Below are 49280 nucleotides of genomic sequence, written 5' to 3'. Positions count from 1 at the left end.
GTGTCGCGTTTTTCTCCCCCCTTGCTCCGCGCTTGTCCCCCGCCCCGGGGGGGGGGGGGGGGCCCCCCCCCCCCCCCGCGCGCCTCCCTTATGTCCGATTTAGTGGAGTGGTTGCATATCTCTACTGTGGCGTACGCCACAAATACCGGCTTCTGTTTGCCGTTCGAAAGTGGCGGCGTCTAGCGTCAGGGCGGCTGCCCGTCAGATGTGAGTCGCATCCGCGGCCCCGGACAGTCATCGCCGAGTCCCCGTACGGCGCGAGCCAGGGGAGCCGGGGACCCACATGTCCCTGGGGTGAATCGGGCCCCTCTCCGGAGGGATCCGTAGGAGACCTTCCTGCTCCGAACCCGTCAGCTAACCCGGTAGGCGAGAAGGAAGGAAAGGATCAGCCGTACCCATGGCGTTCACTCGTCCCACCGGTAAGCACCGCCGTCCGAGCCGCGCCGTCCGCGCCGGGGCGAACGCGGCAGGCATAGCCACCCTCGCGGCCACCGGTGTCATGGCGGGATTCGCCGCTCCGGCGCTCGCCGCGACCGACGACGCCCCGCGCGTCGAGGACACCGGCCTGACGCAGGCCATCGTCATCGGTGACGACACCGCCGACCGCGTCGGCGAGCAGGCGGAGATCCAGCGCAACTCCGCGGACGAGACCGCCGCCCGCCTCCAGGCCGAGGCCGCCGCCAAGAAGCAGGCCGCCGAGGTCAAGCAGAAGGCCGACGAGGCCAAGCGCAAGGCGGACGCCGAGCGCGCCGAGAAGGAGCGCGTCGCCCGCGACGAGGAGCGCAAGCGCCTCAACGCCTTCGTCGCGCCCATCGACGGCTCCTATGTCTCCACCGCCTACAAGGCGTCCAGCGGCCTGTGGTCCTCCGGCAGCCACACCGGTGTCGACTTCCACGCCGAGTCGGGCACCTCGGTGCACGCCGTGGGCGCCGGCACCATCGTCGAGGCGGGCTGGGGCGGCGCGTACGGCAACAACGTCGTCATCAAGCACAACGACGGCACCTACACGCAGTACGGCCACCTGTCGTCCATCGACGTCAGCGTCGGCCAGACCGTCACCCCGGGCCAGCAGATCGGCCTCTCCGGCGCCACCGGCAACGTCACCGGCCCGCACCTGCACTTCGAGGCCCGCACCGCGCCCACCTACGGCTCCGACATCGACCCCGTCGAGTACCTGCGCTCGCACGGCGTCAACGTCTGACGCACCGCGCGCCCCGGCTTTCACCGCCGCATCGCGGATTTCCGTCACCAGGCCCCGGTCACCGACCGGGGCCTTCGTGCTGGCCAAAACATATCGATGACTTCACCGGCGCCGTCGGAAATTCCCGGCGCCTGCAATAGAGTCGCCCGACAGGCGTCAATCGGCCGCGTTTCGCGGGGGTCAATGCGGAGGTTCACCCATGCGGGGCCGTACGTGAACGGCTATGACAACCCGGTGCCGGACAGCCGCGGAATTCCCACGCAGGCCGTGTGCACCGCGATCCGCGACGACATCGTCTCCGGCTCCTTTCCGCCCGGCAGCAGGCTCATCGAGGAACTGCTCGCCCGCCGTTACGGCGTCTCCCGCGTGCCCGTGCGCGAAGCCCTGCGCACCCTCGCCTCCGAAGGCTTCGTGACCACGCGCCGCCACGCGGGCGCCTGCGTCGCCGAACCCACCGAGCACGAGGCCGCGGACCTGCTCGACGTCCGCGCCCTGCTGGAGCCCCTGGGCGCCGCGCGCGCCGCGCAGCGCCGCACCGAGGCCCACCTCAAGGTGCTCCGCGGGCTGGTCAGGCTCGGTCTGGAGCGCGCGCGGGCCGACCGGGCCGGTGAACTGCGGCCGCTGGACGACTGGTTCGACGAGACGCTCGCCCAGGCCACCGGCAGCCCCAGCCTCGCCGCGCTGCTCACCCAGCTGCGGCTCAAGATCGCCTGGGTGTACGTGGCGGAGCCGCCCCTGCGGCCGGTGCGCGCGTGGGAGGCGCACGGCGCCCTCGTCGACGCGATCGCCCGGGGTGACGCGGACCGCGCGCGGGCGCTCGCCGCGACGCGCGCCGACCGTGTGCCGGGTGAATACCGGCTGCGCAGGCCCGTCCGCCAGGTCCGGGCGCGGAATCCGAAGCAATCGGTGCGCGCCGCGGCCGCCCCGTCCTGACAACAGGCGGTTATCCGCTGGGTGTTGCCGCCCTGCCGCCGGCGGAATTCGCGCCGGGCGCGCGCGGCGCGAAACCCGGCCGCGCGGCCGAAGGGAAAGCGGGCGGCCGGGAAAACGGACAGCGGGGCCGCGGCGGCCTCAATCGGCCGCCGCGGCCCCGCCGCGCGCGATTCCCCTGAATCAGACGGTCTCCGGGAGCTCCTCGAGACCCTCGGCGACCAGCTTCGCCAGACGGTCGAGAGCCGCCTCGGCACCCTCGGCGTCCGAGGCCAGCACGATCTCCTCGCCACCCTGGGCGCCCAGGCCCAGCACGGCCAGCATCGACGCGGCGTTGACGGCGTTGCCGTCGGCCTTGGCGATCGTCATCGGGACGCCCGCGGCCGTCGCCGCACGGACGAAGATCGACGCGGGACGGGCGTGCAGGCCCTCGGCCCAGCCGACGTTGACGCGGCGCTCAGCCATGGTGTTGCCCTTCAAGTCGTCATTGGTTGTCTAGACCAGTGTCTCACGGGGTCCGCGGTGCTCCGGCTGCCCCCACCTTCCCCGGTCCCGCCCACCCGCGCGAGCCGGGCCCGTTGTCGGTGGGCGGCCTTACGCTGGCCCCATGCAGACGCCGTCCGAGCATGCCTACCCGACCCACTGGGAAGCCGATGTGGTGCTGCGCGACGGCGGCACCGCACAGATCCGCCCGATCACCCCGGACGACGCGCAGCGCCTGGTCAGCTTCTACGAGCAGGTCTCGGACGAGTCGAAGTACTACCGCTTCTTCGCCCCCTACCCCCGCCTCTCCGACCGTGACGTGCACCGCTTCACCCATCACGACTACGTCGACCGGGTGGGCCTCGCCGCCACCGTCGGCGGTGAGTTCATCGCCACCGTCCGCTACGACCGCATCGGCCCCCGGGGCCTGCCGACCTCGGGCCCGGCCGACGAGGCGGAGGTCGCCTTCCTCGTCCAGGACGCCCACCAGGGGCGGGGCGTGGCCTCCGCCCTGCTGGAGCACCTCGCCGCCGTCGCCCGCGAGCGCTCCATCCGCCGCTTCGCCGCCGAGGTGCTGCCCGCCAACACCAAGATGATCAAGGTGTTCACGGACGCGGGCTATACGCAGAAGCGCAGCTTCGAGGACGGCGTCGTCCGCCTGGAGCTCGACCTGGAGCCCACCGACCGCTCCCTCGCCGTCCAGCGTGCCCGCGAGCAGCGCGCCGAGGCCCGCTCCGTGCACCGCCTCATCGCCCCCGGCTCCGTCGCCGTCATCGGCACCGGCCGCGAGCCCGGCGGCATGGGCCGCGCCGTGCTGCGCAACCTGCTGGCGGGCGGCTTCACCGGGCGGGTGCACGCGGTCAACCGGGCCTTCCCCGAGGGGCCTTCACAGCTCCAGCCCGAGGGGGTGCCCGCCCACCGCTCGGTCCTCGGCATCGACGAGCCGATCGATCTCGCGGTGGTCGCCGTGCCGGCCGAGCAGGTGCCCTCCGTCGTCGCCGAGTGCGGCGAGCACGGCGTGCAGGGCCTCGTCGTCCTCGCCGCGGGCTACGCCGAGAGCGGCGCCGACGGCCGCGACCGGCAGCGCGAGCTGGTGCGGCAGGCCCGCTCGTACGGCATGCGCATCATCGGGCCCAACGCGTTCGGCCTGATAAACACCGCGCCCGGGGTCCGCCTCAACGCCTCGCTCTCGCCCGAGCTGCCCAGCGCCGGGCGGCTGGGCCTGTTCAGCCAGTCCGGGGCCATCGGCATCGCCCTGCTGTCCGGGCTGCACCGCCGCGCCGCCGGTCTCGTCGGCATCTCCACCTTCGTCTCCGCGGGCAATCGCGCCGACGTCTCGGGCAACGACTTCCTCCAGTACTGGCACGACGACCCCGACACCGACGTCGTCCTCATGTACCTGGAGTCCATCGGCAACCCCCGGAAGTTCACCCGGCTCGCCCGGCGCACCGCCGCCCGCAAGCCGGTCGTCGTCGTCAAGGGCGCCCGCCACGGCGGTGCCGCCCCCACCGGCCACGCCGTGCCCACGACCCGCATCCCCGACGCCACCGTCTCCGACCTGCTGCGGCAGGCCGGCGTCATCCGCGTCGACACGGTCACCGAACTGGCCGACGCCGGCCTCCTCCTGGCCTCCCAGCCGCTGCCCGCCGGCCCCCGCGTCGCCATCCTCGGCAACTCCGAGTCCCTCGCCCTGCTCACCTACGACGCCTGCCTCACCGACGGCCTGCGCCCGCAGCCCCCGTACGACCTCACCACCGCAGCCGAACCGGCCGACTTCCGGGCGGCCCTCCTGGACGCCCTGGCCGACGACGAGTGCGACGCCGTGGTCGTCACCGCCATCCCCTGGGTCGGCGACGCCTCCGCCGCGGACCTCGCCGCCGCGCTGCGGGAGGCGGTGGCCGCGTCCGCGTCCACGAAGCCCGTCACCGTCGTCCACCTGGAGATCCCCGGCCTGGCCGAGGCGCTCGCGGCGGAGGAGCGGCCGCCCGGGGCCGGGAGCGCGGCCGCCACCGACTCAGCCGCCGCCTCCGCCGACCGGCCGCCCGCCGTGCGGATACCCGCCTACCCCGCCGCCGAGCGGGCCGTGCGGGCCCTCGCCGAAGCGGCGCGCTACGCCCGGTGGCGGCGGCAGGCGGCCGCCGAGCCCGGCCGGGTGCCCGAATACGACGACATCGACGAGGCCGGGGCCGCCGCCGACATCGACGTGCTGCTGGCCGCCCACGGCGCGACCCCCGCGCCGCTCACCGGCCCGCGGGCCGTCACCCTCTCCGCCGCCGACACCCAGCGGCTGCTCGCCCGCTACGGCATCGCCGTGCTCCCCGCGCTGCCCGCCCCCGACCCGGAGAGCGCCGTCCGGGCCGCGCACCGGCTCGGCTTCCCCGTCGCCCTCAAGCCCACCGCCCCGCACCTGCGCCACCGCGCCGATCTCGGCGGCGTCCGGCTCGACCTGGGCGGTGAAGCGGAACTGCTCCGCGCCTACGGCGAATTGACCGAGCTGCTCGGCAAGCCCGAGGAGACCCGGTTCGTGGTCCAGTCGATGGCCCCGCGCGGCGTCGACACGGTGGTGCGGGCCGCCATCGACCCCGCGGCGGGCGCCGTGCTCTCCTTCGGCCTGGCCGGCGCGCCCTCCCTGCTGCTCGGCGACACCGCGCACCGGCTGGTCCCTGTCACCGACCGCGACGCCGCCGAGCAGATCCGCTCGATCAGGACCGCGCCGCTGCTCTTCGGCTGGCGGGGCACGACCCCGGTGGACACCAGGGCCCTGGAGGAGCTGCTGCTGCGCGTCTCCCGGCTGGTCGACGACCACCCCGAGGTCGTGGGCGCCGACCTGGAGCCGGTGATCGTCGCCCCGCACGGCGTCCACGTCCTGGGCGCGTCCATACGCCTGGCCCCGCCGCCCGCCCGTACGGATCTGGGGCCCCGCAGCCTGCCGGTCGTCTGACCGGACTCCCGCTGTGAGGTGCCCCACCGGGCCGCGTTCCGCCCCCTGATCCCCGGCCCGCGGCACAGCGCGCGCACCGGGGTCCCGGGGACGGGCAAGGGCGGGCGGGCCCCCTGCGCCCCGTAGGATGGGCGTATGGCGAAGACCGGTACGACGACCCAAGGGCTCCGCGCGGCGATCGAGCGCAGCGGCTACTACCCGGCCCTCGTGGCCGAGGCGGTGGAGGCCGCCGTGGGCGGGGAGCCGATCGTGTCGTACCTGGTGCACCAGGAGACGACGTTCGACTCCAACGAGGTCCGCCGCCACGTCACGGTCCTGGTCCTCACGGACAACCGCTTCATCGTCAGCCACACCGACGAGCAGGCCGCCGACGGCACCTCCCCCTCGCCGTACGCCACGACCTCCACGGAGTCCGTGAAGATCGGCCGGATCTCCTCCGTCGTGCTGAGCCGCGTCGTCGCCAACCCCGAGGCCTACACCCCGGGCACCCTGCCCCGCGAGGTCGTCCTCACCATCGGCTGGGGCGCGGTCTCCCGGATCGACCTGGAGCCCGCCGCCTGCGGCGACCCCAACTGCGACGCCGACCACGGCTACACCGGGTCGTCCACCGCGGACGACCTGAGCCTGCGCGTCAGCGAGGCGGGCGACGGACCGGACACCGTCCGGCAGACCCTCGCCTTCGCCCAGGCGCTCTCCGAGGCGACCGCGGCGACCGCCCGCTGATGGCCCAGGTGACCACCGCGGGCCGGTCCTGGCACGACCCGGTCCCGCTCGACCCCCGCTCCGCACCCCTCCCGCGCTACGGCACCGGCTCGCTCGCCGACCTGCTGCCGTCGATCGCGACGGGCCTGGGCGTCCCCGGGCTGAGCACCGGCCTGGAGCTCGCCCCCGCCGACCGGGTCTGCGTCTTCCTCATCGACGGCCTCGGCTGGGAGCTGCTGCGGGCCCACCCCGCGGAGGCGCCCTTCCTGCACTCCCTGCTGGGCACGTCCATGAACGGCACCGGGCAGCCGATGACCGCCGGGTTCCCCTCCACCACCGCGACGTCCCTCGCCTCGGTCGGCACCGGCCTGCCGCCGGGCGCGCACGGCCTGCCCGGCTACACCGTCGCCGACCCCGCCACCGGGCAGCTGATGAACCAGCTCCGCTGGCGCCCCTGGACCGACCCGCACGTCTGGCAGCCCTACCCCACGGTCTTCCAGCTCGCGGACGCGGCCGGGGTCCACACCTGCCAGGTCTCCGCCCCCGACTTCCAGCACACACCGCTGACGAAGATCGCGCTGAGCGGCGGCACCTTCCACGGCCGGCTCTCCGGCGAGGACCGGATGGACCTCGCCGCCGACCGGCTCGCCGCCGCCGACCGCGCGCTGGTCTACACCTACTACAGCGACGTGGACGGCAAGGGCCACCGCTTCGGCGTCGATTCGGACGAGTGGCGCGGCCAGTTGATGTACGTCGACCGGCTCGCCCAACGCCTCGCCGAGCAGCTGCCCCCGCGCTCGGCGCTGTACGTCACCGCCGACCACGGCATGATTGACATCCCCTTCGACCCGGAGTCGCGCATCGACTTCGACGAGGACTGGGAGCTGCGCGCCGGCGTCGCGCTCCTCGGCGGCGAGGCCCGCGCCCGCCACGTCTACGCCGTGCCCGGCGCGGCCGCCGACGTGCTGGCCGTCTGGCGCGAGGTGCTCGGCGAGCAGATGTGGGTCGCCGGGCGGGACGAGGCGATCGAGGCCGGCTGGTTCGGCCCGCCCGGTGAGGGCGTGGACGACCGGGTCCACGGACGGATCGGCGACGTGGTCGCCGCGGCCCGCGACGACATCGCCATCGTGGCCACCGAGACCGAGCCCAACGAGTCCGCGATGGTCGGACTGCACGGTTCCATGACGCCGGTGGAGCAGCTGGTCCCGCTCCTCGAAGTGCGTTCCTGACCCCGCCCGGCCCCCTTCAGCCCCTCCTACGTACGAAAGGCATTGGCTACCCCATGCCCGAGCTGGTGTTCTTCTCCGGAACCATGGACTGCGGAAAGAGCACCCTCGCTCTTCAGATCGAGCACAACCGCTCGGCACGCGGTCTGCAAGGGATGATCTACACCCGGAACGACCGCGCGGGCGAGGGCAAGCTGTCCTCCCGGCTCGGCCTGGTCACCGACTCCGTCGAGGCGGGCGACGGCTTCGACTTCTACGCCCACATCGTCGGGCACCTCTCGGCGGGCGGCCGGGCCGACTACGTCATAGCCGACGAGGCGCAGTTCCTCACCGCCGAGCAGATCGACCAGCTCGCCCGGATCGTCGACGACCTCGAACTCGACGTCTTCGCCTTCGGCATCACCACCGACTTCCGCACCCGCCTCTTCCCCGGCTCCCAGCGCCTGGTGGAACTCGCCGACCGGATAGAGGTGCTCCAGGTCGAGGCCCTGTGCTGGTGCGGTGCGCGGGCCACGCACAACGCCCGTACGGTCGGCGGACAGATGGTCGTCGAGGGCGCCCAGGTCGTCGTCGGGGACGTCAACCAGCCCGAGGCCGTGGTGGGTTACGAGGTGCTGTGCCGGCGTCATCACCGCCGCCGGCTGACGGCCGCGTCGGCGCGCGCCGCCGCGCTGTCGCCGGACGTGCTGCCCGTGGACCCGGCTAACGGGCCGTCCGCAGCAGGGTGAAGACGGCGCCCTCGGGATCCGCGACCGTGGCCACCCGCCCGGCCGCGCTCTCCCGCGGGGGCCGCAGCACCTGACCGCCCAGCTCGCTCACCCGGCGCGCGGCGACATCGGTGTCCGCCACCTCGAACGACGTCATCCAGTGCGGCCCCCGCGCGGGCGGCAGCGCCGCGCCGACCCCGTGGATCGCGGCCACCGGCCGCCCGTCCAGCCGCAGCGTGACGGAGTCGGAGCCGCCCGCCTCCGCGGGCTCGGCCTCGTAGCCGAAGAGCGCGCGGTAGAACATGACGACCGCGGACGTCCGGCGGGTCACCAGCTCGTGCCGGACCGGCGTGCCGGGCGCCCCCACCAACTCGGGGCCCACCAGCCGCTGTCCCTGCCAGACGCCGAACGAGGCCCCGGCCGGGTCCGAGGCGAGCAACAGCCGCCCGGCGTCCTCCGCCGTCAGCGGGCCCACGCCGACCGTGCCGCAGGACGAGCGGATCCCTTCCGCGGTCCCGTCCGCGTCGTCGCTCGCGAGATAGGTGGTCCAGGCGGTGGGCAGCCGCCGTCCGGGCGTCAGCCCGCCGATGCCCGCCACGTCCTGGCCGTCGATCGTGGCGCGTACGTACGGGCCGAGCCGGCGCGGCCCGGGGTTGTAGTAGGACCAGCCGAACAGGCCGCTGTAGAAGTCCTTGATGGATTCCAGGTCGTGCGCCAGCAGGCTCGTCCAGCACGGAGTGCCCGGTGTCTGCCTGGCCTCCCCCGTGCTCGGCCGCCGGGGGGAGCCCCAAACCTCGGTCATCGCCACTCTCTCCTCGGACCATCGTGGTGGCCGCGCGTCCCGCGCCGTTCCGCGGCGCGCGGGCGGTACGGGACGGGGCACGTCCAGATGTTTGCACCACCTGCCGTGGCGCGCCCCCCGGCCGCGCCGGGACCCACGTGTTCCCGCAGGAGAATGCCCGAATTCGCGTTTCGGTTCCGTTTCGGCGCCGTTGCCGTCCAGTATCGGGATCGCCGCTCAGTATCGAGCAGTTGTGCGCGGTCCCACCAGAGGGCCTCTCCGTGCGGGGCGGTTACGCCAGGATGGGGGCCATGAATCCCCTCATCACCGCAGCCGAACTCATGAACGCACCGGCCGGGGCGCGGCCACCGGTCCTGCTGGACGTCCGCTACCAGATGGGCGGCCCGCCCGGCCGTCCGCAGTACGAGGCGGGGCACATCCCCGGCGGCGCCTATGTGGACCTCGAAGCCGAGCTGGCCGGCCCCGCAGGGAAGCACGGCAGGCACCCGCTGCCGGACGTCGAGGCGTTCGGCGCGGCGATGCGGCGCGCCGGGGTGCGGTCCGACCGCGAGGTCGTCACCTACGACGGCGGCACAGGCTGGGCGGCCGCCCGTGCGTGGTGGATGCTGCGCTGGGCCGGTCATTACTCCGTACGGGTCCTCGACGGCGGCCTCGCCGCGTGGACGGCCGGGGGCGGGGCTCTGGAGACCGGCGCGCCGCCGGTCGAGGAAGGGGACTTCGTCCCGGCGCCGGGGGCGCTGTCGCTGCTCGACGCCGATGGTGCGGCCGCGCTGGCACGGCGCGGGGTGCTGCTGGACGCCCGGGCGGGGGAGCGGTACCGCGGTGAGACCGAGCCGATCGACGCGGTCGCCGGGCACATCCCCGGCGCGGTCTCCGCGCCGACGACGGAGAACGTGACCGAGGACGGCCGCTTCCGGCCCGCGGAGGAGCTGGCCGCGCGCTTCGCCGGCCTCGGGGCACGTGGCGAGGTGGGGGTCTACTGCGGCTCAGGCGTCTCCGCCGCGCACGAAGTGCTGGCGCTGGCGGTCGCGGGCATCCCCGCGGCCCTCTACGTGGGGTCGTGGAGCGAGTGGTCCTCCGACGGGAGCCGCCCCGTGGCGACGGGCCCCCAGCCGGGCTGATCCGCCGCCCCGTCGTCCGACCGGGGCGAACTGGCGGAAGTCCTGGGGGAGAAGCCTGGCGGAAGTCCTGGGGAAGAAGCGGCAGCGCCCGGCCTCGAAGGGCCTGGCGCTGCCGCCGTGCGGAGCGACCGCGAGGCGCGCACCACCGTGGCCCCGGCAGCAGCCGGGGTTGACGGGCGGTCACTCCTCGGGCCGCTCTGCCGTCACTCCTGTTTCTTGCGCCGGGTGCCGAAGACGATCTCGTCCCAGCTGGGCACCGCGGCCCGGCGGCCGGGCCGGACGCCGTCCGCCTCCGCCTGACGGTCCGTCGTCCCGGTGAGCCGGTCGCGGTGGCCGGCCACCGAACGCGGCATCAGCACATCGGCGTACGCGGCACCAGCGCCCGCACCCGCACCCGCGCTCGCGGCCGGAGGCTCGACGGCCTCCGCCTCCTCTTCGGTCTCCTCGCTCACCGGCGCCACCGGGGGCGGCTCCGGCACGACCATGTCGCCCCGGAAGCTGGGCACGGCCTCCAGCAGGCTCGTCAGGGAGTCCCGCTCCTTGGCGGTGTCCTCCGCGGCGGCGTCGGTGTCCGTCTCCGCGGGGGGAGCGGGCGGTGGCGGTGCCGGGCGGTCCAGGGTGCGGTCCAGCGGCCGGTCGCGCGGCAGCCGGGCGATGCGCGGCACGAAAGGAAAGCTCGGCTCGGGCGTGTCGTCGGTCTCGCCGATGAGGGCCCGCGCCTCGTCGTCCATCGCCTGAACGATCCGCCTCGGCGGGTCGAAGGTCCAGCTCGCGGCGCGCGGCTCACCTGCCGCGCGGTAGACGAGCAGCACCTCCCAGGTGCCGTCGTCGCGGCGCCAGGAGTCCCATTGCGAGCTGTCCTTCTCCGCGCCACGCAGCACCAGCCGCTCCGCGACCGCCTCGCCGAGCGGCGGACCGGTGTTCTCACCGGGACGGCGCACGGGCGTCTTGCGGGCGCGCTCGGCCATGAAGGCGCGCTCGGCGAGCACCGGTCCCTCGAACCTGCGGACCCGCTCGACGGGAATGCCGGCCAACTGCGCGACTTCCTCCGCCGAGGCACCGGCGCGTATACGCGCCTGGATGTCGCGCGGGCGGAGATGGCTCTCCACCTCGATCTCGATCTGGCCCAGGCGAGCACGGTCGTTGCGCACCGCGGCGCGCAACCGTTCGTCAATGGGAAGGGTGTACTCCGTGCTGTCCGCAGCCTTGAGCACCAGCCGTGTGCCGTCGTTGGAGACGGCCACGACACGCAGTTCGGGCATGGGGACCTCCCGGGTGGTGCCTGCCGACGTCACCTGCGTCGCTGCTTCCGCTAGTCGAGTGTGGCCTGCCCGGGTGCAGCCTGCCACAACATTGCCGAGTTGACGGGGCGAGAGCCGCCTGGCCCCTCCCGTTTGGGTCCGGGCGGCCGGACGGGACACCGGGACCAGGGCTCGCCACAGTACTCCATTCGGGCCACTGGGCGTGGATCGGCGCGCCATCGAAGTTCACGCGGGAGAAGGGAGTTGATCCGGGCCATCGGTGAGGACACCCTCCGAACGGGTGTCGAGGTTCACACAATCGCCCGAATCGGAACTGTTCGTTACGCTCGAATGTCTCTTCTAGCTGCAAGAGGGATCGAAGGGCTACACAGAGGCGGGAGATGGACGACAAAGGCGAAAGCGAGGCAAAACCCAAGAAGAAGCGCTTGGAGCTGAGCCTCGCGCAGGTCGCCGGGAGTGCCCTCGCGGCGGTCGTGGCCGCGCTGCTCGCGGGCAAGCTCGGGGTGTACGGCACCGTTCTCGGCGCCGGCGTGGTGAGTGTCGTGGCCACGTCGGGTGGCACGATCTTCCAGCACTTCTTCAGGCGCACCGGCGAGCAGCTCCGCGAGGCGACCACCCAGGCGGCCAGGCCCGCGCTGCGCCAGGTGCCGGTGAAGGACGCCGGGCGCGCCGTGGGACGCCTCGGGCCGGACGCCACGCCCGACGCCGCCCGTACCCAGCTGCTCGGCCAGGTCGACGCGACGCAGATGCTGCCTGCCGCCGACGCGACGCGAGGGCTGCCCGCCGAGGACGCGACGCAGCTGTTGCACGGAGCGGGCCTCACGCCGGAGCGCAGCACGCACGCGGGCGCGCATCAGGACCCGCACGCCGGTGCGTACTCCGATGAAAAGATCGACGGCCTGGGCGACGAGTACACGACAGGCACCACCCACGGCACGCGGCTGCGGGGCTGGAAGCGCCCGCTGCTCGCCGCGGGCGCGGTCTTCGTGCTCGCCATGGGCACCGTCACCGCGGTCGAGCTGGTCAGGGACCAGAGCGCGGACGGCGCGAACAACTCCACGACGATCAGCCAGCTGGTCAGCGGCGGCGGGAAGTCGGAGAAGAAGCAGGATCCGACGCCTTCCGACAGCCCCGGCCCGGGCCGTTCGCACGAGGGCGACCGGGAGCCGGGCAAGGGCGGGGACGGCAGCTCGTCGCCGGACGCCGGGACGCCCGGGCAGGGCGGCGGTACGGGCAAGCCCTCGCCGGACCCGTCGGCCTCGCCCGGCACGGGCGGCACCACCGGCGGCTCGACGCCCGACCCGAAGCCGAATCCGTCCAACCCCACGCAGACGCCCGACGGCGGCAAGGGCGGCACCGGCGGCAAGGGCGGCACGACCACGGGCGGCCAGGGCACGACCGGGCAGACCGACCCCAAGCCGCCGCAGGGCCAGAACGCGGCGGCGGGCACGGGCACGGTCACCCAGGGCACGCTGTCGTAGGACTCCGGCTCTCCTGCCGGACGGGCCCGGTGGTGCGGAATCCCCGCACCACCGGGCCCGTCCCGCGTTCAGGGGGAAAGCCGGGGTCTGCGGCCATCGCCCACCCCCGCCCGGCCTCCAGGGGGAGCCTCAGCCCAGCACGCGCCGCAGATACGCGTTGCCGAACACACCCTCCGGGTCCAGCCGGTCGCGCAGCGCGGTGAACTCCTCGAAGCGCGGATACACCCCGGCCAGATACGCCGCGTCGCGGCTGTGCAGCTTCCCCCAGTGCGGGCGTCCGCCATGCGCCGTCATGATCCGCTCGGCGGCCGCGAAATACGCGTGGTGCGGCGTGCCCCGGTACATGTGCACGGCCACATAGGCCGTGTCCCGCCCGTATGCCGTCGACAGCGGGACGTCGTCCGCCGGGGCGGTGCGTACCTCCACCGGGAAGCTGATCCGCAGCCGTGACCGCTCGACCGTCGCGCGCAGCTCCCGCAGTGCCGCCACGGCGGCCTCGCGCGGCAGGGCGTACTCCATCTCCAGGAAGCGGACCCGCCGGGGGCTGGTGAAGACCTTGTAGGCGACGTCGGTGTACGTGCGGGCCGACAGGGCGCGGCCGGCGATCCGGGCGATGCCGGGGACCGCGGCGGGCACGGTCCGGCCCACGGAACACACGGCCTGGAAGAGCCCGTTGGCTATCAGCTCGTCCTCGACCCAGGCGGCAGCGCGGCCGGGCGGTGCGGCGGGGCCCGCGCTGCGGTTGTTGCGCTTGGTGGTGCAGTGGGTGGTGTGCGGGAACCAGTAGAACTCGAAGTGCTCGTTCTCGGCGACGAGCTGATCGAATTCCGTGGTGACCCGGTCGAAGGGCATCGGCTCTTCCCTGGCCCGCAGGAGGAACTCGGGCTCCACCGCGAAGGTGACCGCGGTGATCACCCCCAGCGCGCCGAGACCCAGCCGGGCCGCCGTGAAGACCTCCGGGTGCTCACGCGGTGAGCAGGTGAGCACCGAGCCGTCCGCCGTCACCAGCTCCAGGCCCCGGACCTGGGCGGCGAGCGAGGCGGAGTCGCGGCCCGTGCCGTGGGTGCCGGTGCTGACCGCGCCCGAGGCGGTCTGCTCCATGATGTCGCCCATGTTGGCCAGCGACAGGCCGTGCGCGGACAGCGTCACGTTCAGCTGCCGGAGCGTGGTCCCGGCGGCCACGGTCACCGTCCCCGCCGCCCGGTCGACCGCCCGCAGTCCGGTCAGCCGCTCCGGGCGGATCAGCAGTCCCTCCGTGGCGGCCACCGAGGTGAAGGAGTGGCCGGTGCCGGCCGCCTTGACCTTCAGGCCGTCCGAGGCGGCCCGTGCCAACTCCTCGGCGAGCTCCGCGGTGCTCGCCGGTGCCACGGTCCGCGCGGGGCGGGCGGTGACGTTCCCCGCCCAGTTACGCCACACGCCCCTTGTCGCGGCCGTCGTGCCGCTCGTGGTTCCGGTCGTTCTCGTCATGTGCGTCGGACCCTCCCCTTGGCTGCGGCACGGGTCCCCCCGGCCGCTGCGGCGCCGGCGTGCGGAGCCGGCGGTAGCCGAGGAACGCCACCGCGGCCGAGAGCGCCCCCGCCACCACGCACACCACGTACCCCGTGGCTGCCCCGGCGTCGTCGACGACCCAGCCGGCGGCCGACGAACCCAGCGCCACCCCGACCGCGAGCCCGGTGCTCGTCCAGGTCATGCCCTCGGTCAGCTTCGCGCGCGGTACGTGCTGTTCGACGAGGGCCATCGTCGTCACCATGGTCGGCGCGATGGACAGGCCCGCGACGAAGAGCGCCACGGCCAGGAACGGCAGGCTCCCGACCAGTTGGAGGGGGATCATACTCACGGCCATCGCGCAGATGCCCAGCAGCCAGCGGCGGGCCGGCTCGCCCTTGAGGCGCAGCAGCCCGAAGACGACGCCGGCCAGGCAGGAGCCCAGCGCGTACACCGAGAGGACCAGGCTCGCCGCCGCCTTGTGGCCCTGCTCCTCGGCGAAGGCGACGGTCACCACGTCGACCGTCCCGAAGATCGTGCCCATGGCCACGAACGTCGCCACCAGCACCTGGAGCCCGGGGGAGCGCAGCGCCGAGCCGCCGTGGTGGTGCTCGTGGGGGTGCGGCACGGGCTCGGTGGAGCGCTGCGAGGTCAGCCAGAGGACGCCCACGGCCAGGAACACGGCGGCCAGCAGGGGCCCCGCCTCGGGGAACCACGCCGTGGACAGGCCGATCGAGAGGATCGGGCCGAAGATGAAGCACACCTCGTCGACCACGGACTCGAAGGAGTACGCGGTGTGCAGCTCGCGGCCGCCGCTGTGGATCGCCGCCCAGCGGGCCCGCACCATCGAGCCCACGCTGGGCAGGCAGCCCACGGCGGCCGCGAAGACGAAGAGCGTCCAGTCCGGCCAGCGCTGCTGCGCGCTGAGCAGCAGCCCCGCGACCGCGACCAGGCAGACCAGCGTCGCCGGACGGAGCACCCGGCGCTGCCCGTGCCGGTCGACGAGCCGGGATATCTGCGGGCCGACCATGGCCGCGGAGATGGCCAGGGTCGCGGAGAGCGCGCCCGCCAGCCCGTACCGGCCGGTCAGCTGGGACACCATCGTCACGATCCCGATGCCCATCATCGACAGCGGCATCCGGCCGAGGAACCCGGCGGCGGAGAAGCTCCTGGAGCCGGGGGCGGCGAATATTGCGCGGTATGGACTGGGCAAGGGGGCCGCCAGGGGATCAGGGGGTGAGCCGAGGAGGTTGACAGTGGGTGAGGGTGCCGGTAAGGGACGTAAGTGGCCGATACAGCTTACGTGCGTATGTGTGTGCGATGCACGGCCATTTCCTGCCTGTCAGTGGCGGGTGGCAGGATCGGACCATGTCGGATCAGCCAGCAGACCAGCGAGCAACAGCCCCGTACGACGCCCTGTTGCTGCTCTCCTTCGGCGGCCCCGAAGGCCCGGACGACGTCGTCCCGTTCCTGGAGAACGTCACCCGGGGCCGCGGGATCCCCCGCGAGCGGCTCAAGGAGGTCGGGCAGCACTACTTCCTCTTCGGCGGCGTCAGCCCGATCAACGACCAGAACCGCGAGCTGCTGGCCGCGCTGCGCAAGGAGTTCGCCGACCACGGCGTCGACCTGCCGGTCCACTGGGGCAACCGCAACTGGGCCCCGTATCTGACCGACACGCTGCGCGAGATGGCCGGCGCGGGGCACCGCCGCGTCCTGACGCTCGCCACCAGCGCCTACGCCTCGTACTCCGGCTGCCGGCAGTACCGCGAGAACCTCGCCGACGCCCTGGCCGCCCTGGAGGGCGAGGGGATCACGCTGCCGCGCGTCGACAAGCTGCGGCACTACTTCAACCACCCCGGCTTCGTCCGGCCCATGGTCGACGCGACCCTCGCGGCGCTCGCCGGTCTCCCCGAGGACGTCCGGGACGGCGCGCACCTCGCCTTCACCACGCACTCCGTCCCCACGGCCGCGGCGGACACCTCCGGCCCCGTCGAGGGCCATGGTGACGGCGGCGCCTACGTCGCCCAGCACCTCGACGTCGCCCGGCTGATCGCCGACGCGGTCCGCGAGGAGACCGGCGTCGAGCGCCCCTGGCAACTCGTCTACCAGTCCCGCAGCGGCGCCCCGCACATCCCCTGGCTCGAACCCGACATCTGTGACCACCTGGAGACCCTGCACGGCGAGGGCGCCGAGGCGGCCGTGATGGTCCCGATCGGCTTCGTCTCGGACCACATGGAGGTCAAGTACGACCTCGACACCGAGGCCACCGCCAAGGCCGCCGAGCTCGGCCTGCCGGTCGCCCGCGCGGCCACCGTCGGAGCCGACCCGCGCTTCGTGGCCGCCGTCCGCGAGCTGGTGCTGGAGCGCGCCGCCACCGAGCGCGGCCTCGACCCGCGGCGCTGCGCGCTCGGCGCGCTCGGCCCCTCCCACGATCTCTGTCCCGTCGGCTGCTGCCCGGCCCGGGCACCCCGCCCGGCCGCCGCCGGAGCCGACAGCCCGTACGCGTAAGGAGCACTGTGAGCGACACCTTGAAGGACGAACTCCTGGCCGTGGCCCTCGAGGCCGCGGAGCGGGCCGGCGCGCTGCTCAGGGACGGCCGCCCGGCCGACCTGGGCGTCGCCGCGACCAAGACCAGCCCCATCGACGTCGTCACCGAGATGGACATCGCCGCCGAGAAGCTGATCACCGGCTTCCTCGCCGAGCGCCGCCCCGCCGACGGGGTGCTCGGCGAGGAGGGCGCCAGCAGCACGGGCACCAGCGGGGTGCGCTGGGTCATCGACCCGGTCGACGGCACGGTCAACTACCTCTACGGGCTGCCCTCCTGGGCCGTGTCGATAGCCGCCGAGATCGACGGCGAGGCGGTCGTCGGCGTGGTCGCGGCGCCGATGCGGGGCGAGACCTACAGCGCGGTGCGCGGCCGCGGCGCGTTCCTGGGCGGCCGGCGGCTCGCCGTCCGCCCCGCGCCGCCCCTGGACCAGGCCCTGATCGGCACCGGCTTCGGCTATCTCACCGCCCGCCGGGCCGCCCAGGCGGAGGTCCTGCGCGCCCTGCTCCCGGAGGTCCGCGACATCCGGCGCGGCGGGTCCGCGGCCATCGACCTGTGCGACGTGGCCTGCGGCCGGCTGGACGGCTACTACGAGCGGGGGCTCAACCACTGGGACTATGCGGCCGGCGCCCTGATCGCCCGCGAGGCGGGCGCGCTCACCGGCGGCCGGCCCGGCGAGGCGGAGTCCACGGAGCTGACCGTGGCGGCGGCGCCGGTGCTCTTCGAGCGGCTCCGGGGGCGTCTGGAGGACCTGGGCGCCTGGCACGACTGACGGAGCCCCCGGGCCGAGCCCGCCGGGCGCGGCCCGGCGCCCCGGCCGGACGCCTCGGGAGAACACCGGAACGCCCCCGCACCGTCAGGTGCGAGGGCGTTCGGTGCGTGGATCGGCCGGTGGCGGCTGCCGCTAGGCGGCGCTCACTTCGACGCCGTGCTCCGCCGCGAGGCGGTGCAGGTCCTCCAGCGCCGCCTGCTCCACCTCGGCGAGGAACTCGTCGCCCGACCTGCGGGCCTGGTCCAGGTCGGACCGGGTGCTCTCTATGCGCTGCAGAATGCCAGCGGTGAACGCGTCCATAGTGCTGCGCCCCCTCCAGGGTCGGCTCGGCGGCACGGGGGTGTGCCTGGGGGTCACCCCCGGCGGGGACCGGGGGAGAAACGACCACACCCTGCCCCTTGGGACGGCGGCCGATCGTGACGTGCCGCTGCTCGGGCGTGATCGCGGGTGTGCAGACGTCTTCCCCACCGCCGTCCGCGGGGAAACCTGTGGCAGCCCGGCAAGGCGGAAAATGCGGAATCCCACCGGGACCACACGTCCTGCCACAGCCGCCCCCGACGCCCCTTACAGCCGGTTTACCGGCGTAGGAGGCAGGATGGATACACCCACCAGGGAACCGACATGCCTGCCCAGACCAAGGGCTCCAAGGGAAGGATCAACGCCGTGCGCGTACTCGTCGTCGAGGACGAGCAACTGCTCGCCGATGCCGTCGCCACCGGATTGCGCCGGGAGGCCATGGCCGTCGACGTCGTGTACGACGGCGCGGCCGCGCTCGAGCGTGTCGCCGTCAACGACTACGACGTCATCGTCCTCGACCGCGACCTTCCCCTCGTCCACGGCGACGACGTGTGCCGCAAGGTCGTCGAGCTCGGCATGCCCACCCGTGTCCTGATGCTGACCGCCTCCGGCGACGTCAGCGACCGGGTGGAGGGCCTGGAGATCGGCGCCGACGACTATCTGCCCAAGCCCTTCGCCTTCAGCGAGCTCACCGCGCGCGTCCGCGCCCTCGGCCGCCGTACGACGGTGGCGCTGCCGCCCGTCCTGGAGCGGGCAGGCATCAAGCTGGACCCCAACCGCCGCGAGGTCTTCCGCGAGGGCCGGGAGGTGCAGCTGGCACCCAAGGAGTTCGCGGTGCTGGAGGTGCTCATGCGCAGCGAGGGCGCGGTCGTCTCGGCCGAGCAGCTCCTGGAGAAGGCGTGGGACGAGAACACCGACCCCTTCACCAACGTCGTCCGCGTCACGGTCATGACGCTGCGCCGCAAGCTCGGGGAGCCCGCGGTGATCGTCACCGTGCCCGGCTCCGGATACCGGATCTGACGCACGATGCCCGCCACCCCCGCACCGCCGACGGCCCCCCAGACACCGCCGAAACCCAGCTGGGACCCCCGCCAGCCCGTCGTACGGCCGTTCCCCTGGCTGCGCCCGACGATCCGCATACGGCTCACCCTGCTCTACGGCGGGATGTTCCTGATGGCGGGCGTCCTGCTGCTCACGATCATCTATCTGCTGGCTGCCCACGCGCTGGACTCCGGCAGCGCGCCGCTGATCAAGCTGATCAACGGCAGCCAGGTCACCGTGCCCGACTCCAGCCTCTGTCCCGACCTGCGCCCCGGCCTGACCGCCGACCAGGCGAACAACATCCTGAGCACGTGCACGAGCCACCAGCGTGCCCTCGCCCTCGACAGCCTCCTCAAGCGCTCCCTCCTCGCCCTCCTCGGCCTCGCCGTGATCGCCTTCGCCTTCGGCTACGCCATGGCGGGCCGGGTCCTCTCGCCGCTCGGCAAGATGACGCGCACGGCCCGCCGGGTCGCCGCCACGGACCTCTCCCGGCGGATCGAACTGGGCGGCCCGGAGGACGAGTTGAAGGAGCTCTCCGACACCTTCGACGAGATGCTCGACCGGCTGGAGCGGGCGTTCACCGCGCAGCAGCGCTTCGTGGCCAACGCCTCGCACGAGCTGCGCACCCCGCTCGCGATCAACCGCACCCTGCTGGAGGTCCACCTCTCCGACCCGGGCGCGTCCCCCGAGCTCCAGCAGCTCGGCAAGACCCTGCTGGCCACCAACGAGCGCAGCGAGCAGCTCGTGGAGGGCCTGCTGCTGCTCGCGCGCAGCGACAACGAGATCGTGGACCGCAAGCCCGTGGACCTCGCGGAGGTGGCCTCCCAGGCCATCGACCAGACGCGCGCGGAGGCCCAGGCCAAGGGGGTCGAGCTGCGCGGCACCCGGCAGCCCGCGGTCGTGCAGGGCAACGGCGTGCTCCTGGAGCGCATCGCGCTCAACCTCGTGCAGAACGCCGTGCGCTACAACGCGGCCGACGGCTGGGTCGAGGTCACCACCGAGGCCCAGCCGGGCCGGGCGGTGCTGGTCGTGGAGAACACCGGCCCCATCGTCCCGGCCTACGAGCTGGACAACATCTTCGAGCCGTTCCGCCGCCTGCGCACCGAGCGGACCGGCAGCGACAAGGGCGTGGGCCTCGGGCTTTCGATCGTCCGATCCGTCGCCCGCGCGCACGGCGGCAGGATCACCGCCGAACCCCGCGACGGGGGTGGGCTGATCATGAGAGTGGTACTTCCGACCTGAGAATCTCTGCGAGAATAGGGCGGCCGGAGGTTCGCTTTGGGCGGAATTTTCATGGTCCGCCCCTAGCCGGTGGCGTGTGTGATCGCTCACATGCGCAAACTTCCGGCCATCCACTCTCCGTGATCGTCGGGGCCGATGGAACGCCGGGAAAATGGGGGTTTCCGGGGGTCCTGATCACGGGAAGTACACGTGATGGCGTATCCACATGCGGCATCCGGACCGTGTACGGTCCCGTTCGCCATCCATCCCCATCACCTCTTCAGGTGTGCGGTTGGGTGTCGATTGAGTAACAGACCTTGATGTGAGGCAAAATCTCCGCCTCGGGTCGGGCACAAGTCCGGCCTCTCACGCGTTACGTGCGCTGGAGACACCGCAGACACCCAGAGGGGGAGAGCGACATGGCAACGGATTACGACACCCCACGCAAGACCGACGATGACGTCAACGAGGACAGCATCGAGGAGCTGAAGGCCCGGCGGAACGACAAGTCCGCTTCAACGGTCGACGTCGACGACTTCGAGGCCGCCGAAGGCCTGGAGCTGCCCGGCGCGGACCTCTCCAACGAGGAGCTGTCCGTCCGGGTCCTGCCGCGGCAGGCCGACGAGTTCACCTGCATGAGCTGCTTCCTCGTGCACCACCGCAGCCAGCTGGCCCGCGAGAAGAACGGTCAGCCGATCTGCCGCGACTGCGAGTGAGGAGCGGGTCTGCATGGCAGGCTCGATCCCGTTTCGCAAGCGGCGCTCACAGCGGTCCGAACTGACCACCGGACCAGAGGGCGACGCCGCGCGGCAGGAGGGTGCCGATGACGCCGACGTCACCGTCGGCGCCGTGGACACCACCCCTGCCGCCGGGGCCGGCACAGACGTCGAGCGGGGCCGTGCGGCCTCGCTCGCCGCGGCTGTCGGCCGTGGCGCCAGGAAGGGCGGCCAGGGGGCGAGGGCGGGGCTGACCGCCGTGGCCGACCGGATCATCGCGAACGCCCCGCGCGTCCCGGTGCGCGATCTCGCGACCCTGCGCGAGCAGTTCCCGGGCCTGGGCCCGGAGGAGCTCGCGGACAAACTGGTCGCGGGCGCCGCGCACGGCACGTCCACCGTGGGCGCCGGCGTCGGCGCCGCGGCCATGCTGCCGGTTCCGCCGGCCATGCCCGCCGAGCTGGCGGCCGAGATCATCGGCGTCGCCGCGGTGGAGTTCAAGCTCATCGCCGAGCTGCACGAGGTCTACGGCCTGCGGGCCCCCGGCACCGTGCGCCAGCGCGCGGTCGCCTATCTCGGGGCGTGGGCCGACGAGCGTGGCATCGACGTCACCTCGCCCCTGACCGTCAACGCGGCCCTCGGCGGCCAGCTGCGGCGCGAGCTGCGCCAGCAGGTCCTCAAGCGCAGCTTCCGCAATCTGCCCAACCTCACGCCGTTCATGATCGGCGCGACCGTGGGCGCGGTCATGAACCGACGCGACACCAAGAGACTCGCCGAGAAGGTCCGCAAGGACTTGCGCACCCGCCAGATCCCCTGGAACACCCTCCTGCCGGAGCCCGGCTCCCTCTGAGCCCCGAGGGCCCGCCCGGCGCGGGCTCAGGCCCGCACGGCCGCCAGGGCCGCCGCCAGGCGCTCGGGGGAGCGGGTGGAGAGGTAGACGTACGGCGTGGGGTCCGAGGGGTCGGTGATCTCGATGCGCACCGCCGTGGGGACGTAGCCGCGCAGCAGCATGAAGGCGCGGGTGTCGGCCTTGTGCGTGCGCCAGGCGCGGGCCTCCTCCGCGTCCAGGACCTCCGCCGCCCCCAGCGCCGCCACCGGGATCTGCGCGTCACCGGCGATGAGGGCGTCGCCCACGACGCGGATGCGCACCGAGCCGTAGGAGCTGACCGCGATCGACGCGAGGGCCGCGCCGCCGACGAGTCCGCCCAGCATCGGGATGGTGCCCAGCGGCAGCAGAATCAGCGCCATGGCGACCCCGATGAGTACCGCGATGAACCACCACGATCGGGGCGCGGTCAGGCGTTCTTCGTAAGGCTGCATGGGCCAAGCCTGCCACGGACGGGACCAGGCCCTGCTCCCGCGGGTAAGGTCAGCCCCTGTGAGTGGACGAACGACAAAGCCGACGCTGCCGCCCGGGGCCGAGCCACCGGTGCGGCACGCGGACGCGCCCGCGCCCGGGGAGACCATCGGGGCGCACTACGAATACTGCTTCGGCTGCGGCGGAGGCGTCCCGCACGGTCTGCACGTCGAGGTGCGCGCCGGCGAGGGCGTGAGCGTCACCGCGGAGTTCCGCGTCAAGGAGGCGCACCAGGGCGCCCCCGGCCTCGCGCACGGCGGTGTGCTGGCCACGGCGCTCGACGAGACGCTGGGCTCGCTGGGCTGGCTGCTGCGGGTGATCGCGGTGACCGGACGGCTGGAGACGGACTACGTACGGCCCGTGCCCGTGGACACCGTGCTGCACCTGCAGGCGGAGGTCCGCGCGGTGCACGGCCGTAAGATCTACGCCACGGCCACCGGCCGGATCGGCGGCCCGGAGGGCCCCGTCGCGGTCCAGGCGGAAGCGGTGTTCATCGAGGTCAAGGTCGACCACTTCATCGAGAACGGCCGCGCCACCGAGATCCAGGCCGCCCTGGCCGACCCCGACCAGGTGAAGGTCGCGCGAGCTTTTGAGGTGAACCCGTGAGCCGTATGCCGCTGGACGTGCTGATCCGCAGGGTCGACCCGGAGGTGCCCGTCCCCTCCTACGGTCACCCCGGCGACGCCGGCTGCGACCTGGTCACCACCGAGGCCGCCGAGCTGGCGCCGGGGGAGCGGCTGGTGCTGCCCACCGGGGTCGCCGTCGCGCTGCCCGACGGTTACGCCGCCTTCGTGCACCCGCGTTCGGGTCTCGCAGCCAGGTGCGGGGTCTCCATGGTGAATGCCCCGGGGACCATCGATGCCGGGTACCGTGGAGAGATCAAGGTGATTGTGGTCAATCTGGACCCGCGCGAGACCGTGCGGTTCGAGAGGTTCGACCGGATCGCCCAATTGGTTGTCCAGCAGGTCGAGAAGGTCCGCTTCCACGAGGTGGCGGAGCTTCCAGGCTCGGCACGGGCCGAAGGGGGCTTCGGGTCCACCGGTGGCCACGCTGCCGTGGGGAATGGATTCGCTTCGGTCGCAAGCGACCGGGAAGGACAGTGACGTGTTCGGTCGTCGCCGCAAGCGCGGGGAGGACGCCGTCGACCAGGTCGACGACGTGACCTCCGAGGAGTTGGCTGAGGACTCCCTCTCCAACGCGTCCGCAGAGGACATCGCGGCCGAGAGCCGGGTCCGGCTGGAGCCGGAACCGCGCCCCGAAGGGCCGTGGGACCTCTCCGAGGTCCGCGACCCCGTGGAGGGCCGCGTGGACCTGGGCGGACTGTTCGTGCCCGGGGTCGAGGGCATGGAGCTGAGGGTCGAGGTCGCCGGTGACGCCATCGTCGCCGCGACAGTGGTGCTGCGCGACAGTGCCGTGCAGCTCCAGGCGTTCGCCGCCCCCAAGCGCGAGGGCATCTGGCACGAGGTGCGGGAGGAGATCGCCTCCGGCATCACCCAGCAGGGCGGCGTCGTGGACGAGGTCCAGGGCCCGCTGGGCTGGGAGCTGCGGGCCCAGGTGCCGGTCGCGCTGCCGGACGGCACCCAGGGCGTCCAGCTCGTCCGCTTCGTGGGCTGTGACGGCCCGCGCTGGTTCCTGCGCGGTGTCATCTCGGGCCAGGGCGCGGTGCAGCCGCAGACCGCCGGGATGCTGGAGCAGATCTTCCAGGACACCGTCGTCGTGCGCGGCGAGTCCCCGATGGCGCCCCGCGACCCGATCGTGCTGAAGCTGCCGGACGACGCGCAGATGGTCGCCGAGGGCCTCCAGCAGCAGGACGAGGACGGAGCCTCGCGCTTCGCCGGCGGTGTGGACCGCCTGGAGCGTGGCCCGGAGATCTCCGAGGTGCGCTGAAAACCGCTCGTCAAACGGCTGGATCTGGTCGTTCCGCTGGGCCGCAACCCCGAATCGGGGTTGCGGCCCAGCGGCGTTTTCGCAGGTCAAAGCGGTGCGCGTATGGAATCCGTCAAGGGGGCGCTAATGGCCGTATGAGAGGCGTCAACGGGGCGCTCGCACCGTGACAACAGGGGTTTGCTTTGGGAGTCCGTTCATATCCGAACTCTCTAGGAGCACACGATGGCCGACGTGGCCTTCGTCGTCACCACGATCGCGGTCTTCGCGCTGGTGGCTCTCGTCGCCAAGGGGGTGACCAAGCTGTGACCGTCGAGAACATCGTCGGCCTGGTCGTGGCCGTCGCCCTGCTGGGCTACCTGATCCTCGCCCTCGTTTTCCCGGAGAGGTTCTAGCAAAGATATGAGCCCCGTCCTTTCCGGAGTCCTCCAGCTCACCGCGCTCGTCGCGGCGCTGGCGCTGGTCTACCGCCCGCTGGGCGACTACATGGCCCGCGTCTACAGCTCCGAGAAGCATCTGCGCGTCGAGAAGCTGATCTACCGCTCGATCGGCGCCAATCCCAACGCCGAGATGCGCTGGCCCGCCTACCTGCGCGGCATCCTCGCCTTCTCGGCGGCGAGCGTCCTCTTCCTGTACCTGCTCCAGCGGATCCAGGGCGTCCTGCCGCACTCGCTCTCCCTCGGCTTCACGGCGATCAGCCCGGACCAGGCGTTCAACACCGCCGCCTCGTTCGTCTCCAACACCAACTGGCAGTCGTACTCGGGCGAGCAGGCCATGGGCCACGCCGTCCAGACGGCCGGTCTCGCCGTCCAGAACTTCGTCTCCGCCGCCGTCGGCATGGCCGTCGCCGTCGCGCTCGTCCGGGGCTTCGCCCGGGCCCGCACCGGAGAACTGGGCAACTTCTGGTCCGACCTGGTGCGCGGCACGGTCCGCATCCTGATCCCGATCTCCGTGATCGCCGCGGTCGTGCTCGTCGCCTGTGGCGCGATCCAGAACTTCGCGGGCATCCACGACATCGGGCAGCTCGCCGGCGGCACCCAGCAGGTCAACGGCGGCGCCGTGGCCTCGCAGGAGGCCATCAAGGAGCTCGGCACCAACGGCGGCGGCTACTTCAACGCCAACTCCGCCCACCCGTTCGAGAACCCCAACGCCTTCACCAACCTCTTCGAGATCTTCCTGATCCTCGTCATCCCCTTCTCGCTGACGCGCACCTTCGGCAAGCTCGTGGGCAACGTCAAGCAGGGCTACGCGATCCTCGCCGCCATGGGCCTGATCTGGCTCGGCTTCACCGCGCTGATGATGTGGACGGAGTTCCACCACGGCGGCCCGGCGCTCCAGGCCGCGGGCAGCGCGCTGGAGGGCAAGGAGCAGCGCTTCGGCATCGGCGGTACGTCGATCTTCGCGACCTCCACCACCCTGACCTCGACCGGCGCGGTGGACGGCTTCCACTCCTCCTTCACCGGCTTCGGCGGCGGCATCGCGCTGCTCGGCATGATGCTCGGCGAGATCGCGCCCGGCGGTGTCGGCTCCGGCCTCTACGGCATGCTCGTCATGGCGATCATCGCGGTCTTCATCGCGGGCCTGATGGTCGGCCGTACGCCCGAGTACCTGGGGAAGAAGATCGGCACCCGCGAGATCAAGCTCGCCGCCTGCTACATCCTCATCACCCCGACGCTGGTCCTCGGCTTCACCGCCGTGTCCATGGCGATGGCGACCCCGCCGCACTCGATCCTCAACGTCGCGGGCAACTCCGTGGACAGCAGCGGAGCGCACGGCTTCTCCGAGGTGCTCTACGCCTTCACCTCCGGCGCCAACAACAACGGCTCCGCCTTCGGCGGTCTCAACGCCAACACGCATTGGTACAACACCACGATCGGTCTCGCCATGCTGCTGGGCCGCTTCCTGCCGATGGTCTTCGTGCTGGCGCTGGCCGGCTCGCTGGCCGAGCAGCAGCCCGTTCCCGAGACCGCGGGCACCCTGCGCACCGAGAAGCCGCTCTTCGCGGGCCTGCTCGTCGGCGCGATCATCATCATCACCGGCTTGACCTACTTCCCGGCACTGGCCCTTGGCCCGATGGCGGAGGGACTCTCATGAGCACGACCACCCCTGTCCGTACCGCCCCCGAAGGGCCCGAGGAGGAGCGTCCGCACGGCTCCGAGGAGCCCGGCCGGGTCTCGGGCGGTATCTTCGACCCGGCGCAGCTGCTGAAGTCGCTGCCGGACGCGTTCCGCAAGCTCGATCCCCGGGTGATGGTGAAGTCCCCGGTGATGTTCGTGGTCGAGGTCGGCTCGGTGGTCACCACCGGGCTGGCGCTCAAGGACCCCGGCGCCTGGTTCGGCTGGGCGATCACCGTCTGGCTGTGGCTGACCGTCATCTTCGCCAACCTCGCCGAGGCCGTCGCCGAGGGGCGCGGCAAGGCGCAGGCGGACACCCTGCGCAAGGCCAAGACCGACACCGTCGCGCGCCGCCTGACCGGCGGCACGGAGGAGTCGGTGCCCGGCACCGAGCTGCGCGTGGGCGACCTCGTCGTCTGCGAGGCCGGTGACATCATCCCCGGTGACGGCGATGTCGTCGAAGGTGTCGCGAGCGTCGACGAGTCCGCGATCACGGGTGAGTCGGCGCCGGTCATCCGCGAGTCCGGCGGCGACCGCTCGGCCGTCACCGGCGGTACGAAGGTGCTCTCCGACCGCATCGTCGTGAAGATCATGACGAAGCCGGGCGAGACCTTCATCGACCGGATGATCAACCTCGTCGAGGGCGCGGCCCGGCAGAAGACGCCGAACGAGATCGCCCTCAACATCCTGCTGGCCTCGCTCACCATCGTCTTCCTGCTGGCCGTCGTCACGCTCCAGCCGTTCGCGATCTACGCCCACGCCGAGCAGTCGATGATCGTGCTGGCGGCCCTGGTGGTCTGCCTGATCCCGACCACCATCGGCGCGCTGCTCTCCGCGATCGGTATCGCCGGCATGGACCGGCTCGTGCAGCGCAACGTGCTGGCGATGTCCGGGCGCGCGGTCGAGGCGGCCGGTGACATCTCCACGCTGCTGCTCGACAAGACCGGCACGATCACCTACGGCAACCGCCAGGCCGCCGAGTTCGTCCCGGTCAAGGGCACCATGGCCGCCGAGGTGGCGGACGCCGCCCAGCTGTCGTCCCTGGCCGACGAGACGCCCGAGGGCCGCTCGATCGTCGTCCTCGCCAAGGAGAAGTACGGCCTGCGCGAGCGCCACGAGGGCGAGCTCGTCGGCGCCGAGTGGGTGCCCTTCACCGCCCAGACGCGTATGTCGGGTGTGGACGTCTCCCAGGACGGAATCAGCCGCAAGGTCCGCAAGGGCGCGACCGGTTCGGTCGTCGCCTGGGTCAAGGAGCAGGGCGGCAGCGTCGCCGACGACGCCATCAAGCTCACCGACGACATCTCCCAGGCCGGCGGCACGCCGCTGCTGGTCGCCGTGGAGGACGACAAGGGCGCCCGCGTCCTGGGCGTCATCCACCTCAAGGACGTCGTCAAGGAGGGCATGCGCGAGCGGTTCGACGAGCTGCGCCGCATGGGCATCAAGACCGTCATGATCACGGGTGACAACCCGCTGACGGCGAAGGCCATCGCCGAGGAGGCGGGTGTCGACGACTTCCTCGCGGAGGCGACGCCCGAGGACAAGATGGCGCTCATCAAGCGCGAGCAGGCCGGCGGCAAGCTCGTCGCGATGACGGGTGACGGCACCAACGACGCGCCCGCGCTGGCCCAGGCGGACGTCGGCGTGGCCATGAACACCGGCACCTCGGCCGCCAAGGAGGCCGGGAACATGGTGGACCTGGACTCCAACCCCACCAAGCTCATCGAGATCGTCGAGATCGGCAAGCAGCTCCTGATCACGCGTGGCGCGCTGACCACCTTCTCGATCGCCAACGACGTCGCGAAGTACTTCGCGATCATCCCGGCGATGTTCGCGGTGGCCTACCCGGGCCTGGACAAGCTCAACATCATGAGCCTGCACAGCCCGCAGACCGCCATCCTGTCGGCGGTCATCTTCAACGCGCTGGTCATCGTGGCCCTGGTGCCGCTCGCCCTCAAGGGCGTGCGTTACCGCCCGATGAGCGCGGACAGCATGCTCCGGCGCAACCTCACCGTCTACGGACTGGGCGGCCTGATCGCCCCGTTCATCGGCATCAAGATCATCGACCTGCTCATCTCCCTCATCCCTGGCATCGGGTGACCTCCATGAACAACTCCGTACGCAGCACGGCCCGGCTGGCCGGCGCGGGCCTGCGGGCCCTGCTCGTCCTCACGGTCATCTGCGGGGTGATCTACCCCCTCGTCGTCACCGGCATCGCCCAGGCGGCCTTCCACGGCAAGGCCAACGGCTCCGAGATCAAGGTGAACGGCAAGTCGGTGGGCTCCGAGAGGCTCGGCCAGTCCTACACCCTCGACGAGAAGGACAAGGCCGGAAACCCGCTGCCCGACCCGAAGTTCTTCCAGGGCCGCCCCTCGGCGGCCGGGCCCAACACCGAGAACACGCAGTACAAGCTCGTGGTGTCCGGCCCCTCCAACCTCGCCGCGGACAGCAAGGTCCTGCTGGACAGCGTCCAGCAGCGCCGCGCCGACGTCGCCGCCTTCAACGGCGTCTCCCCGGCGGCGGTCCCGGCGGACGCCCTCACCGCCTCCGGCTCCGGCCTCGACCCCGACATCTCCCCGGCCTACGCACGCCTCCAGGCCGACCGGGTCGCCAAGGCCAACCACCTCCCGGCCGACGAGGTCGGCAAGCTCGTCGACCAGCACGTCGACGGCCGCATCCTCGGCTTCATGGGCGAGGAGCGCGTCAACGTCCTGAAGCTCAACGTCGCGCTCCGCGAGCTCGCCAGGGGCTGACGGGCAGGCGGTGACGTACGTCGGCGGGCGGCCGGGGCGGTGAACCCCGCCCGCCCGCCGACGTCTTGGGTCCGGGACACACGCCCGATCAGCTGAGCGTTCGACCTCCGGCAGGGCACTCTAGGGGCGTGGCCTCCCTCTCCCCGCAGCCCCAAGTCGTCCCTCCCGCACCACACATGGTGGTCTGCGGCGACGACGCTCTCGCCCACCGGCTCGCCGCCGAGCTCTCCGGCGTCTACGGCGAGCGCGTCACCCTCGTCGTGCCGCCCGCCCGCGACGGCCGTCCCCGCCCCGCCGTGCCCGGCCGCGCCGCCACCCTCCTCGGACGGGTGACCGGCGTGGTGGGCCGTACCGCCGGAGCCAACGGCGGCGCGGGCACCGGGAGTCCGCCCGGCGCCCCCGTACGCGTCGTGCGGGCGCCCGAGCCCGACGACGAGGCGCTCGACGAGGCCGGGGTGGCCGGCGCCACCGCGCTCGCCCTCGTCTATGACGACGACGAGACCAACATCCACGCCGCACTGCGCGCCCGCCGCGTCAACCCCCGGCTGCGGCTCGTCATCCGGATGTACAACCGCAGGCTCGGCCAGCGGCTGGAGGAGCTCCTCGACCAGGCCGCCCGGATGGGCAACGGCGACCCGGACGGCCCCGGTGCCGCCGAAGCGACCACCACCGTCCTCTCGGACGCCGACACCGCGGCACCCGCGCTCGTCGCGGCGGCCGTCTCCGGCCACTCCAAGGTCATCGAGGCGGGCGGGCTGCTGCTGAGAGCCGTCGAGAGGCCCCCGCTCGCCCCCGGCGACCGCGACCGCCCCGGCGCCAGGACCGTGGCCCTGCTCTCCCCGGCACGCCCGGACGGCATCGACGGGGACGGGCCCGTGATGCTGCCGGACGCGGACCCGGCGGCGTCGGGCGGCCGCGGCCGCATCGTCCTGGAGCGGGTCCACTATCCGGGAGCGCCGCAGCGCGCGCCGCGGCTGACGGCCCGCAGCCTGCCCCTGGGGTCGTTCTTCTCGCCCCGGCTGCGCTGGGCCCTCGGCTGCCTGGCGGCCGCCGTCCTCGGGCTGGCCGTCGCCTCCTGGCTGGTCACCGACGCCAACCCCACGCACGCCGCCTACCTCTCCCTCCTCGACCTCTTCGCCATCAACGACCCGGCGATCGGCCAGCCGCTCGGCCGGCAGATCCTCCAGCTCCTCTCCGGCCTCGCCGGGCTGCTGCTGCTCCCGCTGCTGGTCGCCGCCGCACTGGAAGGGCTCGGCACCTTCCGTTCGGCCTCCGCCCTGCGCCGCCCGCCGCGCGGGCTGTCCGGCCATGTGGTGCTGCTCGGCCTCGGCAAGATCGGCTCCCGGGTGCTGGCCCGGCTGCGCGAACTCGACATCCCGGTGGTCTGCGTGGAGCGCGACCCGCAGGCCCGCGGGGTGGCGCTGGCGCGCTCGCTGCGGGTGCCGACCGTCATCGGTGACGTCACGGAGGAGGGCGTGCTGGAGGCCGCCAAGATCGGTGAGAGCCGCACGCTGCTCGCGCTCACCAGCAGCGACACCACCAACCTCGAAGCCGTGCTGTACGCCCGCGCGGTCAGGCCCGGCGTCGGCGTGGTCATGCGGCTCTACGAGGACCGGTTCTCCAAGGCCGTCTACCGCACGCTGCGCGTCTCCCACCCCCGGGCGCGGACCCGCACGCGCAGCGTCTCCTATCTGGTCGCCCCGGCCTTCGCCGGCGCGATGATGGGCCGTCAGATCCTGGGTGCCGTACCCGTGGAGCGGCGGGTGCTCCTCATCGCCGCGGTGGAGGCCGGAAGCCACCCGGGGCTGGCGGGCCGCACGGTCGCCGAGGCGTTCGAGCCGGGCGCCTGGCGCGTCCTCGCCCTGGCCGCGGAGGGCGCGGGCGAGACTCCCCGCCCGCCGGACGGGTCCGCCGACGGCGGCGACGCTCACGTCCTGCGCCCCGACGACCGCGTCGTGGTCGCCGCCACCCGCCAGGGCCTCGCCGAACTGCTGGGCCGGCGCCCTGTGCCGCGGCCGCGGAGCGATGTCGGATGACGGCCGTGCTTCGGGGGTCTGGGGGCTTGCCCCCAGTTCCGGGAAGGGGCGGGTAGGGGAACAAGCCCGCCGCAGGCGCAGACAACCCGCACCCAAGCGCCGCAACAGTGGCGCATGCCGAACATGCGCGGCAGCGTCGACCAGCCCTCACGCCGCTGCCATGGGCTCCGCCCCTGTCCCGTACGGGACAGGCGCTGCCGGGCTTCGCGGACGCGCCCGCGAGGTGCTCCGCCAAGGGCGGCGATCAGCCGTCGTCCATGACGGTCACCACACGTCTCCCGGCCGCCAGTCGCAGATCAGCTCCCCGCCCAGGTCGACGTCCACGCGCGGAAGCACGTAGATGCACCCGTCCTCCTCCGCCGTCCGTTCCACCCCTGCGGGGGCGAGCACCGACGTCGGGCCCTGCCACCGCCGCCAGCCCCGCCCCTCGTACAGGGGGACGGCTCCGGCCGCCGCGCCGAGGGCGCCCAGTTCGTAGCAGCCGTCGCGCAGTACCCGCTCCAGCGCCTCCATCACGGCCGACGCGACACCCCGGCGGCGCCGGTCGGCGCGGACCGCCACGGCCTCCACGTAGCCGGTGCGCAGGGCGCGGCCGCCGTGCAGCAGGCGCCGCTGCACCACGGAGCCGTGGCCGATCAGCTCGCCGTTCCCGTACGCGAGAGCGTGCATGCCGCCGACGGTGTGGTCCCAGTCGTCGTCGGTGAAGGTCCCCTCGAAGGCGTGGTCCATCAGGGCGCGGACCGCCGCGAGTTCCGCTGTGCCCAGCTGCGAGGTGTGCGCGGTGCGTACGTCAGTCATACCGGGCATGGTGTCATCCCGGACCCCGCCGAGGACGGCCCCGACCGGCCGGACCGGGGTCACGGGAGCACGCGTCAGGACCGCGTCAATACCTGCTGAGCAGCCGCCTCGCGCACCAAATGTCCACAACCATGGCCGTAAGGTCGAACATGCGCGACAGTGCTGCACCTCGGGGCGGACAACCGTCTCGAACACTGTCGCGTTTCGTGAAAGACAATGGGGCCATGGGACGCGGCAAGCTTCGGATCTACCTCGGCGCGGCACCGGGCGTCGGCAAGACGTACGCGATGCTCTCCGAGGCACACCGCCGGGTCGAGCGTGGCACCGACGCCGCCGTCGGCTTCGTGGAACACCACGGCCGACCGCGCACCGAGGTCCTGCTGCACGGCCTGGAGGAGGTGCCCCGGCGGGAGATCGTCTACCGGGGGACCGTCTTCAGCGAGATGGACGTCGACGCGGTGCTGGCCCGCCGCCCCGCCGTTGCCTTCGTCGACGAGCTGGCCCACACCAACGTGCCTGGCTCCCGCAACACCAAGCGGTGGCAGGACGTCGAGGAGCTGCTCCAGGCGGGCATCGACGTCGTCTCGGCCGTCAACATCCAGCACCTCGAATCACTGGGTGACGTGGTCGAGTCGATAACGGGCGTCCGGCAGCAGGAGACCGTCCCCGACGAGGTCGTCCGCCGGGCGGACCAGATCGAGCTCGTCGACATGTCGCCGCAGGCCCTGCGCCGCCGCATGGCGCACGGCAACATCTACAAACCGGACAAGGTCGACGCCGCCCTCTCCAACTACTTCCGGCCCGGCAACCTGACCGCGCTGCGCGAGCTGGCGCTGCTGTGGACGGCCGACCGCGTCGACGAGTACCTCCGGCAGTACCGCACCGAGCACAGCGTCTCCACCATCTGGCAGGCCCGCGAGCGCATCGTCGTCGGCCTCACCGGCGGCCCCGAGGGCCGCACCCTGATCCGCCGCGCCTCGCGCATGGCCGCCAAGGGCTCCGGCAGCGAGATCCTCGCCGTCTACATCGCCCGCAGCGACGGCCTCACCTCGGCCTCGCCCAAGGAGCTGGCCGTCCAGCGCACCCTGGTGGAGGACCTCGGCGGGACCTTCCACCACGTGATCGGCGACGACGTGCCGGCCTCGCTGCTGGAATTCGCCCGCGGGGTCAACGCCACCCAGATCGTGCTCGGCTCCAGCCGCCGCAAGACCTGGCAGTACATCTTCGGCCCCGGCGTCGGCCAGACCGTCGCCCGGGAATCCGGGCCCGACCTCGACGTCCACATCGTCACCCACGAGGAGGTCGCCAAGGGACGCGGCCTGCCCGTCGCCCGCGGCGCCCGCCTCGGCCGGGGCCGCATCGTGGGCGGCTGGCTCGCCGGCGTCGTCGCCCCCGCCCTGCTCAGCCTGCTGCTCACGCACATCGACCCGGACCTCGGTCTGGCCAACGACATGCTGCTGTTCCTGTGCATGACGGTCGCGGCCGCGCTGCTCGGCGGACTCCTCCCGGCACTCGCCTCGGCGGCCTTCGGCTCGCTGCTGCTGAACTACTACTTCGTCGAACCGGTGCACCGGCTGACGATCACCGACCCCAAGAACATCGTCGCCATCACGATCTTCGTGTTCGTCGCGGTCTCCGTGGCGTCCGTGGTGGACCTCGCCGCCCGCCGCACCCACCAGGCCGCCCGGCTGCGCGCCGAGTCCGAGGTGCTGTCCTTCCTCGCCGGCAGCGTCCTGCGCGGCGACACCAGCCTGGACGCCCTCCTGGAGCGGGTCCGGGAGACCTTCGCGATGGAGTCCGTCGCCCTGCTGGAGCGCGTCAGCGAGGTCGACCCCTGGACCTGTGCGAGCAGCGTCGTCACCAGCACCGGCAAGCCCCTGCTGCGCCCCGAGGACGCCGACGTGGACATGCCGGTGGGCGACAACATGGCCCTGGCCCTCTCCGGCCGGGTGCTGCCCGCCGAGGACCGCCGCGTGCTCGCCGCCTTCGCCGCGCAGGCCGCGGTCTTCCTCGACCGGCAGCGGCTCGTCGGCGAGGCCGAGCGGGCCCAGGAGCTCGCCGAGGGCAACCGGATCCGCACCGCCCTGCTGGCCGCCGTCAGCCACGACCTGCGCACACCGCTCGCCGCGATCAAGGCCGCGGTGACCTCCCTCCGCTCCGAGGACATCGCCTGGTCCGAGGAGGACGAGGCCGAGCTGCTCGCGGGCATCGAGGACGGCGCGGACCGCCTGGACCACCTCGTCGGCAACCTCCTCGACATGTCCCGGCTCCAGACCGGCACCGTCACCCCGCTGATCCGCGAGATCGACCTCGACGAGGTGGTCCCGATGGCGCTGGGCGGGGTCCCCGAGGGCAGCGTCGCCCTCGACATCCCCGAGACGCTGCCCATGGTGGCCGTCGACCCGGGGCTGCTGGAGCGCAGCGTCGCCAACATCGTCGAGAACGCCGTGAAGTACAGCCCCGGCGGCACGCACGTCCTCGTCGCCGCCAGCGCCCTCGGCGAGCGCGTGGAGGTGCGCGTGGCCGACCGGGGGCCCGGGGTCCCCGACAGCGCCAAGGACCGCATCTTCGAGCCCTTCCAGCGCTACGGTGACGCTCCGCGCGGTGCCGGCGTCGGCCTCGGCCTCGCCGTCGCCCGGGGCTTCGCGGAGGCCATGGGCGGCACGCTCACCGCCGAGGACACCCCGGGCGGCGGGATGACCATGGTCCTCACGCTGCGGGTGGCCGCGGGCCACCCGCCCGTACGCCCGGAACTGCCGGCCCATGCCACCTCCTGACCCACAGCGACACCCGGGCCACGCCCCGGACAGACAGCTCACCGACCAAGACCCCGGGCCCAGTGGATGGGCCCGAACGAACAGCAGAGGTGGTTCCGAATGAACCGGGTGCTCGTGGTGGATGACGAGCCGCAGATCGTCCGCGCTCTCGTGATCAACCTCAAGGCGCGGAAGTACGAGGTCGACGCCGCTCCCGACGGCGCCACGGCACTCCAGCTCGCCGCCGCCCGCCACCCCGACGTGGTCATCCTCGACCTCGGCCTGCCCGACATGGACGGCGTCGAGGTGATCAAGGGGCTGCGCGGCTGGACCCGGGTGCCGATCCTCGTCCTCTCCGCCCGGCAGACCTCCGACGAGAAGGTGGAGGCGCTCGACGCGGGCGCGGACGACTACGTCACCAAGCCCTTCGGCATGGACGAGCTGCTCGCCCGGCTGCGCGCCGCCGTCCGGCGCGCGGAGCCGACCGGGCCGTCCGCCGCGGGCGACGACGCGATCGTCGAGACCGAGGTCTTCACCGTCGACCTCGCGGCGAAGAAGGTCAACCGCGGGGGCCGCGACGTCCGGCTCACCCCGACCGAGTGGCACCTGCTGGAGGTCCTGGTCCGCAACACGGGCCGTCTGGTCAGCCAGAAGCAGCTCCTCCAGGAGGTCTGGGGTCCCTCCTACGGCACGGAGACCAACTACCTCCGGGTCTACATGGCCCAGCTCCGCCGCAAGCTCGAACTGGACCCGTCCCACCCGAAGCACTTCATCACGGAGCCGGGGATGGGGTACCGCTTCGAGGTGTGAGGGGGTGTGGGGGTGTCGGCCGGGGGTCCGGGGGTTGTCCCCCGGGGGATGCCGTATCACGGAGCCGGGGATGGGGTACCGCTTCGAGGTGTGAGGGGTGTGAGGGCGACGAAGCGCGTGTGGGTCACCTGTATGACGCACGGGCCCCGCGCGGATGGGCCGACGGTACGCTTGATTCATGAGTGCCGTACCCCGTTCCGAGAAGCCGACCGGCCGTTTCCGCCGGATGCTCGACCGGCTGTCCACCTCGCAGGAGGACCTGCACTCCGCGGAGCTGCAACAGGACGCGGAGGCCGTCGGCTGCACGCGCATCTGCGACTGCGACGACCGGCAGATAGTCAAGGTCACCGGCACCCTGCGGACCGTCACGCTCCGCCCCCGTGCCGGGGTGCCCGCGCTGGAGGCGGAGCTGTTCGACGGCTCGGCGGCGCTCGATGTGGTGTGGCTCGGCCGCCGTTCCATCGTCGGCATCGAACCCGGCCGTAAGCTGATCGCCTCCGGCCGGGTCTCCATGAGCCGTGGACGCCGGGTGCTGTTCAATCCCAAGTACGAACTCCGACCGCTCGGACAGGAGTAGCGGGTGACGTCTCTCGACAAGCCGACGGACCAGCAGGAGCAGGGCGCCGACGGCGCCGACGCGAGATCGGCCACCGAGGCGGCCCTCTTCGAGGCGTTCGGCGGAGTGCGGGGCATGGTCGAGACGACCGTGCCGGGCCTGGTCTTCGTGGCGATCTACACCGTCAAGCGGGACATCCACGTCGCGGCCATCGCGGCGCTCGGCCTGTCCCTGGTGCTGGGCGTCGCGCGCCTCGTCGGCAAGGACACCCTCAAGCACGCGTTCAGCGGTGTCTTCGGGGTCGCCTTCGGCGCGGTCTTCGCGATGATGTCCGGCGACGCCAAGAACTTCTACCTGCCGGGCATGCTCTACAGCCTCGGGCTGGCCGTGGCGTACATCGTCACCTCGATCGCCGGCTATCCGCTGCTCGGCCTGATCCTCGGCCCGGTGTTCAAGGAGAACCTCTCCTGGCGCACCCGCAACCCCGGCCGCAAGGTCGCCTACACCAAGGCCAGCTGGGCCTGGGGGCTCATCCTGCTCGCCAAGTCGGCGATCCTCTTCCCACTCTACTGGTGGGGCGACGCGACCTCCCTGGGCTGGGTCAAGGTGGCCCTCGGCATCCCGCCGATGCTGCTCTCCGTCTACCTGACGTGGATCTTCCTGGCGAAGGCCCCGGCGCCGATCGACGTGTTCGCGGAGATGGAAGCGGCCGAGCGCGCGCAGCGCGCGGAGCCGGAGTCTGTGGTGCGGGACGCTTCTTAGCGCTGAGGTTCGTTGCGCGGGGCTCTGCCCCGGACCCCGGTCCTCAAACGCCGGACGGGCTGGATTTTCGCGGACTGTGGTCCGCAGGCTGCGGGTCAACCCGCAAATCCAGCCCGTCCGGTGTTTTGCCGTCTGCCACCTCGTCAGTCCGTGACGTCCTCGCGGCGCACCGACAGCAGGTCCTCCAGCTGCTCCTCGCGCGCCGGGGCCGCCACGAAGAGGAGCTCGTCGCCCGCCTCCAGCGCGTCCTCCTTGTTGGGGGTCAGCACGCGGTTGCCGCGGATGATGGTCACCAGCGAGGTGTCCTCCGGCCAGTCCACGTCACCCACGCGCGTGCCCGCCAGGGCGGACTCCGGCGGCAGGGTCAGCTCGACGAGGTTGGCGTCACCCTGGCTGAAGCGCATCAGGCGCACCAGGTCACCGACGCTCACGGCCTCCTCGACCAGGGCCGACATCAGGCGCGGGGTCGAGACGGCGACGTCCACGCCCCAGGACTCGTTGAAGAGCCACTCGTTCTTGGGGTTGTTCACCCGGGCCACGACCCGCGGCACCCCGTACTCCGTCTTCGCGAGCAGCGAGACGACCAGGTTGACCTTGTCGTCACCCGTCGCGGCGATCACCACGTTGCAGCGCTGGAGCGCCGCCTCGTCGAGCGAGGTGATCTCGCACGCGTCGGCCAGCAGCCACTCCGCGAGCGGCACGCGCTCCACCGAGATGGCGGTGGGCGCCTTGTCGACGAGCAGCACCTCGTGCCCGTTCTCCAGCAGCTCACCCGCGATCGAACGCCCGACGGCGCCCGCACCGGCAATAGCGACCCTCATCGTGCCTGTTCTCCGTTCGCTTCTCCGCCCACGCGGCGAAAGCGCGCGTTGTCCCTCGTCTGCGGCCCGGCGGCCGCGTGCGCGTCGCTCACCGGTGCGCCTCCTCAGGACCCTCGGCACACGCCGCCTCGACCTTTTCGACCTCGTCCGTGCGCATCATGACGTGCACCAGGTCGCCCTCTTGGAGGACCGTCTGCGACGTCGGCAGCATCGCTTCACCCAGCCGGGTGAGGAACGCCACGCGCACGCCCGTCTCGTCCTGGAGCCGGCTGATCTTGTGGCCCACCCAGGAGTCCGCGATGGGCACCTCCGCGAGCTGCACACCGCCGCTCGGGTCGCGCCACAGGGGCTCCGCGCCGGACGGCAGCAGCCGTCGCAGCATCTGGTCCGCCGTCCAGCGCACGGTGGCCACCGTGGGGATGCCCAGGCGCTGGTAGACCTCGGCGCGCCGGGGGTCGTAGATGCGGGCCGCGACATTCTCGACGCCGAACATCTCCCGGGCCACCCGGGCCGCGATGATGTTGGAGTTGTCGCCGCTGCTGACCGCGGCGAACGCCCCGGCCTCCTCGATGCCCGCCTCGCGCAGGGTGTCCTGGTCGAAGCCGACGCCGGTCACCCGCCGGCCGCCGAAGCCGGAGCCCAGGCGCCGGAAGGCGGTGGGGTCCTGGTCGATCACGGCGACCGTGTGACCCTGCTGCTCAAGGGTCTGCGCGAGGGCCGAGCCCACTCGGCCGCAGCCCATGATCACGATGTGCATGACGATTACCCCGTGCTCCGGACTACCGCGCTGACCTGCACCAACAACCTGCTCACATCTTCCCTTGTTGTTCTTCTGTTCGGAGCCTGGGCTTCGCCCGGGTCCAATGGGTCCACCGTAGCTGTTGTCGCGGTGTCGGCCACGCAGTGGTGGGGGGTGACCGCCGGGCGCCGGGGGGCGTCGCGGCCCGCGGCGGGGGCGCCCCGCGGAGCGCGTCCGGGGGCCGGAATCGGGGTCTCCGGGTGACACGTGCCCCCTCCGCGGCCGGGGGCACGGGGATCCGGCCGTCCGGAGCGGACCCGGCCCGAGGGTGTCGCAACTGATGACTGATCGTCAACCATGGCGTGGGCAGGTCGAGTTGCGGTCGACGGGGAGGGGCGTCGCGTAGGCCGCTCGTCGACGATCGCGACCCCTTCACCTGCTGACCGGCGGGCGGACTGCGTACGTGGCCTGTTTCCTGCCCGGTTCGACGGCCGGGGTGCCCGAGGTCCGGGCCGTGCGAACCCTCGGCCGGCCGGAGGGCGGGCCCCGCGGCGTCCGCTCCGGCGCCACCGGCTGTCGTTCGCTCCGTGGCTCCATCGGCTGTCGCTCGCCCGGCGGCGCCATCGGCCTCGGCGTCGTCATCCGCCCCGCAGTGATCATTCCCGGGCGTGCGCCACGGCGCGAGTGGCGCGATCATCGCGCTGTCCGGCGCCGGGGAGGGGTTCGAGGAAGCGGCCGTCAGTGCGGCCCCGCCGACCGTCCTGACCGGCGCGGACTTCCCCGGCCGGCGACGGGGTACCGGCACCGGCTGAGCGGACCGGCGCGTTCAGGCAGCCGCGTTCGTGACGCCCCCTCACCGGGCTGTCGGGGCAGCCCTCGTACGGTTGCCTCGTACGAGGGATCGGTGCGGATGCCTGTTCGGTAAAGCGTGGGCGAAGATCGGCCACGCGGCCGCTCGCGTGGTTAGGATGATCGGCGTATTCCGCTTCCGGGCGGGACGTTCAGGACAGCGACCCCGTACAGCCGACCGTATGCCCCCTTCGCCCGCGAGGAATTGATGTCACATCACATACCGGAGGCGGTGAGCTGGTGCCTGGCCGCCGCGCTGGTCGCCGTGGCGGTGCTGCTGGTGCGCCAGCGAGGTATCACCGCCGCCGTGCGCAGGCGCGTCGCCGCACTGGAGGACAGCCTCCAGGCACGTGACACCGAGGTCAGGCACCTGGTCACCGTCCGGCTCCCGGCCGTCACGGCGTCCATGCACCAGCCGGTGCCCCTGCCCGGACTGCTCGACGAGCGGCTCGGCGGCACCGTCTTCGCCCAGGGCCTCCAGGCCGTGATGGACACCTTCACCCAGGCGGTCGACAAGGCCCAGGCCCGCGCCGACCAGTCCGCGAAGGCCGCGCTCAAGGCCTCCATGCGCGCCCTCCAGGGCCTCGCGCACGAACAGCAGCTGGCCATCTCCGACATGCAGGAGCGGCACGACAACCCCGACGTGCTGCGCGACCTGCTCCAGATCGACCACGCCAACTCCCAGTTCGGCCGCCGCGCCCAGGCCATCGCCGTCCTCTGCGGATCCTGGCCCGGAAGGCAGCGCGCCGCCTCCCCGCTCACCGACGTCGTCCGCGGCGCCACCTCCCGCATCCGCGACTACCGCCGCGTCAAGGTGCACAACCACGCCGACGTCGCCGTCGTCAGCCGGGCCGTGGAACCCGTCGTCCTCGCCGTCGCCGAGCTCCTGGACAACGCCGCCCGCCACTCCCAGCCCAACACCGTCGTCGAGGTCGGTCTCCAGCCCGTGCACAACGGCGCCTGTGTGGTCATCGACGACGCGGGCGTCGGCATGAACGCCCAGGAGGTCCAGCGCGCCGCCGCCCTCCTCTCCGGCCAGCGCACCGTGGACGTCTCCCGGCTCGGCGACCCCCCGCAGTTCGGCTTCCCCGTCATCGGGGTGCTCGCCTCCCGCTACGGCTTCAGCGTCTCCGTCGACACCCGCTCGCCTTACGGCGGCGTACGGGCCGTCCTCTTCCTGCCCAGCGTCCTGCTCAGCCAGATCGACCTCGACGGGCCCGACACCACCCCGCTGGCGCCGCCTTCCCGCGAGAACGGCCCGGCCCGTACGGCCGCGGGCGCCGTACGCGCGCCGGAGCACCGGGTGCCCGCGCCACGGGAACACCCCGAGCCTGCGCCCGACGTCTTCCCGCCGTCCGCCATGCCCCCGGCGGACGCCGGAGCCGTCACCGGCTCCACGGCCGGCGGGCTCCCCAAGCGCCGCCGCCGGCAGCCCGCGCCCCAGCAGCCGGCCGCGCCCCTGCCCGCCGAGCGGCCCGCCGGGCCCTCCGCCGTGCCCGACGGGCCGCCCGCGCCCGGCCCCGCCGCGGCGGCCCCCGAGCGGACCGCGGAGGAGACCGCCCGCCGCATGGGCGCCTTCGCCCGCGGCACCCGCTCCGGCCGTGCGGACAGCACAGGCCCCGCCGGTCACCCCGACCCGGCACCCGCAGACGACGAAGGGAACCCGTACGCGTGAACGACCACCTCACCAACGAGCTCGGCTGGATGCTCGACGAGGTCGTGAAGATGCCGGAGGCCCGGCACGCGATCCTCCTCTCCGCCGACGGGATGCTCCGCGCCCGCTCCGGGGGCATCGACCGCGACGAGGCCGAGCGGCAGGCCGCGGCGCTCTCCGGACTCCAGTCGATCAGCCGCTCCACCTCGGAGTTCTGCGCCCGCCAGAACCAGCAGGACACCCCCTGGCGGCAGACCCTCGTGGAATTCGCCCACGGCTACGTCTTCCTGATAGCCGCCGGCCCCGGCGCCTACCTCGCCGTCTCCACCACCGCGGACGTCGACATGGAAGCCGTCACCTACCGCATGCAGAAGCTGGTCGACCGGCTGGGGAAGGAGCTCACCAGCCCGCCCCGGCAGGCCGCCTGGCACGGCACGGGCACCCCATGACACCCCCGGCGCCGAGGCGCGGACAGGGATTAGTGCGGCCGTACGTCGTCACCGACGGCCGAGCCCACCCCACCCGCAACACCTTCGACCTGGTCACGTTGGTCATCGCCCAGTACGACCGGCCGCTCGGCGGGCTCAGCCCCGAAAAGCGCCGGCTCATGGAGCTCTGCCTCGGCGGCCCGCTGTCGGTCGCCGAGATCGCCGGACACCTGATGCTGCCCGTCAGCGTCACCAAGGTGCTGCTCGGCGACCTCGTCGACAGCGGCCACCTCATCACCCGGGCCCCCATCCCCTCGGCACAACTCCCCGAGGCCCAGATCCTTCAGGAGGTACTGGATGGACTCCGCGCTCGCCTCTGAGGGAGCGGTCTATCTGCGGCAGAGCGTGCGAACAGCCGCGAAACTCCTCGTCGTGGGCCACTTCGCGGTCGGCAAGACCACCTTCGTCGGCTCCCTTTCGGAGATCCGGCCGCTGCGCACCGAAGAGACCATGACCCAGGCCGGCGCCCTCGTCGACGACCTCGCCGGCATCGAGGGCAAGAGCACCACCACGGTCGCCATGGACTTCGGCCGCGTCACCCTCAGCGACAGCCTCGTCCTCTATCTCTTCGGCGCCCCCGGCCAGCAGCGCTTCACCCGGCTCTGGCAGGACATGACCCGCGGCGCGCTCGGCGCCCTCGTCCTCGCCGACACCCGGCGCCTGGAGCAGTCCTTCGACGTCATGGGACTGCTGGAGGAGCACGGCCTGCCGTACGCCGTGGCCATCAACCACTTCGACGGCGCGCCCGCCCACCCCGAGGAGGAGATCCGCGAGGCCCTCGACCTCCTCCCCGAGACCCCGCTGATCACCTGCGACGCCCGGGACCGGGTCTCCTCCACCCGCGCCCTGATCTCCCTCGTGGAATACCTCCGCAACCGGCAGAGCCAGCAGCCCCGCACCGCCCAGGAGCCCGTGTGACCCACCGCCCCGACGCGGGCGCCGCGCCACCGCCCGCCGTCCCCCCGCCGGGCTGCCCGGCCCACCAGGCGGCGCCCACACCGCTCCACGGGCCGGACTTCGCCGCCGACCCGCACGCCGTCTACCGACGGCTGCGCGCCCAGGGCCCCGCCGCCCCCGTCGAGCTGGCACCCGGCGCCCACGCCGTCCTCGTCACCGACTACCGCGCGGCGCTCGACGTCCTGCGGAGCACCGACAGCTTCGGCAAGGACGCCCGCCGCTGGCGCGCCCTGGCCGACGGCCGCGTCGCCGCCGACAACCCCGTCGTCCCGATGATGGCCTACCGCCCCAACTGCCTCTTCTCCGACGGCGAGGCACACCGGCGGCTGCGCGCCGCCGTCACCGACAGCCTCTCCCGCATCGACCCCAACGCCCTGCGCGGCTACGTCGAGCGCAGCGCCGACACCCTCATCGACCGGTTCGCGACCCTCGGCGAGGCCGATCTCCTCGGCGCGTACGCCAAGATGCTGCCGCTCCTCGTCTTCCAGCAGCTCTTCGGCTGCCCGCCCGAGATCGGCGACCGGCTCGTCGAGGGCTTCTCCGGGATCTTCGACGGCGTTGACCACGAGCGCGCCGACGCCCTCATCACCCAGAGCCTCGTCGAGCTCGTCGGCCTCAAGCACGTCAAGCCCGGCGCGGACATGACCTCCTGGCTGATGGCCCACCCCGCCCGGCTCACCGACGAGGAGATGCTCCACCAGCTCGTCGTCCTCATCGGCGCCGGCACCGAGCCCCAGCAGAACCTCATCGCCAACGCCCTGCGGCTGCTGCTCGCCGACGACCGCTTCGCGGGCGACCTCGCGGGCGGCAGCATGCCCGTGGAGGACGCCCTCGACGAGGTCCTCTGGCTCGACCCGCCGATGGCCAACTACGGCGTCCACTACCCCTTCCACGACCTCGAACTCGGCGGCGTGCCGCTGCGCGCCGGGGAGCCCGTCGTGGTGAGCTTCGCCGCCGCCAACACCGACCCCTCCCTGCTGTCCGACCAGCGCTCCGGCAACCGCGCCCACCTCGCCTGGAGCGCGGGCCCGCACACCTGCCCGGCCAAGGACGCCGCCCGGCTCATCGCCGCCGTGGCGGTCGAGAAGCTCCTCGACCGCCTGCCCGACCTCGAACTGGCCGTCCCCGCCGACCGCCTGGTCTGGCGGCCCGGCCCCTTCCACCGCGCCCTGACCGCCCTGCCCGTGCGCTTCCCGCCCGTGCACCCCACCCGGCCCGCACCCGCCCCGGCCGGCCCCCACGCGCAGTCCCTCCACCAGCCCCCTCGTCAGCCGGCCGACACCCCTGGAGACAGTCGATGGAAAGCCAGCTCGCCCCCCTCCGTATCGACCCCACAGGCCGTGACATCCACGGAGAGGCAGCCCGCGTCAGGGCCCGGGGCGCCGCAACGCCCGTGGAGCTTCCTGGCCAGGTGGTGGCGTGGGCAATAACCACCCAGCCCCTCCTCAAGCAGCTGCTCACCGACCCCCGCGTCTCCAAGGACCCGCGCCGGCACTGGCCGGCCTGGATCAACGGTGAGATCTCCCCGGAATGGCCGCTGTTCACCTGGGTCGCCGTGCAGAACATGTTCACCGCCTACGGCAGCGACCACAAACGGCTGCGCACCCTCGTCTCCAAGGCCTTCACCGCCCGCCGCACCGCCGCCCTGCGCCCCCGCATCGAGCAGCTGACCGCGGGCCTCCTCGACGACCTCGCCGCCCGCCCGCACGGCACCCCCGTCGACCTCCGCGAGGACTACGCCTACCCCATTCCCATCCAGGTCATCTGTGAGCTCTTCGGCGTCACCGACGAGGCCACCCGCGAGGGCCTGCGGGCCTGCGTCGACAGCATCTTCCACACCTCCGCCGACCCCGACGAGGTCACCGCGACCCACGCCCGCGTCTACGAGGTCCTCGGCGGCCTGGTCGACCGGAAGCGGGCCACGCCGGGCGACGACATGACCAGCGTCCTGATCTCCGCCCGCGAGGAGGACGGCTCCCGCCTCAGCGAACAGGAGCTCATCGACACCCTCCTGCTCGTCATCAGCGCCGGGCACGAGACCACCGTCAACCTCCTCGACAACGCCGTCCACGCCCTCCTCACCCACCCCGACCAACTCGCCCTCGTGCGCGACGGCGCGGCCGGCTGGGACGACGTGATCGAGGAGACCCTCCGCGTCCAGGCCCCCGTCGCCAACCTGCCGCTGCGCTACGCCACCGAGGACATCGAGCTCGACGGCCTCACCCTCCGCAAGGGCGACGCCATCGTCGCCGCCTACGCGGCGGCCGGACGCGACCCCGCCCTGCACGGCGCGGACGCCGGTGACTTCGACGTCACCCGAGCCGTCAAGGACCACCTCGCCTTCGGCCACGGCGTCCACTACTGCCTCGGCGCGCCCCTCGCGAAGCTCGAAGCGGCCGTCGCCCTGCCCGCCCTCTTCGAACGCTTCCCCCGGCTGCGGCTCGCCACCGACCCCGGCGAGCTGCGGCACGTCGAGTCGTTCATCTCCAACGGACACCGCGCCCTGCCCGCCCTCCTGCACGGCTGACCAGGCTTCTATCAGCCCCCGGCAAGATCGTCCAGCTTTCGGCGCGGGAATGCGGCGTGCGCCACATTCCCGCGCCGGAGGGTGGCGGGTGGGCGTACAACAGACCGAACCCTTACGATCCTCTGCGTGTCCAAATTGACCGACCTGCCGAAACGGATCCTCATCGGCCGGGCGCTGCACAGCAACAAGCTGGGCGAGACCCTTCTCCCCAAACGCATCGCGCTCCCCGTCTTCGCTTCCGACCCGCTCTCCTCCGTGGCATACGCGCCGGGCGAAGTGCTGCTCGTCCTGTCCGTGGCAGGTGTGTCCGCCTACCACTTCAGCCCCTGGATCGCCGTGGCGGTCGTGGTGCTGATGTTCACGGTGGTCGCCTCGTACCGCCAGAACGTGCACGCCTACCCCAGTGGTGGCGGTGACTACGAGGTCGCCAACGTCAACCTCGGCCCCAAGGCGGGCCTCACCGTCGCCAGCGCCCTGCTCGTCGACTACGTCCTGACCGTCGCGGTCTCCATCGCCTCCGGCATCGAGAACCTCGGCTCCGCCATCCCCTTCGTCGTCGAACACAAGACGGCCTGCGCCATCGGCGTGATCGTCCTGCTCACGCTGATGAACCTGCGCGGCGTGCGGGAGTCGGGCAAGCTCTTCGCCATCCCGACCTACGTCTTCGTCGGCGGCGTCTTCATCATGATCGCCTGGGGCGCCTACCGCGGTCTCGTCGCGGGCGACACCATGAAGGCCCCGACCGCCGACTACACCATCCACGCCGAGCACCAGGGCCTCGCCGGCTTCGCCCTCGTCTTCCTGCTGCTGCGTGCTTTCTCCTCCGGCTGCGCCGCCCTCACCGGCGTCGAGGCCATCAGCAACGGCGTCCCCGCCTTCCGCAAGCCCAAGAGCAAGAACGCGGCCAGCACGCTCGCCCTCATGGGCGGCCTCGCGGTCACCATGTTCTGCGGCATCATCGCGCTGGCCATGGTGACCAAGGTGCGGATGGCCGAGAACCCCGCCACCGACCTGCTCAAGGGCGGAGTGCCCGTCGGCGACGGCTACACCCAGAACCCGGTGATCTCCCAGGTCGCCGAGGCGGTCTTCGGGAACGGCTCGTTCCTCTTCATCGTGCTCGCCGCCGCCACCGCCCTCGTCCTCTTCCTGGCCGCCAACACCGCGTACAACGGCTTCCCGCTGCTCGGCTCGATCCTCGCGCAGGACCGCTACCTGCCGCGGCAGCTGCACACCCGCGGCGACCGGCTCGCCTTCTCCAACGGCATCGTGCTGCTCGCCGGTGCCGCCGCCGTCCTCACCTACATCTACGGCGCGGACTCCACCAAGCTGATCCAGCTGTACATCGTCGGCGTCTTCGTCTCCTTCACGCTCAGCCAGACCGGCATGGTGCGGCACTGGAACCGCCACCTGCGCACCGAGACCGACCCGGCCAAGCGCCGCCACATGATGCGCTCCCGGGCCATCAACAGCTTCGGCGCCTTCCTCACCGGCCTGGTCCTCGTCGTCGTCCTGCTGACGAAGTTCACGCACGGTGCCTGGGTCGCCCTGCTCGGCATGGTGATCTTCTACGCCACCATGACGGCCATCCGGAAGCACTACGACCGGGTCGCCGAGGAGATCGCCGTCGACGAGGAACCGGGCGACGAGGCCGTACGCCCGTCCCGGGTGCACTCCATCGTCCTGGTCTCCAAGGTCCACAAGCCGACCCTGCGCGCCCTCGCCTACGCCAAGCTGATGCGCTCCGACACCCTCGAAGCCCTCAGCATCAGCGTCGACCCGGCCGAGACCAAGGCACTGCGCGACGAGTGGCAGCGCCGCTCCGTCGACGTCCCGCTGAAGATCCTCGACTCGCCCTACCGCGAGATCACCCGGCCGATCATCGACTACGTCAAGAGCCTCCGTAAGGAGAGCCCCCGCGACGCGGTCAGTGTCTACATCCCGGAGTACGTGGTCGGCCACTGGTACGAGCACCTGCTGCACAACCAGAGCGCGCTCCGCCTCAAGGGCCGGCTGCTCTTCACGCCCGGGGTGATGGTCACCTCGGTGCCGTGGCAGCTCGACTCCTCCGAAGCGGCCAAGAAGCGGGCCCGCAAGCGTGCCGAGTGGAACGCCCCGGGCTCCGTCCGGCGCGGCCCTGTCACGTCGCCGAAGAAGGAATCCAAGAAGGAACCTAAGAAGGAAGGGGCCGCCACGAAAAAGTAGGCGGCATGAGCAGGGGGTGGTGGGACGTAGACTGAACGGCTGTTGTCCCGCCGCCCCCTCTCACCTCTCTGGAGTCGACCCGCCATGCAGCACGAGACCGAAGCATCGCTGGTCGGCCAGGAGTACGAGGTCGAGGTCGGCCCGGTCGCCCACGGAGGGCACTGCGTCGCCCGCACCGAGGCGGGCCGGGTGCTCTTCGTCCGGCACGCGCTGCCCGGCGAGCGGGTCGTCGCCCGGGTCACCGAGGGCGAGTCGACGTCGCGCTTCCTGCGCGCCGACGCCGTGGAGATCCTGGAGGCGTCCAAGGACCGCGTCGAGGCGCCCTGCCCCTTCTCCGGCCCCGGCAAGTGCGGCGGCTGCGACTGGCAGCACGCCAAGCCCGGCGCCCAGCGGCGCTTCAAGGGCGAGGTCATCGCCGAGCAGCTCCGGCACCTGGCCGGCCTGACCCCCGAGGAGGCCGGCTGGGACGGCACGGTGATGCCGGCCGAGGGCGACAAGCTCCCCGCGGGCGAGGTCCCGGCCTGGCGCACGCGCGTCCAGTACACGATCGACGCCGAGGGCCACGCGGGCCTGCGCAAGCACCGCTCGCACGACGTCCAGGTCATCGACCACTGCATGATCGCCGCGCCCGGCGTCTCCGAGCTCGGCATCGAGAAGCGGGAGTGGCCGCAGATCGCGTCCGTCGAGGCGATCGCCGCCTCCGGCTCCGCCGACCGCCAGGTGATCCTCACCCCGAAGCCGGGCGGCCGGCTGCCGATCGTCGAGCTCGACAAGCCGGTGTCGGTGATGCGCATCGGGGAGTCCCGCGGACAGGGAGGGGACAAGGCCGTCCACCGCGTCCACGGCCGCCCCTTCGTCCGCGAGCGCGCCGACGAGCGCACCTACCGCGTCGGCGAGGGCGGCTTCTGGCAGGTCCACCCGAAGGCCGCCGACACCCTGGTCAAGGCGGTCATGCAGGGCCTCATGCCGCGCAAGGGCGACATGGCCCTCGACCTCTACTGCGGCGTCGGCCTCTTCGCGGGCGCCCTCGGCGAACGCGTCGGCGAGAAGGGCGCGGTCCTCGGCATCGAGTCCAGCAAACGAGCCGTCGAGGACGCCCGCCACAACCTCCAGGACCTCGACCGCGTCCGCATCGAACAGGGCAAGGTCGAAACGGTCCTCCCGCGCACGCGCATCAAGGAAGCCGACATCATCGTCCTGGACCCGCCCCGAGCGGGCGCGGGCAAGCAGACGGTCCGCCACCTCGCATCACTGGGCGCGCGCCGGATCGCCTACGTGGCGTGCGACCCGGCGGCACTGGCACGAGACCTCGCCTACTTCGCGGAGGAGGGGTACCGACCGGTGAAGCTGCGGGCGTTCGATCTCTTTCCGATGACCCATCACGTCGAGTGCGTCGCCATCCTCAAGCCCACGGGAGACCGCGTCTGACCTGCGGTTTTACCCGGTGTGCGTGATGTGCGCTATGGGCGTTAAGGGCGAATTTCTGACGCTGAAATGACGCTCGTGACGCTCTCCTGACGCTCGTGTGACGCTCGTCGGGAGGGTGGCCAGAGGGCACAAAACCGCCCGTCGGCTGGGCTTTGAGTCCGGTCGACGGGCGGCTGCGTTTGGGTAGGGCGAGGGGCCTGCGCAGGCGGCGCGGCACGACCCCCGAAGTCCTTTGACGTGCGCTCACGCCTCCGGAAACAATCCTGTCCCCGCGGATCGTTGTGATCCGCGAGGACGAGGGGGACGGGTGTCGAGTCTGAGGTTGTTCAACGTCGCTGGCGGCGGCGCAGCAGAGGTGGTGCCGGCCACGGCGGTGCGTGAGCGGCATCTGCAGGAGCTGGTCGAGAGGAACATGGAGGCGCTGCTGGGCGTGCGCTTCCTCGCGAGCGAGTACAGTACCGGGCCCCGGCACGGCGGCCGGATCGACTCGCTGGGCCTGGACGAGAACGGCGCGCCCGTCATCGTGGAATACAAGCGTGGCCAGAGCGCAGGTGTGCTCCCCCAGGGCCTCTTCTACCTTTCCTGGCTGACCAACCACCGCGCCGAGTGGTCATGTCCCCTGTAGTGCAACACCGTTGCGTTAGGGCCTGCCGGGAAACAACCCGTCGCTTCCAGTCTGAGGGCTCGTTGTTGTGGTATGGGCATACCGGAGGGAACAGAGGCGTCGCTGGCTGCGAAGTTCGATGCGTTGCTGCCGCATCTGGACGAGCGGCGGTTGGCGCTGGGGGCCGAGGCCCGGTCGCTGGGGCATGGCGGGGTCAGGGTGGTCGCCCGCGCGGCCGGGGTCCGCGAGGGCACAGTC

General features: G+C 72.4%; 45 protein-coding genes, 2 pseudogenes and 1 riboswitch. Of the genes and pseudogenes, 37 read left to right on the top strand and 10 right to left on the bottom strand.

Annotated features, from left to right (window positions below; translation table 11 throughout):
- Positions 1–228 precede the first annotated feature (228 nt).
- Positions 229–384: riboswitch (cyclic di-AMP (ydaO/yuaA leader) on the top strand.
- Positions 385–397: 13 nt separating this feature from the next.
- Positions 398–1201, top strand: a complete 804-nt coding sequence (locus tag AB0435_RS24405; protein WP_366427949.1) for a M23 family metallopeptidase — start codon at positions 398–400, stop codon at positions 1199–1201.
- Positions 1202–1414: 213 nt separating this feature from the next.
- A complete protein-coding gene (locus tag AB0435_RS24400) occupies positions 1415–2134 on the top strand; it encodes a GntR family transcriptional regulator (protein ID WP_366005879.1) in 720 nt (239 codons plus the stop codon).
- Between the two features lie 180 nt (positions 2135–2314).
- Here the strand turns inward: AB0435_RS24400 and AB0435_RS24395 are convergent, their stop codons facing one another.
- On the bottom strand, positions 2315–2596 hold the full coding sequence (locus tag AB0435_RS24395; RefSeq protein WP_361535724.1) for an HPr family phosphocarrier protein: 282 nt from the start codon (positions 2594–2596) through the stop codon (positions 2315–2317).
- A gap of 142 nt (positions 2597–2738) precedes the next feature.
- Here AB0435_RS24395 and AB0435_RS24390 point away from each other — a divergent pair, with 142 nt between their 5' ends.
- The 4 genes from AB0435_RS24390 to AB0435_RS24375 all read left to right on the top strand — a co-directional run bounded on the left by AB0435_RS24390 (position 2739) and on the right by AB0435_RS24375 (position 8211).
- Positions 2739–5555 (top strand): GNAT family N-acetyltransferase, encoded by a 2817-nt coding sequence (locus tag AB0435_RS24390; protein ID WP_366005878.1) that lies wholly within the window; start codon positions 2739–2741, stop codon positions 5553–5555.
- A 135-nt stretch (positions 5556–5690) separates the two neighbouring features.
- On the top strand, positions 5691–6278 hold the full coding sequence (locus AB0435_RS24385; RefSeq protein WP_361534008.1) for a DUF5998 family protein: 588 nt from the start codon (positions 5691–5693) through the stop codon (positions 6276–6278).
- On the top strand, positions 6278–7486 hold the full coding sequence (locus tag AB0435_RS24380) for a nucleotide pyrophosphatase/phosphodiesterase family protein (protein WP_366005877.1): 1209 nt from the start codon (positions 6278–6280) through the stop codon (positions 7484–7486). Before AB0435_RS24385 ends, AB0435_RS24380 begins: the two co-directional genes overlap by 1 nt.
- Positions 7487–7539: 53 nt before the next feature.
- Positions 7540–8211: a thymidine kinase gene (locus AB0435_RS24375; protein ID WP_366005876.1), complete on the top strand. Its 672-nt coding sequence runs from the start codon at positions 7540–7542 to the stop codon at positions 8209–8211.
- On the opposite strand, the gene AB0435_RS24370 is transcribed toward AB0435_RS24375, so the two are convergent.
- Positions 8186–8992, bottom strand: coding sequence for a VOC family protein (locus tag AB0435_RS24370; RefSeq protein WP_366005875.1), 807 nt, complete (start codon positions 8990–8992; stop codon positions 8186–8188). The two genes, AB0435_RS24375 and AB0435_RS24370, sit on opposite strands and share 26 nt — an antisense overlap.
- A gap of 290 nt (positions 8993–9282) precedes the next feature.
- Between AB0435_RS24370 and AB0435_RS24365 the strand changes: the two genes are divergently transcribed.
- Positions 9283–10113, top strand: a complete 831-nt coding sequence (locus tag AB0435_RS24365) for a sulfurtransferase (RefSeq protein ID WP_366005874.1) — start codon at positions 9283–9285, stop codon at positions 10111–10113.
- A gap of 203 nt (positions 10114–10316) precedes the next feature.
- Here the strand turns inward: AB0435_RS24365 and sepH are convergent, their stop codons facing one another.
- The gene (gene sepH / locus AB0435_RS24360; protein WP_366005873.1) at positions 10317–11408 is read right to left on the bottom strand and encodes a septation protein SepH; all 1092 of its coding nucleotides are present in this window, start codon (positions 11406–11408) and stop codon (positions 10317–10319) included.
- A 347-nt stretch (positions 11409–11755) separates the two neighbouring features.
- On the opposite strand from sepH, the gene AB0435_RS24355 reads away from it, so the two are divergent.
- On the top strand, positions 11756–12856 hold the full coding sequence (locus AB0435_RS24355; protein WP_366427948.1) for a hypothetical protein: 1101 nt from the start codon (positions 11756–11758) through the stop codon (positions 12854–12856).
- Between the two features lie 129 nt (positions 12857–12985).
- On the opposite strand, the gene AB0435_RS24350 is transcribed toward AB0435_RS24355, so the two are convergent.
- Entirely contained in the window at positions 12986–14323 is a 1338-nt protein-coding gene (locus AB0435_RS24350; RefSeq protein ID WP_366427947.1) for a D-arabinono-1,4-lactone oxidase, read from the bottom strand.
- The gene (locus tag AB0435_RS24345) at positions 14262–15554 is read right to left on the bottom strand and encodes an MFS transporter (RefSeq protein WP_366005870.1); all 1293 of its coding nucleotides are present in this window, start codon (positions 15552–15554) and stop codon (positions 14262–14264) included. The genes AB0435_RS24350 and AB0435_RS24345 overlap by 62 nt, the downstream gene beginning before the upstream one ends.
- Before the next feature lie 155 nt (positions 15555–15709).
- On the opposite strand from AB0435_RS24345, the gene AB0435_RS24340 reads away from it, so the two are divergent.
- Positions 15710–16849 (top strand): ferrochelatase, encoded by a 1140-nt coding sequence (locus AB0435_RS24340; RefSeq protein ID WP_366005869.1) that lies wholly within the window; start codon positions 15710–15712, stop codon positions 16847–16849.
- 8 nt (positions 16850–16857) lie between these two features.
- Complete coding sequence (locus AB0435_RS24335; RefSeq protein WP_366005868.1) at positions 16858–17658, top strand: inositol monophosphatase family protein; 801 nt, start codon at positions 16858–16860, stop codon at positions 17656–17658.
- A 132-nt stretch (positions 17659–17790) separates the two neighbouring features.
- On the opposite strand, the gene AB0435_RS24330 is transcribed toward AB0435_RS24335, so the two are convergent.
- A complete protein-coding gene (locus AB0435_RS24330; RefSeq protein WP_366005867.1) occupies positions 17791–17958 on the bottom strand; it encodes a hypothetical protein in 168 nt (55 codons plus the stop codon).
- A 363-nt stretch (positions 17959–18321) separates the two neighbouring features.
- Between AB0435_RS24330 and AB0435_RS24325 the strand changes: the two genes are divergently transcribed.
- The 4 genes from AB0435_RS24325 to AB0435_RS24310 all read left to right on the top strand — a co-directional run bounded on the left by AB0435_RS24325 (position 18322) and on the right by AB0435_RS24310 (position 21780).
- Positions 18322–18975 (top strand): response regulator transcription factor, encoded by a 654-nt coding sequence (locus tag AB0435_RS24325; RefSeq protein WP_116215978.1) that lies wholly within the window; start codon positions 18322–18324, stop codon positions 18973–18975.
- 6 nt (positions 18976–18981) lie between these two features.
- Positions 18982–20238 carry a HAMP domain-containing sensor histidine kinase gene (locus AB0435_RS24320; RefSeq protein WP_366005866.1) on the top strand — a complete coding sequence of 419 codons (1257 nt, stop codon included), beginning with the start codon at positions 18982–18984 and terminating at the stop codon, positions 20236–20238.
- 398 nt (positions 20239–20636) lie between these two features.
- Positions 20637–20933, top strand: coding sequence for a DUF4193 domain-containing protein (locus AB0435_RS24315; protein ID WP_116214298.1), 297 nt, complete (start codon positions 20637–20639; stop codon positions 20931–20933).
- Positions 20934–20946: 13 nt separating this feature from the next.
- Positions 20947–21780: a hypothetical protein gene (locus AB0435_RS24310; RefSeq protein ID WP_366005864.1), complete on the top strand. Its 834-nt coding sequence runs from the start codon at positions 20947–20949 to the stop codon at positions 21778–21780.
- A gap of 26 nt (positions 21781–21806) precedes the next feature.
- Here the strand turns inward: AB0435_RS24310 and AB0435_RS24305 are convergent, their stop codons facing one another.
- The gene (locus AB0435_RS24305) at positions 21807–22250 is read right to left on the bottom strand and encodes a DUF3093 domain-containing protein (protein WP_366005863.1); all 444 of its coding nucleotides are present in this window, start codon (positions 22248–22250) and stop codon (positions 21807–21809) included.
- 58 nt (positions 22251–22308) lie between these two features.
- Here AB0435_RS24305 and AB0435_RS24300 point away from each other — a divergent pair, with 58 nt between their 5' ends.
- From AB0435_RS24300 to AB0435_RS24265, 8 genes are all read left to right on the top strand, one after another.
- On the top strand, positions 22309–22893 hold the full coding sequence (locus AB0435_RS24300) for a PaaI family thioesterase (RefSeq protein WP_366005862.1): 585 nt from the start codon (positions 22309–22311) through the stop codon (positions 22891–22893).
- Positions 22890–23390, top strand: coding sequence for a dUTP diphosphatase (gene dut, locus AB0435_RS24295; RefSeq protein WP_366005861.1), 501 nt, complete (start codon positions 22890–22892; stop codon positions 23388–23390). The genes AB0435_RS24300 and dut overlap by 4 nt, the downstream gene beginning before the upstream one ends.
- 1 nt (position 23391) lies before the next feature.
- Positions 23392–24174: a DUF3710 domain-containing protein gene (locus AB0435_RS24290; RefSeq protein ID WP_366005860.1), complete on the top strand. Its 783-nt coding sequence runs from the start codon at positions 23392–23394 to the stop codon at positions 24172–24174.
- A gap of 302 nt (positions 24175–24476) precedes the next feature.
- Positions 24477–24566: a K(+)-transporting ATPase subunit F gene (gene kdpF / locus AB0435_RS24285; RefSeq protein ID WP_116214304.1), complete on the top strand. Its 90-nt coding sequence runs from the start codon at positions 24477–24479 to the stop codon at positions 24564–24566.
- Between the two features lie 7 nt (positions 24567–24573).
- The gene (gene kdpA, locus AB0435_RS24280) at positions 24574–26265 is read left to right on the top strand and encodes a potassium-transporting ATPase subunit KdpA (protein WP_366427946.1); all 1692 of its coding nucleotides are present in this window, start codon (positions 24574–24576) and stop codon (positions 26263–26265) included.
- Positions 26262–28382: a potassium-transporting ATPase subunit KdpB gene (gene kdpB, locus AB0435_RS24275; protein WP_366427945.1), complete on the top strand. Its 2121-nt coding sequence runs from the start codon at positions 26262–26264 to the stop codon at positions 28380–28382. Before kdpA ends, kdpB begins: the two co-directional genes overlap by 4 nt.
- Before the next feature lie 5 nt (positions 28383–28387).
- Positions 28388–29035, top strand: coding sequence for a potassium-transporting ATPase subunit KdpC (gene kdpC / locus AB0435_RS24270; RefSeq protein ID WP_366005857.1), 648 nt, complete (start codon positions 28388–28390; stop codon positions 29033–29035).
- 176 nt (positions 29036–29211) lie between these two features.
- Positions 29212–31071 carry an NAD-binding protein gene (locus AB0435_RS24265; RefSeq protein ID WP_366427950.1) on the top strand — a complete coding sequence of 620 codons (1860 nt, stop codon included), beginning with the start codon at positions 29212–29214 and terminating at the stop codon, positions 31069–31071.
- 264 nt (positions 31072–31335) lie between these two features.
- Here the strand turns inward: AB0435_RS24265 and AB0435_RS24260 are convergent, their stop codons facing one another.
- Complete coding sequence (locus tag AB0435_RS24260; protein ID WP_366005856.1) at positions 31336–31869, bottom strand: GNAT family N-acetyltransferase; 534 nt, start codon at positions 31867–31869, stop codon at positions 31336–31338.
- A gap of 224 nt (positions 31870–32093) precedes the next feature.
- On the opposite strand from AB0435_RS24260, the gene AB0435_RS24255 reads away from it, so the two are divergent.
- The 4 genes from AB0435_RS24255 (at position 32094) to AB0435_RS24240 (ending at position 36753) form a co-directional block, all read left to right on the top strand.
- Complete coding sequence (locus AB0435_RS24255; protein ID WP_366005855.1) at positions 32094–34646, top strand: sensor histidine kinase KdpD; 2553 nt, start codon at positions 32094–32096, stop codon at positions 34644–34646.
- A 99-nt stretch (positions 34647–34745) separates the two neighbouring features.
- Positions 34746–35435 carry a response regulator gene (locus AB0435_RS24250; protein ID WP_116214311.1) on the top strand — a complete coding sequence of 230 codons (690 nt, stop codon included), beginning with the start codon at positions 34746–34748 and terminating at the stop codon, positions 35433–35435.
- Between the two features lie 178 nt (positions 35436–35613).
- Positions 35614–36012, top strand: a complete 399-nt coding sequence (locus AB0435_RS24245) for an OB-fold nucleic acid binding domain-containing protein (protein ID WP_366005854.1) — start codon at positions 35614–35616, stop codon at positions 36010–36012.
- A 3-nt stretch (positions 36013–36015) separates the two neighbouring features.
- Entirely contained in the window at positions 36016–36753 is a 738-nt protein-coding gene (locus AB0435_RS24240) for a DUF3159 domain-containing protein (RefSeq protein ID WP_366005853.1), read from the top strand.
- 143 nt (positions 36754–36896) lie between these two features.
- Here AB0435_RS24240 and AB0435_RS24235 read toward each other — a convergent pair whose 3' ends face one another.
- Positions 36897–37574 (bottom strand): TrkA family potassium uptake protein, encoded by a 678-nt coding sequence (locus AB0435_RS24235; protein WP_366005852.1) that lies wholly within the window; start codon positions 37572–37574, stop codon positions 36897–36899.
- An 88-nt stretch (positions 37575–37662) separates the two neighbouring features.
- Positions 37663–38331: a TrkA family potassium uptake protein gene (locus tag AB0435_RS24230; protein ID WP_366427944.1), complete on the bottom strand. Its 669-nt coding sequence runs from the start codon at positions 38329–38331 to the stop codon at positions 37663–37665.
- A 650-nt stretch (positions 38332–38981) separates the two neighbouring features.
- Here AB0435_RS24230 and AB0435_RS24225 point away from each other — a divergent pair.
- The 11 genes and pseudogenes from AB0435_RS24225 to AB0435_RS24175 form a co-directional block, all read left to right on the top strand.
- Entirely contained in the window at positions 38982–39125 is a 144-nt protein-coding gene (locus AB0435_RS24225) for a hypothetical protein (protein WP_366427943.1), read from the top strand.
- Positions 39126–39370: 245 nt separating this feature from the next.
- Entirely contained in the window at positions 39371–40837 is a 1467-nt protein-coding gene (locus AB0435_RS24220) for an ATP-binding protein (RefSeq protein WP_366005849.1), read from the top strand.
- Positions 40834–41265: a roadblock/LC7 domain-containing protein gene (locus AB0435_RS24215; RefSeq protein ID WP_366005848.1), complete on the top strand. Its 432-nt coding sequence runs from the start codon at positions 40834–40836 to the stop codon at positions 41263–41265. The genes AB0435_RS24220 and AB0435_RS24215 overlap by 4 nt, the downstream gene beginning before the upstream one ends.
- Positions 41262–41624, top strand: coding sequence for a DUF742 domain-containing protein (locus AB0435_RS24210; RefSeq protein WP_366005847.1), 363 nt, complete (start codon positions 41262–41264; stop codon positions 41622–41624). The genes AB0435_RS24215 and AB0435_RS24210 overlap by 4 nt, the downstream gene beginning before the upstream one ends.
- Positions 41602–42222, top strand: a complete 621-nt coding sequence (locus tag AB0435_RS24205) for an ATP/GTP-binding protein (RefSeq protein WP_366005846.1) — start codon at positions 41602–41604, stop codon at positions 42220–42222. Before AB0435_RS24210 ends, AB0435_RS24205 begins: the two co-directional genes overlap by 23 nt.
- Entirely contained in the window at positions 42219–43691 is a 1473-nt protein-coding gene (locus AB0435_RS24200) for a cytochrome P450 (RefSeq protein ID WP_366005845.1), read from the top strand. Before AB0435_RS24205 ends, AB0435_RS24200 begins: the two co-directional genes overlap by 4 nt.
- Complete coding sequence (locus tag AB0435_RS24195) at positions 43673–44788, top strand: cytochrome P450 (protein WP_366427942.1); 1116 nt, start codon at positions 43673–43675, stop codon at positions 44786–44788. Before AB0435_RS24200 ends, AB0435_RS24195 begins: the two co-directional genes overlap by 19 nt.
- A 126-nt stretch (positions 44789–44914) precedes the next feature.
- Positions 44915–46990: an APC family permease gene (locus AB0435_RS24190; RefSeq protein WP_366005843.1), complete on the top strand. Its 2076-nt coding sequence runs from the start codon at positions 44915–44917 to the stop codon at positions 46988–46990.
- Positions 46991–47074: 84 nt separating this feature from the next.
- Positions 47075–48418, top strand: coding sequence for a TRAM domain-containing protein (locus tag AB0435_RS24185; protein WP_366005842.1), 1344 nt, complete (start codon positions 47075–47077; stop codon positions 48416–48418).
- Between the two features lie 355 nt (positions 48419–48773).
- Positions 48774–49028 (top strand): annotated as a pseudogene (locus AB0435_RS24180) (transporter); the annotation flags it as partial.
- An 87-nt stretch (positions 49029–49115) separates the two neighbouring features.
- Positions 49116–49280, top strand: a pseudogene (locus AB0435_RS24175) (ISAzo13 family transposase); the annotation flags it as partial.

It is taken from the genome of Streptomyces sp. NPDC051173 (assembly GCF_040689515.1).
GTDB lineage: Bacteria > Actinomycetota > Actinomycetes > Streptomycetales > Streptomycetaceae > Streptomyces.
This window is presented reverse-complemented; position numbering and strand designations above follow the sequence as displayed.

What these genes read in the sequence shown, in the direction of transcription:
- AB0435_RS24370 (WP_366005875.1), bottom strand. Translation starts at nt 8,992, where the DNA reads ATGACCGAGGTTTGGGGCTCCCCCCGGCGGCCGAGCACGGGGGAGGCC.
- AB0435_RS24375 (WP_366005876.1), top strand. Translation starts at nt 7,540, where the DNA reads ATGCCCGAGCTGGTGTTCTTCTCCGGAACCATGGACTGCGGAAAGAGC.
- AB0435_RS24220 (WP_366005849.1), top strand. Translation starts at nt 39,371, where the DNA reads ATGTCACATCACATACCGGAGGCGGTGAGCTGGTGCCTGGCCGCCGCG.
- AB0435_RS24250 (WP_116214311.1), top strand. Translation starts at nt 34,746, where the DNA reads ATGAACCGGGTGCTCGTGGTGGATGACGAGCCGCAGATCGTCCGCGCT.
- AB0435_RS24185 (WP_366005842.1), top strand. Translation starts at nt 47,075, where the DNA reads ATGCAGCACGAGACCGAAGCATCGCTGGTCGGCCAGGAGTACGAGGTC.
- kdpC (WP_366005857.1), top strand. Translation starts at nt 28,388, where the DNA reads ATGAACAACTCCGTACGCAGCACGGCCCGGCTGGCCGGCGCGGGCCTG.
- AB0435_RS24245 (WP_366005854.1), top strand. Translation starts at nt 35,614, where the DNA reads ATGAGTGCCGTACCCCGTTCCGAGAAGCCGACCGGCCGTTTCCGCCGG.
- kdpA (WP_366427946.1), top strand. Translation starts at nt 24,574, where the DNA reads ATGAGCCCCGTCCTTTCCGGAGTCCTCCAGCTCACCGCGCTCGTCGCG.
- AB0435_RS24315 (WP_116214298.1), top strand. Translation starts at nt 20,637, where the DNA reads ATGGCAACGGATTACGACACCCCACGCAAGACCGACGATGACGTCAAC.
- AB0435_RS24330 (WP_366005867.1), bottom strand. Translation starts at nt 17,958, where the DNA reads ATGGACGCGTTCACCGCTGGCATTCTGCAGCGCATAGAGAGCACCCGG.
- AB0435_RS24260 (WP_366005856.1), bottom strand. Translation starts at nt 31,869, where the DNA reads ATGACTGACGTACGCACCGCGCACACCTCGCAGCTGGGCACAGCGGAA.
- AB0435_RS24230 (WP_366427944.1), bottom strand. Translation starts at nt 38,331, where the DNA reads ATGCACATCGTGATCATGGGCTGCGGCCGAGTGGGCTCGGCCCTCGCG.
- AB0435_RS24350 (WP_366427947.1), bottom strand. Translation starts at nt 14,323, where the DNA reads ATGACGAGAACGACCGGAACCACGAGCGGCACGACGGCCGCGACAAGG.
- kdpB (WP_366427945.1), top strand. Translation starts at nt 26,262, where the DNA reads ATGAGCACGACCACCCCTGTCCGTACCGCCCCCGAAGGGCCCGAGGAG.
- AB0435_RS24390 (WP_366005878.1), top strand. Translation starts at nt 2,739, where the DNA reads ATGCAGACGCCGTCCGAGCATGCCTACCCGACCCACTGGGAAGCCGAT.
- AB0435_RS24265 (WP_366427950.1), top strand. Translation starts at nt 29,212, where the DNA reads ATGGTGGTCTGCGGCGACGACGCTCTCGCCCACCGGCTCGCCGCCGAG.
- AB0435_RS24305 (WP_366005863.1), bottom strand. Translation starts at nt 22,250, where the DNA reads ATGCAGCCTTACGAAGAACGCCTGACCGCGCCCCGATCGTGGTGGTTC.
- AB0435_RS24235 (WP_366005852.1), bottom strand. Translation starts at nt 37,574, where the DNA reads ATGAGGGTCGCTATTGCCGGTGCGGGCGCCGTCGGGCGTTCGATCGCG.
- AB0435_RS24405 (WP_366427949.1), top strand. Translation starts at nt 398, where the DNA reads ATGGCGTTCACTCGTCCCACCGGTAAGCACCGCCGTCCGAGCCGCGCC.
- AB0435_RS24340 (WP_366005869.1), top strand. Translation starts at nt 15,710, where the DNA reads ATGTCGGATCAGCCAGCAGACCAGCGAGCAACAGCCCCGTACGACGCC.
- AB0435_RS24255 (WP_366005855.1), top strand. Translation starts at nt 32,094, where the DNA reads ATGGGACGCGGCAAGCTTCGGATCTACCTCGGCGCGGCACCGGGCGTC.
- AB0435_RS24395 (WP_361535724.1), bottom strand. Translation starts at nt 2,596, where the DNA reads ATGGCTGAGCGCCGCGTCAACGTCGGCTGGGCCGAGGGCCTGCACGCC.
- AB0435_RS24385 (WP_361534008.1), top strand. Translation starts at nt 5,691, where the DNA reads ATGGCGAAGACCGGTACGACGACCCAAGGGCTCCGCGCGGCGATCGAG.
- AB0435_RS24355 (WP_366427948.1), top strand. Translation starts at nt 11,756, where the DNA reads ATGGACGACAAAGGCGAAAGCGAGGCAAAACCCAAGAAGAAGCGCTTG.
- AB0435_RS24380 (WP_366005877.1), top strand. Translation starts at nt 6,278, where the DNA reads ATGGCCCAGGTGACCACCGCGGGCCGGTCCTGGCACGACCCGGTCCCG.
- AB0435_RS24365 (WP_366005874.1), top strand. Translation starts at nt 9,283, where the DNA reads ATGAATCCCCTCATCACCGCAGCCGAACTCATGAACGCACCGGCCGGG.
- AB0435_RS24205 (WP_366005846.1), top strand. Translation starts at nt 41,602, where the DNA reads ATGGACTCCGCGCTCGCCTCTGAGGGAGCGGTCTATCTGCGGCAGAGC.
- AB0435_RS24310 (WP_366005864.1), top strand. Translation starts at nt 20,947, where the DNA reads ATGGCAGGCTCGATCCCGTTTCGCAAGCGGCGCTCACAGCGGTCCGAA.
- AB0435_RS24320 (WP_366005866.1), top strand. Translation starts at nt 18,982, where the DNA reads ATGCCCGCCACCCCCGCACCGCCGACGGCCCCCCAGACACCGCCGAAA.
- AB0435_RS24210 (WP_366005847.1), top strand. Translation starts at nt 41,262, where the DNA reads ATGACACCCCCGGCGCCGAGGCGCGGACAGGGATTAGTGCGGCCGTAC.